This window comes from Cetobacterium sp. 2G large, assembly GCF_014250655.1.
GTDB lineage: Bacteria > Fusobacteriota > Fusobacteriia > Fusobacteriales > Fusobacteriaceae > Cetobacterium_A > Cetobacterium_A somerae.
Genome location: NZ_JACHTH010000005.1, coordinates 430,515 through 488,185, shown reverse-complemented (window position 1 = coordinate 488,185; position 57,671 = coordinate 430,515). Strand labels below are relative to the sequence as shown.

The window sequence follows — 57,671 nt, the reverse complement described above, 5'->3', positions numbered from 1 at the left end:
CTCACAATAACTCCAAAACTTATTTCGCTTTTTATATGCATATATCCACCTATAAATATAACAATAAGTTGAGTAAGTTGATTATAAAAATTAATACCTGACATTAAAGCTGATGTGTTAAATACATTATTTTTCTCTACACTTAATAACTCTTTATTTTTACTTGAAAACTTCTCTAAAGTATCTTTTTCTAGAACATTATCTTTTATAAAGAATATAGTCTTCAATGAATCGTGAATTCCTGATGTTAATTTAGAAAATCTCTCTCTTACTTCTATATAACCATATTTTAATTTCTTATTTTGAATTATTGTAAAATATATAGCTATTGGTAAAGGAATCATTGTTATTAAAGTTAACTTCAAATTAAAAGTAGCCATTAAAGCCATAGCTCCAACTATTGATAATATTGAAAATAAAAAATCTTCTAGTCCTCTGTATAAAAGAGCTGAAACATTTTCTAAATCATTTGTAACTCTTGATATAATATCTCCACTTTGATTTTTCATAAAATATGTATCTGGTTGATTTAATATTTTTTTAAATAAATCTTCTCTCATAAAAAATTTTATTCTATTTCCCATCAGCTGTCCTCTTGAACTAGAGTAAATTGATAAAAATAATCTTATAATATAAAGTATTAATAAAAAAGCTGAGAACATAAAAAATTCATTTAAGTTTTTCTTGGGAATTGAGTTATCAATTAAATTTTGAACCACTATTGGTCCATATAAATCTAGTACAGTTACAAAAAAACTGCTAACTAAAAAATAAGTTAGCAGTTTTCTTTCTTTTAAATAGTACTTGAAAATACTATTTAACATTTGACAACTCCTTATATAACTCTTCTAAAGCATCGATTACTCTAGGTGTTCCTCTTAGTATTTTGTCTGATTCAATTATCATTATATTCCCTTTTTGTCCCGCTTTTGTTTGTTTTACAACTGGATTACTATTTAAAATATCATTTTTATTTTTTATAGCCATTGAACCTACAAGTATGTCAGGATTTTCTGCTAATAAAAATTCTGGCGATAATATTGGTCTTCCACCTGGTAACCCTTTTGCTATATTTTCTATTCCTAAAGTATCGAAAATTTGACCTGGTAATGAATTTGGACTAAATACCATCATTGGAGATGTTGAAAATAAAAACCCTCCCTTTATATTTAAAGGCTTTTCTGCTATTTTCTCTTTTATCATTTTTAATTTTTGGTTATAACTATCAATTAATTTATCCGTATTCTCTTCTTTTCCAGTTATAACTCCATATATTTCTAAATTATTTAAAATTTGTTCAAAAGAATTAGCTTCATTAATTATAAAGTTTAATTTTCTCGCTTTTAAACTTTCTCCAAAACCTTCAGACATAGTATTTAGTATTACTAAATCTGGGCTATATATTAAAACTTGTTCTACCGAAGGTTTCATTATTGTTCCTGCTTTTGGCAAATCCTTTGTTTTTTCTTGTGGCCAAATTGGATTTTTTGCAGTATCCGCTATTGCTACTATATTATTTTCTCCACCAATTAAATAAAATGCCTCCACTGCTGCCGGATCTAATATTAAAACTTTTTTATACTCTTTCTTTGCTATTTTATTACCTCTTGAATCTATAATAAAATCATTTTCTATTTTTAAAGCATAAACTAGATTACTAATTAAAATAGTAAAAAATAATGTTATTACTCTTTTCATCTTTCCTCCTAAACTAATGGAATAATATACGGTATTCCACTCTCATCTTTTATAACTTTAGCCTTTAAATTATAAACTTTTTGTAAATTTTCTTCTGTCAAAACTTCAGATGGTGTTCCTTGATATTTTATCTCTCCATCTTTCATCATAATAAGTTCATCACAAAACATAGCAGCTAAATTTAAATCGTGTAATACTGCTACTCCTGTTAAAGATTTTTCAGCCACTAAGGTTTTTACCTTATTTAATAATTCAACTGCATGATTTAAATCTAAAGCTGAAGTTGGTTCATCTAATAATAAAATTTCTGGATCTTGAGTTAAAGCTCTTGCTAATAAAACTCTTTGAAATTCTCCTCCAGAAAGACTAATTGCTACTCTTTCAGAAAATTTTTCTAATCCTAAAAACTTCAAATTATCCTCAACTTTTCTTCTATCTTCATATGAATATCCTGCCCAACTAGATTTTAAATGAGGTAGTCTCCCCATTAAAACAAAATCCTTTACTGACATGTTTGTCATTAAGTTTGATTTTTGTGGAACTAAGGAAACCAATCTTGCTTTCTCTTTTTTAGAAAGTTCCTTTGTTTCCTTTCCATTAAATTCAATATCCCCTTCACTTGGATTTAAATAACCTAATATATTCTTTAAAAATGTTGACTTACCACAACCATTTGGTCCTAATATCCCCGTCATTTTTCCTTTAGTAATATTAACTTTTAATTTTTTTAAAATCTCCCTCTCTCCATAAGAAAATGAAAGGTTATTCACTCTTACTCCCATTAATTTCCTCCCTTAGCTTTAAATGCTAAATATAAGAAGAAGGGAGCTCCAAAGAATGCTGTAACAACTCCAATTGGAATCTCAACAGGAGCTAAAAACAGTCTACCTATTGTGTCACAAATTAATAGGAAAAATCCACCCGCTAAGGCAGCATTAGGAATTAACCTAGAGTTAGATGGTCCTACTAACATTCTTATTGAATGAGGTATAATTAATCCTACAAAACCAATCATTCCTGAAAACGCAACTGAAAACGCTACAACTAATGCTGATACTGTTAATACTTTTGCTTTCAGTGTATGCACATCAACTCCTAAAGAATTAGCTTCTTCATCCCCTGACAATAGTGCATCTAATTGATTTCTTTGTAAGTAGAAAAATATTAAAGAAAAAATCAATGGAACTATAAGTAGTAACACTTTTGTCCAAGTTGCTCCTCCTAAATAACCCATTAACCACATAGTTATCTTAAATGACTCCTCTCCTATTAAATACATAGCAAAAGATGTAAAAGCACCTATAAAAGCTGATACAGCTATTCCTACTATCAGAAGAGTTGTTATATCAACCTTACCACTTCTATTTGATAACTTAAATATAACGAATGTACTTATTAAGCATGATAAAAATGCCAATACCCCATAAAAAATATCTGGTAATTGAAATACATATGCTATCACAGCTCCAAATGTAGCACTTGCTGCAATTCCTATTATATAAGGATCAGCTAGTGGATTTTGGAATACTGCTTGAACTACTACTCCACTTGATGAAAGCATCATTCCTATTAATAATGCCATTACTATTCTTGGTAATCTTATATCATAAATTATTGTTTTTATATAATCTGGTGCTGTACTTATGGAAAATAGTTGTTCCAATGGTACAGAAACACTTCCTAAACCAATAGAAAGTGTTCCTGTTAGTATTATTCCCAGAATTAATATTAACGATATATGTTTTTTCATATTAATTCTCCTATTTTTTAGAAATTGTATTTAAATCCTGCGTAAAGACTTCTCTCTGCAGCTGGGTTATACTCTTTGCCATCTGAGCTTATAGAGTTATAATACTTCTCATTAAATATGTTATTAATTCCTGTATAAACTCTTAAATTTTCAACAGGTCTATAATTTAATGTTAAATTTGTCACAATATTTTCATTCTGCTTACCCTCTGTATTTTCATTATTCAAATAATAACCTGATGAATATACTGTATCCCAGATAACATTAACTTTTGAAGTTACTTCATAATCTAATGCAATGTTAAACCTATTTGTAGGAACGTCTGCTATCTCATTTCCCTCAATAGATTTATCTTGATCTTTCAATATTTTTGTTTTAACTAAAGCATATCCCTCTCTTACTGTTAACTTTCCGAAATATTGCTCAGCATTTAACTCTAAACCATATCTTCTTGTTTTTCCAATATTATAGTTTCTAAAGTTCATTCCACTATAGTTTTCTGTTGCTATTTCATCATTTGTTTCAGTTAAATATACTGCTCCACTTATGAAACTTCCAAATACATAATCTTTAAAACCTGTCTCATATGTTATATATGTTTCTGAATCTAAATCATTATTGATATACGCCCCATCTATTTTATCTACTAACTGTGAAGGTGTTGGAGAAGTAAATCCTTTTTCTCCTTTCACATAGATATTTCCTGTCTCTGAATAAAGATAGTTTCCTACTAATTCATAAGCCATATTTTCCATAGTCGTTTTTCTGTTTATATTTGTATTCGCTGTTGTTGCACCACTTGATAAAGAGTTTTTTATGTATGATCTATCAGTTTTATAATCTGCATACTCATATCTTACCCCTTGAGTAAACTCAAATTTACCAACTGCATTCCTATTTAAAATAAATACACTATGAGTATCTTTAGTTAAATCATTTTTATATTTTTCTGAACTAAACATATCCATCTGACTATCTCTTTTTAGATTGTTATTTATATAGTCATAACCTAGAATTAAGCTACTTGCTTCTCCATAACTAACTTTTAATTTCGGCTTAAATCCAATTTTTTCATCTGTATAATCCATATAATTTTTAACACTATAACTCATTTTTTCATAATTATTTTCATTATATATATCTGTTTTCTGATAGAATCCAACTAAATCTAAAGTTACTTTTTCATTAAATTTGTACTCATATTTTCCTGTAAATTCATCTTTCTTAGTATTATTAACAATTAACTCGTCATATTTACCAACAAGACCATTACTTTTTGGATTTGATAACATATCTTTTGTAAGAGCTCTTGGTGATGTTGCATCATCTTTATATCTTGAATATTTAAAAGTAAAATTTTGATTATCATCAATTTTATATTTTAAACTTCCTTCAAAATATTCTGAATCTGATTCATCTCCATCTCTAAATCCTTTGTAATCATTCTTGTTATAATTGATATTTATACCTAAATCTCCAACTGTCGTTCCATAAGAAACTTCACCCTTTTTCCCACCAAAAGTATTTAGCTCTCCTGAAACAGAACCTCCCGTATAACCTGCTCCTGATTTTGTCACAATATTTATTATTCCACCTCTTGTTCCACTTCCATAAAGAATAGCTCCTCCGCCTGGAATAACCTCAATTTTTTCAATATTTTCAACTGGAACTGTATTAATTGGTGTTTTTGCATGAGATGTATCTAATAAGTTTACACTTACACCATCTATTAAAACTTGTACATTTGCTGTTGCTTTACTTCCTTGTCCTCTCATATCAATTACTGGATCTTTTGGATCACCTATTAAATTGACACTTGGTACATCTTTTAAAGCCTCTGATACAGATTGATAATTCTTTTCCTCTATATCTTTAGCTGTAATAACTGTTACTGTATTTGTTACATTTCTTTGTGCTGTTTCAAACCCCGTTGTTGAAATCACACTTTCATTTAATTTAACCCCTTTATTAGCTTCTTCATAGAAAAAATCATCATTTGAATAACTTAAAGCTGTTACTATTAAACTTAGTACTGCTATTCTTTTGTTCATAATTTTAATCCCTCTCCATTACTTTTTTATTAATCCTAAAGTTTTTTCAACAACTGTTGTTAAAATCTCTCTAGATATATTGTTACCCCAAAATAAGCCATCTTCAGTTAGTTTGTAATGTTCTTTATCTTCTAATATAAAATTATTCTCTTTTAACTCAAATAATAATTCTTCAAAAACTATCATTTCTTCAGATGTTAATATATTTTTTACTATATTTTTATCTATTTGTGGAAATTGAAACAATCCGCTAAATTTATCCAATCTTTGTTGATAATCACTTTTTTCAACAAACATTGACATCTCTTTCTTCATTCTAAAAATAGATATATTATCAACATTTCCTCCAGCTCCAACTCCAATTGGAAAAGTGTCTCCTCCAAAGTTTCTAGTTTTTATATATTTATATTTATCTCTTCCTTTTTTTGCTATTTTCGTTAACTCCAATACATAATAATCACTATCTTTAGTTAACTCTTTTATAAACGCATCATGTAACTCTCTCTCTTTTTTTAAATCCTCTTGAACTTTAACTTTTTCATCTTTTATGTCATGAGATAATGTTGACCCTTCATGAACCATTAATGAATAAAAACTTGAACTTCCTAAATCTAACTTTTTTATAATCTTGGCATCCTCTATAGCATCCTCTATTTTTTGCGTTGGATAGTTATAAATAATATCTATGCAAACTTCTCCATTAAATTTTTCTTTTAATTGAATTAATCTCTCTATTGTTTCATTTTTCGAATACGTTCTATTGTAAAATTTTCTTCCTTCATCTGAGAAACTTTGAATACCTACAGATAATCTATTAACTCCATATTTATTCATTAACTCTATTTTTTCATCATTTAAATTATGTAGCGTTGTTTCTAAAGTAAATTCATATTCTGCAGAAAATTTTATATTTCTATTAACACTTTGAAGTATTTTTTCCAATTGATTATTTTTATAAACTGTTGGAGTTCCTCCACCAAAATATATTACATCTACACTTTTTTCCTTAAAATATCTATAGTCCCCATATTTATCAAATTCACTAACTATATAATCTGCATAAGAATCTAAACTTCCACTCAATTGCTCTCTATTTAAATTACAAAACGAACAAATTTTATCACAATATGGTGTATGAACATATATAGCTCTTGGAACATCTTTAGGTTCCTCTTTTAATCTATTTAAAAATTCTTCCTCTGTAACTCTTTTTTGAGGATAATACTTTCCTATCAATCCACTAGAATTATGATGACTCTTATATCTTGTTTCAAAATACATTATTTAATCACTTCCCTTTAGTCTCTATATCTATTGCTTGTGCTCCAGCCAACTTTATATCTGACATTATATCTACTACATCTCCATAATCGATTCCTCTATCAGCTAATATTGCTACTCTTTTATTTTCCATTAGTACAATTATATTTTTTATTTTTTCTTGCAATTCATCTTTTCTTATATCTACTATGGAACTCTCTTTTTGTCTGTCTATTTTTATTTTTAGCTCTCCATTACTTGTAACTAAAATTGAAATTTTATCAACAGCTTCTGTTATTTCAGAAACCTCTGATTTAGGTAAATCTATTTTCATACCCTTCATATCATCAAATGTTGTAGCAACCATAAAAAATATTAGAAGTAAAAATACTACATCTATTAATGGAGTTAAATCTGGTGTTAATTGTTTTCTTTGATAATTCATAAACCCTTTTGATTTAAACATATTCTATACCTACATCTTTCTTAAAATATTTATAAATTCCACTACATTTTTTTCCATATCAACCAATGCTTTTTCAATCTTTTTTTGGTAGAAATTATAAAATATTAAAGCAGGTATTGCTACGATTAAACCTGATGCTGTTGTGATTAACGCTTGAGAGATTCCAAAAGCTAGAACTGTTGGATCTCCTGCTCCATGTTTTGACATAGCTGTAAATGCCCCAATCATTCCTGTTACAGTTCCTAATAACCCTGCTAATGGAGTTACATTAGCTGCTAAAGCTAAAATCCACATATTTTTTTCCAATTTTGGCATCTCTCTTAAAGCACACTCTCTTGCTTTCTCTTCTAAATAATCATAAGTACAACAATTCATTTTTTCACCATTATATTCTATTAAAATTGTTTTCATTACCTTTGCTGATGTATTTTTAAAGCAATCACATGCTTTTATAGCTCTTTCTCTTTCATTATTTTTGATAAATTTCTCTAAATGATTTATTAGAAGTTCTCCATTATCTTTTTCATTTTTAAAGAAGTAGTATCCTCTTTCCAGTATCACACTAAGACCTGCTACTGATAAAAATATTATTACAGCCATTAATGGTCCTCCTGCTTTGATTATATCTATCATACATTCCCTCCTAAAATTAAATATTTTGACATTCAAAGTTATTATAATGATTTTGTACTAAATAGTCAATATATTTTTCAAACAAAGTATTTTTTTATAAATAATTTGATAATTAAAATATTTTTTGTTATAATCATTATGGATTTACTACTTATTTTTTGGAGGAATTATGAAGTTTTTTATTTTTTCAATAGTTTTACATATATTTATTTTTATTTTTGGTTTTTCTTTAGATTCAAACAAAAGTTTTGAAATTAATAATATTGGAAATGATTTTACTACTCCATCTATCTCTGTTAATTTCAATTCAATGCAAATAACTCCACAACCGCAACCAACCGAATCATCAGATGAAATTCTAAAAGAGGTTTTAGAAGAAAAGGTAGAAGAAAAAATAGATAAACCTAAATTTGAGGAGAAAAAAAGAGAAGTTATAAAAAAAGATAATAAAAAAATTTCTAAACCTAAAAAAGTTTTAGAAAAAAAGAAAAATGAACTCACTAAAAAATCTCACCAATCAGAAAATACAAATACACCTACAAATACTAATACTGATTTAATTGAGCTCTCGCAAGGTGTATTTGCTGCTAAAAATCAAGGGGTCCAAGGACTTAAATATTCTTTTATTTCTCAACCTGATCCAGAGTATCCTTTAGCTGCTAAAAGAGTATCATACACTAAAGAAGTTTCTATTAAGGTTAGATTTCTTGTGGGATTAAATGGTGAAATTGAAGATATTAAATTTTACAGTGATAAAGATAGTTTAGGTTTCCAAAAAGAAGTCGAAAAAACTTTAAACAAGTGGAAATTGACTCCTGTAACTTTAAATAATAAACCAATAAAGCTATACTTTTATAAAGAATTTAAATTTAATCAAAAATAATGGGAGGATTTTAATTTTATGAAAATACTTATTACATATTCATCAAAAACTGGAAATACAGAAAAAATAGCTCAAGCTATTCATAAAGGTATTCCAACTGCTAACCTTTTACCAATCTCTGAAATTGTAAACTTAGATTATGATTTAATTTTTGTAGGTGGTTGGATTGATAGAGCCACTTTCGATCAAACAGCATTGACTTTAGCTAAACAAATTTTTGATAAAAATGTTGCATACTTCTTTACTTTAGGTGCTTATCCACACTCTGAACATGCTAAAGATTGTGTTAACAACATTGAAACTCTATTAAAAAATAATAATAACAATATTTTAGGTGGATACTTTTGTCAAGGAGCCATTGATCCAAAGTTAATCTCTTGGTTATCAACACTTCCATCTGATCACAAAATGTCTCCAAACGAAGAAAGAAAAAAAAGATGGGAAGATGCTAAATCACATCCAGACCAATTGGATTTAGATAAAGCTACTGAATTTAGTTTAGATATTATTTCTAAGCACAAATAAAATAAAAAATAGGGAAAAGCTAGCATAACTTTTCCCTATTTTTACTTTTATAAACTTTTAAAACTTTCTAAACACTCTTCAATCAACTCTTTCTTCTCATTTCTTGGAACATACACTGCAAATATCTCCTTTTCATCCTCTCCGAAGAATTTTATAGAATAGCTCTCTCTTCCAAACATTATATCTTTTACTAAAAAAATCTCTTTTATTTTTCCCACACTTAAATGTCCACCTATTGTTGAATTTTTATCGTGGAAATTTAAGAATCCATGAGCATAAAATCCTTTTGGGAACTTATCTTGTATTTCTAATACAAAACTTGGAGTAATAACTAATAAAAATACCTTTTCCCACCCTCTTAATATATCGAACAAGTCATCGATTTTTTCTATATCATACTTTTTTACAGTTGGTGCCTCTCTTAAAACTTCAATCATTGAAATATCTAATTCTTTAGCTATTTTATTTAAAGAAGCCTTTTCGTCGTTTACCAGTATCTCGTTTATCTTATTTTTCATAAATCCCTCCTACACTATATTATGTAAGAAAAATATATTATATTTTAAAAACTTTGTCAATCAAATATTTTTAAAATATTCGATTACTTTAAAATTTTCATTAAATTTAACTTCATCTATCACATAATTTTCGCCAAAATTTTCCATATCTTCATATAATTTCTTAAATGTTATTATCTCTATACTCATTGTTAGTTTATAATTTTTTTCATCTGTTGTTTCACATTCAATCGTTGAAATATAACCCATTTTTTTTAACATATCTAAAATCCCTCTAGTTAACTCTGTTGGTATTTTTAAACTTTCAGATATCTCTATAGCAGATATTGGTTTATTATTTTTCAAATAATTTTCCATCAATGTTAGTAATACTTTTTGAGTAACCCTATACTTTGAAATAAAATTTATTTTTTTTATTATTCCAATTTTTCCTAAACTATCTCTATTTTGTAAAATATATGAAAAGTGTGCTCCTATTAAAATTAAAAACCATACAATTTTTAACCATATTAAAGAAAGTAACAGAACTGAAAAGCTTCCATAAATTTTATTATATGTTGTTATTATTATCTGTAATCTTACTAATAGCATATTACTTTGATTTAATAAAAATGAAATTATAAAACTACTCCAAAGAGTTGGAACTAAGTTTACTTTTGTATTTGGAAGAACAGTATAAAAAAATATAAAAAATATCCACAATGCTAAATATGGTGCTATTAACTGTATTATATGTTTACTGTAAAATATATCGGTTTTTAGATTAGTTAATATATTAGCTCCAATCACACTTACTGGTAACATAAAAAAAACAATAAAATAATCAGTTACTTTCCTAAAAACACCTCTTGTTTTTCTAATTCCCCATATACTATTTAAGGCTTTTTCAATCACAGAAAACATTGATATGATAACCCAACCTAATGATAAAAATCCTACTCCTGCAATAATTCCACTTCTAGTATTTTGTAGCAAATTCTGAGTTGTTTCTAGTATAAGATTTACAGTCTCCTCATTTAACGGGGAACTCTCTGTTAGTTGTTTAAGATAATAATTATCTATCCCAAACCATCTTCCAATACTAAACGCTATCGCTAAAACAGGTATAAAAGATAATGTTGTAAAATAACATAAGGTATTTGCCCATAAATTTGAATTTGATCTTTTATAATTTTCTAAAGCTCCCTTCATTTGACTATAAAAATGAGTTAGTTGCAATTCACTTATATAATCTTTTATTTTATTTATAAACTTTAAAATCATCTCATCCCTCCCAATATATTCTTTTCTAATTTTATCACATTTCCTTTATTAAAAAAATTAAAAGAACCTCTTTTACAAGGTTCTTTTAATACGGGGAGATTATTTATTTTTATAACACTTTTTTCTTTATTATATCTTTTAGACAAATATCTTTTAAAAAAAGTTTTATTTTTTTATTTTTTATACAGCTTCATCAATATCTTTTGGAATTCCAAAGAAATATGTTATTATAAATCCTGCTATATAAGATATTGCTAATCCAATTATATAATATAAAATTTTTCCTGGAATAACTAATGGAATAGCTGTTATTCCTGCTGGTCCAAAGGCTATTGTTTGAACTTTTGTGGCTGCTAAAAATGCTCCACCTATTCCACCTGCTATTGAAGCTGTTATGAATGGTTTTCCTAAAGGAAGTGTTACCCCATAAAGCATTGGCTCCCCTATTCCTAATATTGCAACAGGCATTGCTGATCTTATTATATCTCTTAGTTTTTTATTTTTTTTTGCCTTTATATAGATTGCTGCTGCTCCACCTATTTGTCCTCCACCTGCCATACAAAGTATTGGAAATAAGGAGATACTTCCAAATTGTGTTAGTTGAACCATATAAAATGGTATTAGTCCATGATGTAATCCAACCATTAATAGAGGTAAAAATGATGCTGCTAATATAAACCCACCTATTATTGCCATCGGCCCTTCACTCATTATAAAAAATGAAAAAACCTTTATAATTCCATCTGAAACTACTCCTGCAAAAGGCATTATTGCAAATATTGTTAATGTTCCCACTATCAATAACGAAATCATAGGAGTTAAAATTGTATCTAAAAAATCTGGTATAATTTTTCTAAGCTGCTTTTCGACCCAAGCTAAAATTGCAACACCTATTATAACACCTATTATTCCACCTTTACCTGGAATCAATATACTATTTAATGGTACTTCTGCATTATACAATCCCAATGCTTTTGAAAATATATTTATATTACCACTTATTGTTATTGCTCCAATAACTCCACCTAAAGCAGGTGTTGCTCCAAACTCATTAGCTGAATTTATACCTACAAATATTGCAAAATATGCAAATAGACCACTACCTAAAGTTTGAAAAAATGTTATCCACATAGGCATATCTTTTATTCCCTCTGCTGTGTATACATTCTGAAAATACCCTGCTATTCCATTTAAAAGACCTGCCCCTATTATCGCTGGAATCAATGGAATAAATATATTTGCTAATCTTCTCAATACTGAAGAGAATTTACTTTGCTTTGACTTTACACTCTCTTTTGTTTTTTTCCATTCATCATCATTAGTTGATATTTCTCCACAAAGTTTTTTCATTTCATCTGCTATTTTTTTACTCTTTCCTGGTCCTACAACTACTTGAATCGTATCATCTTTTATTACTTTTATAACCCCTGGAATTTCATCTAAGTTTTTAAAATCTACTTTATCATTATTCTTAACAGAAACTCTTACTCTTGTCATACAATTGTTTATGACTGCTATATTATCTTTTGATCCCAATTTTTCAATTATCTCTCTTGCTATTGATTGATTATCCATTTAACTCTCCCCTTGATATTATTTTACTGCATCTCTTATAAAACCTTTAGATTCATTTAATCTTTCTAATGCTTCTTCTTTACCACATTTTAATAAAACCATTATGATTGCTACTTTTACTTGATTATTAGCTTTTTCTAATGTTTCTTGAGCAACTTCATAACTACACCCCGTTATTTGCATCACATTATTTTTTGCTCTCTCCTGCAACTTTATATTAGTAATTTTTAAGTCCACCATTAAATTTTCATAAACTTTTCCTATTCCTGTCATTGAAGCAGTACTAATCATATTTAAAATTAATTTTTGAGCTGTTCCTGCTTTCATTCTTGTAGATCCAGTCAATACTTCAGGTCCCACTTCTACCTCTATTGCCACATCTGCTACCTCTCCTATTTTACTTCTCTTATTACATGCAATTGCTATTGTTTTACAACCTAACTTTTTTGCATATTCAATCCCACCTATTGCATATGGTGTTCTTCCTGATGCAGCTATTCCACAAACTATATCATTTGATTTTAACTCTATTCCATTTAACTCCTCTATAGCTAATTCTTTTGAATCTTCTGCTCCCTCTTGTGCTTCTACAAAAGCTTTTTCTCCTCCTGCTATCAATCCCATTACTTTTGTCTTATCTACTCCAAACGTTGGAGGACATTCTACAGCATCTAAAACCCCTAATCTTCCACTTGTTCCAGCTCCCATATATATCAACCTTCCACCGTTATTAAAAGCTTCTATAATTAATTGTACAGCTTTCTCAATTTCTGGAATAACCTCTTGAATACTTTCTGGAACTTTTTTATCCTCATCATTTATAAGCATTAGAACCTCTTTTATACTCATGCTATCCAGATTCATGCTCTTTAAATTTCTTGTTTCTGTTGTTTTTCCTTCTAATATTTTTTCCATTTATTTTTCCACCCATCCCACTATTTTTTTACTTTTTTCTATATATTTTTTTACTTTTCTGTAATCTTTTTGCATTAATCTTAAAAAAATACTATCTAATATTATCATTTGTGCCATCCTAGATGAAATAGCTGAACTTCTTAATACACTTTCTTTAGAAACAACTCCAATATTATAATCACTTAAAGAAGAAAGACTATTTTTACCAATTGATGTTATTGATACAACACAAACTTTCATATCTTTGGCAATTTTTGCAACATCTAAAACTTCTTGAGTTTCTCCTCTATGAGAAATTGCTATAACTAAATCTTTTTCATTCATTGTTGAAAGTTTCATAAGTTGCATCTGTTTACTATCATAGTGAACAGTATCTATTTTTATTTTCATTAATTTTAACTCTAAATCTCTAGCTACAATAGACGACATTCCAGCTCCTATTATCAAAATACGACTACTTTCTCTGATTTTTTCTATAATAGTTTCAAAATTTTTATAATCAATTACTCCTACAGTGCTATTTAAAGCTTCTATAGTTTCTGCTAATGTTTTTTTTGTTACCTCTTCTAAAGAATCTTCTAGATTTATATCACTGTGTATTTTATTTTTGGATGAACTTTTTTTATTTTCTAAATCCCTTTCTAATTGTAACTTAAATGCTATATATCCTGAAAATCCTATTTTTTTTATAAATTTAATAATTGAAGATTGACTTACCCCTATCTTTTTAGCTAACTCTGTCGAAGTAATCTCTCCTATTATATTTTTATTTTTAACAATATATGAAGCAATTATTTTCTCGCTTTCAGATAAATTATTTTTCATACTTTTTATAATATTTTCAATCATATTTCCTCCTTTACAAACATATATTACATCATACAATCTATAAAATCAAGAATTTTTTATTTTATTTTTTGTATTTTACACAGAATATTTTATTCCTATAATTAAATAAAAAAGTGGAGAAATACTTCTCCACAAAATTTTATTTTACTTTTTTTATTGTATCTACAACAGTACCATCTCTATACTCAACAACTGCAACTATTTCATCTTCAAACTCAATCTCATTCTCTTGTCCAGTCATATTTCTAGCTATCTCTCTTAACTCCTCTATTGTTTTTATTGGAAGTTTAGAATCTTTAAATTTTTCTAATAAATCTTTTCTTAAAGGATTTATAGCAATTCCTCTTTCAGTCACAAGAATATCAACTGTTTCACCTGGTGTAGTTAATGTTGTAACCTTATCTTTTACAACGGACATTCTAGAGTTAACAAGTTGCGATACTATTATACATAATTTTGAACCTGCTGCAGTATCTGAATGACCACCTGATCCTCCCATTATAACTCCATTAGATCCTGTTGTTACATTTACATTGAAGTTTGTATCAATCTCTGTTGCCCCTAAAATAACAACGTCTAATTTATTTACAACTGCTCCTTTATTGTTTGCATTGGCATACATTGATGCTGACATCGTTATATGTGCTGGATTTTCCTTAGCTGATTTTATAGCATCTAAATCAAAACATTGAACATCAAATAAAGCTTTGAATAACCCCTCTTTATACATATCAACAATATACCCTGTTATTCCTCCAGATGCAAAACTTCCACAAATCTCTTTTTGTTTCATTATATTTTTTAGCTGTGCTGCAACAGCCAAAGAGATTCCTCCCGCACCAGTTTGGAAACTCATACCATTTTTTAAATATCCAGATTCCTCAATAAATTTTGCCGTTAAATCTGCAACTTTTAATCCAATAGGATTTTTAGTTATTTGAGTTGTTCCTGATACAATTCCTTTTGGATCTCCTATTGCATCTACAACTAAAACATAGTCTACTAAAGTTTGATTTATTTCAATTGTTGTATTTGGATACTCAACTAAATTATCTGTTATAGCTACAACTATGTTTGCTAACTCTGCATCTGTATGAGCATATCCTAATGCTCCACAAGCTGATTTCCCATCTACACCATTTATATTTCCATATTCGTCACTTGTAGGAGCTGCCATGAATGCAATATCAATAGTCCTCTCTCCTGATTCAAATATTCTTGCTCTTCCACCATGTGTATGCATTATAGCCGGTCTTTCTAACTTTCCTTGAGATATAGCTTCGGCTACTGGCCCAGATATATATGCAGCATATATTTGAGTTACTACCTTTTCTTCTATCATTTTTACTAACCCTTTATGACAAGGAAATATAGAACTTGCTGCTATTGTTATATCTTTATATCCTCTTTTTGCAATCTCTTCCATTACCATATTTAAAACAAAATCTCCATTTCTTAAATGGTGATGAAATGATACTACCATTCCATCTTTCAATGGTAATTTATCCATTAATTTGTTTAAATCTGTATGTAATTTTGAATCTTGAGCAGATATAGTTTTAAATTTAAAATCCTTTTTTATTACTCCATCTTTATTTGAAAGATATCCTTTATATTGTTTTACTTCTCCATATCCTTCTATAAATTCAGGAATTTCTCTTCCTAAAATATTTTTCATTAGAACACCTCACCCTAAATTAATCTAATAATCCAATCATTTCAGCAATTTCTAAAGTTTGGATAGCTCTATTTATAATTGGAAGATCAACCATCTTTCCATCTAAAGAGAACACACCTAACCCTTCTTTTTCAGCTTCTTCTTTTGCTGTCATAACTCTTAAAGCATGATTTATCTCCTGCTTTGTTGGAGAATACACTTCATGAATTGTATCTATTTGTCTTGGATTTATAGCTAACTTCCCAGAGAATCCTAACATTTTAGCTTTTCTCGAATCTGCAGCTAATCCCTCATAATCATTTGTATCAGTAAAAGGTGTATCTATTGCATCTACTTTTAATGCTTTACAAGCATTTACTACCTTTGTTCTAGCATAAAACAACTCTTCTGAATCTTTAGTTCTTTTTACTGCTAAATCTGCAGCTAAATCTTCTCCACCTAATAAAACAGCTTGAATTCTATTAGAAGATTTTATTGTTTCATAAACAGTTTCTACTCCATAAGCTGTTTCTACTAACGCATGAACTTTTATAGTTCCTACTTCAAATCCTTCCTCTTTTTCAATTCTTTCTAACTCTTTTTCTAAAACTTCCATATCTTCTGGAGTAGCTTTTGGAAGTAGTATTGCATCTGGCTTTAATCTAGCCATCTTATCTATATCTGTCATTGCAAATGGAGATGATAATGGATTTATTCTTATTACAACTTCTGTTTCTCCATAATTCATCGTTCTCATAGCTTCTGTTACTAATATTCTTGCTGCATCTTTTTCTGTCAAAGCAACTGCATCTTCTAAATCAAATATTACTGAATCTGCTCCAAATGTATCTGCTGTTTGTAGCATTCCTGGATTATTTCCAGGCATAAATAACATTGTTCTTCTTAATTTCACACTAACACCTCACCTTAAAAGGAATATTTAACAACCTCTTTTAACAGCACCCTCAATTCTAGCTCTTATTGTATAATCTAAAGCTCCTTTATCTTGAGCTTTTACCAAAACTGAAGTAATTCCCATCTCTTTTAATTTCTCTTCAATAACCATCTTTATATGATTTCCAAACTGCTTTTCTACAACACTTTCTAATTCAATACTTATCCCATTTTCACTTGGAGTTAACATTATAAATATATCATTAGACTCTAATGTTCCACATTTAGCGGGTTTATTTATTGTCATTCTATTCACCTCTTAGAATTTTCTATAAAATTAAAGGAAAAGGTAGGAGACCCCCACCTTTTCCCAGAATTAAAAGTCTATTACTTTCTTCTGTTTACTAAAGCTTCTACTCTGCTCATTTCATTAAATACAATCATGTATCCTTCGTCAACACCCATTCCTGGTTTTGCTAAAACTTGAAGAGCTCCACATGCCATAGCTATGTTAGTAGTAACTTCAGCCGATCTGTTAGTCTCGTTACAAGTTCCTCCACAGTAAGAACCAATTCCTACTTTGTTACAGTAAAGAATTGCATCTGCTATGTTATTTACTCCTCCTAAATCTGGAGTTTTTATTTGAACTACGTGTCCAGCTTTAGCATCAGCAAAAGCTGCGATATCCTCATAAGTGTTACACCACTCATCAGCAACTAACTCGATTCCCATATTTCTTCTATCTACTTCAGCTGTTAATGCTGCTAAAGCTTCAATTTGCTTATCTCTATCCTCTACGTCCATAGGACCTTCAATTCTTAATTTAAATGGTTTTGCTGCATCTACTAACGTTTGTAAATAGTCTGCCATTTTTGTTGTATCTCCATCAAATGCTGCTCCAATTGTTCCATATACATCTATGTGTAAAATAGGAGTGTAGTCTTCTGAATCTCTTAAGTGGATTATTCTATCTCTTAACCATCCAACATACTCAAGTAATAACTCTCCATTTTTACCTAATTTTGTTTCTACATGATTTATTAAAGCATGTGGTAAAACATCAGCAGATTTTATAATCATTTTGTCTGCATTCTCGTATCTGTTATCTCCTGATTGAGTGAATATAGGTCTTTTTGAAATTTCTAAACCTGTATTATAGTCTTTTTGAATAACTTCAGCCATAGTTACTTTTCTAGCTTTTGCTACAGCATCTAATAAAGCTTGAGTAATTCCATATCTTATAGCAGTATGTAATCTTTTTCCATCTAATAACATTCCATCAAACTCTTCAGCTAATGATTTGAAGTTCTCTAACTCTTTTCCAATTAACTTTGGAGCGATTTCTTTTTCAATTACTGGAATAAAATCTTTAGCAAGGAATAATGGGTCTCTTCCTCCCGCACCAGAATATTGTACTGCTGCACAATCTCCAAATGCTACTTGACCATCTTCTAATATTAATTGTACAGAGATTGCTTCTCCAGCTTGTCTAATTGAAGTAAATCCTTCTGTTACTGGCTCTCCTACATAAGCAAATCCATCATGTCCTGCTCCTTTTTTTATAGCTCTTTGGTCATCAAAGTAAAAACCTGTTTTTCCTGCTGAACATACTACATCAACTATTCTCATTTTAATTCCTCCTGATTTTTACGAGGGAGATCTCTCTCCCTAACTTTTATAATAAATCAAATTTTAAATAATATTTTTATTCTTATAGAAATTATTTTGTTGCTGGTCTTCCAATTAATGTTCCTTTTCCTACAGCAAATATATCATCTACTGTCATTTGGAAACTTATTTCTCTTCCTTCAAAATCTGCTCTTTCTTGTAATTTAGCAGTATGGAAAGCTTTTATATCCTCTGATAAAGGTAAGTTTCCTGCATTTAAATATCTGATCATTCCATTATTATCTCTTGCTGGTAACATTTTTCCTGCATTGTACTTTGATGGTGCAAATGGAATATCTAAAACTCCTTGTTCAAATGCTTTAACAGTTCCTACTGCTAAATCTCCATTTCCTAACTCAAGTACTTTATCGATAATTTGCTTAACTTCTCTTTTTATCATATCTTTTTCAAATTGAACTTCTTCAGAGTTTGGTAAGTTTTGTCCTCTTAATAAGTTTAATACCATTTTTGTTGCTCTGATTCCCATTGCGTTAGCTTCTTTTGTTGGTACTCCAATAGCCTCGTGAGGTGTTTTTACGATAACTTTTGTTGCTCCTGCTAATGCTGCTGCTGATGCTCCATTTGAAATAACTCCAAAGGCTTTAGCTTCATCTTCAGGGAATCCTCCCATCCATTGGTGGAATACAGAAGTTAATTGCATATTTTCATAACCGAACTCTTTACAGTACTCCTCAGCTTGCTCCATCATAGATCTTACTGCAGCAACGTCTTGTACTAAGTTTCCACATTGTCCATATCCTAAAGTGATATTTTTAACTCCTTGCTCAGCAGCTAGTAAACACTCAATGATTTGAACAGCATTTGAAATTGATGGTGGAACTAATGTTCCTGTTAGTGGTCCAAATGGTTCTCTATTGATAGAAACTCCTTGCTCTTCGTACCATCCAACTAATCTATCACAATATTGCCAATCTCTTATTGTTTGCTCTAAACTTACTGATTTTGCGTAAGGAATGTTATAAGATATTCCTCCACCCTCGTTTGATGTATATCCAGCAGCTAGCATTATCTCTGATAATAATCTAGCATCTGGAGTTCCATGTCTTAATTGTAAAGGTAAGTTTACTGCTTCTACAACTTCTCTACAACCTTTAACTCCATGGTTTACACCTGGGAATCCATTTAATAATGATCTTCCTGCTTTTTTAGACTCTTCAATTCCTTTTTCACAGTTCTCATATTTATTTTGTCTTGTGTAAGAATCTATTGTAGATGGTAATAAATCAGCTCCACCCTCTTTATCTAAGAAATTTAATAACTCAATATGTTGCTCAATTAAAGCAACTCCTGCTCTTGGTTGAGCTAAAGTTATATTTTTTGCTTTTGCATCTATTAATTTTTTAGCGAAGTTTTTGTGCTCAGGTAAAGCTTTGTGATAAGCTACAGCTTCCTCTAAATTTACATCCGCCCCTGTTGGCCACTGCTTTAAAACCTCTTCTCTTATTTTAAAGAACTCTTCATCGGTCCATTTTTTAAATTTTAAATTCATTGATCAGATTCCTCCTCAAAACTTATACTTCAATCAGATATTTTTTCATTATTTTTATCGCTAAATCCGGCTCTTTTTGAGCTAATAATCCCATAGATGATAGAATATATGTCTTATCTACCATAAATTTTGGGTTTTCTGGTTTTAAATATATCGGTTCTGCTGGATTAAATTTTCCAGCCTCTAAAATCCCTCTTGGATTCTCACTATGAACGATAACTCCCCCAGTTCCTATTATATAAGGTGCATTTAAAAGATCTTTACCACTTTGATTAAACATTGTTCCCATAGGTGTATATATACACTCTAAAACTCCACAATGTCTAGTCATTGATAGCTCTGTTGCAACTTTAGCCATTGCTTCATCAAACAAAATTTCTTCTTTTGATTGAGGAACCATTTTTATATGATCATGTCTATAGCTACAGTGACCTTTTACATCCCATTTTTTATCTACATCATTTAAATAATTTCTTATTTTTCTAGTTCCAGCTGCTTCCAATAAAGAGATTGCCGAATATCTCATCCCTAAATCTCCCTCAACAGTTCTTTTAGCAACAGGATCTTCTAATCCTTTTAAGAGAACACCAGGTTTTGATGGATCACCTTTTCCTATAGAATGAATATCTGTAGTCGCTCCACCAATATCAACTATAATTAAATCTCCAATTCCATCTTCTTCGTCTGTTCCTTCTGATAGTACTTCTGCTGCTTTTAATACTGCTGCTGGAGTTGGCATTAATATTCCGCTGATAAAACTTTCAGCCTTCTTCATTCCTTTTGCTTCTATTATCTTATTCATGAATACTTTTCTTATTTCTTCACGAGCTGGTTCAACGTTAAGTTTATTTATTTTTGGCATAACGTTGTCAGCCATATAATAATCTAATCCTGCCTCAGAAAAAATTCTTTCTATTTCGTCTGATGCTGCTTTATTTCCTGCTACAATAATTGGCTTTCTTATATCATGCTCAACTACCAATCTAGCATTATGTATTATACACTCTTTGTTTCCACCGTCTGTTCCACCAGCTAAAAGAATTATATCTATTGGAGAGTTTTTAATCTCTTCCATCTCACGAGAGTTTAATTCGTATGAGTATGTTTTCATAACTCTTGCCCCTGCTCCTAAAGCTGCTTTTTTCGCTGCTTCAGCTGTCAGTTCTGGAACTAATCCGATTGCAACCATTTTCAATCCACCAGCTGCTGATGAACATGCTATTTTGTCCACAAATTCAACTTGTGATATTGGAATTTCTTTCTCAATTTCTTTTACAAGTTTCTCATAAGCTTTATCAAAACCAATCATTATATCATCTTCTACAGTTGTTATATCTTTAGCAGTTGCTAGAATTCTTTCTCCTACTAAATCTATCGCTGTTAACTTTGTATATGTACTACCAAAGTCAATAGTTAGATAACATTTCATAGAAATCATCTCTTTTCTTTAAGTTTATTAGATTTAGATAATTAAATTCCTAAATCTGATTTTAAATCTTCTGTTGTTAGTTCAATTGGAGTTCCTGGTCTATAAACTCTATTGAATCCCATAGCTTTAAATCTAGATTCTACATCTGACCAATCTTGTTTTCCAACAACAATGTTTCCTCCAACATAAAGTAAGATATCTTTTAATCCAGCTTCTTCACACTTTTCTCTCATCCCTTGACAATCTAATTCCCCATGTCCATATAAAGATGATACGATTATTGCATCAGCCTTTGTTTCTACTGCAGCATTAATGAAATCAATTTGTGGAGATAAAACTCCTATATTGATTACTTCAAATCCGTTGCTCTCTAATACGTGGTGTATAATTTTATTTCCTACTGCATGACAGTCAGAACCAATTACACCAATTACTACTTTCTTTCCATTTTTCATTGAAAATAACACCTCACTATTTTTTTTCCTATAAAAAACAAACTTTTATAATATATTTTATACACTACGTTTTAAAAAAACACAATAGAAATAATAAATTTATATCATTGATTTTTCAACTATTTATAAAATATATTATAACTATTCGCTTCTTATCTATATATTTTATTTTTTTCCTACATTAATATATCTATCTATATAGAATCGTATGATTTCATTGATTTTTTTTTATATTTATGCTATACTCTAATTGGATAATTTATACTAGAGCTGACAAGAGTGGGGAAATCCCACTCTTTCTTTATAGTTTTTATTTGGAAAGAGGTGAATTTTTATGATAAAACTTGATAAAAGAGAGATGGAAGAAACTCTTTTAAAAATAGAAAAAGTTGTTATTCCAGCTATCGAAAAAAGAGAAGTTGATTTAGTTGACTTGGAATATATTCAAGAAGGTGGATATTTATACGTACGTATTTTTATAGAAAAACCTGAAGGTGACATTACTCTTGAAGATTGCGGTGCTCTTAGCAACGATATTGATGAAGCTATTGATGCTTTAATTCCTCATAAGTTCTTTTTAGAGGTTTCTTCTCCAGGAGTTGAAAGACCTTTAAAGAAAGAATCTGACTTTGTTAGATTTAACGGTGAGAAAATTAAAGTTAGTTTAAAGCATAAGCTTAATGATAACAAGAATTTTGAAGGTATTATTGAAGATTTTAAAGATGAAACACTTTTCTTAAATATAAAAGGTGAAACTCTTGAAATACCTTTTAAAGAGATTAAAAAAGCAAATATTGTCTTTGATTTTAGTGATATTTAATTATTTATTTAGTTATAGTTAGGAGGAAAACCCATTATGAAAAGTAAAGATGGAAAAATCTTTTTAGAAGCTCTTGAGCAGCTTGAGAAAGAAAAAGGAATAAACAAAGAGAGTCTTCTTGAAGCAGTAGAGCAAGCTATGTTAGCTGCTTATAAGAAGCACTATGGTGAGGAAGAAAACGTTGAGGTAGAAATTAATAGATCAACAGGTGAGGTAAAAGTTTTTGAAATAAAAACTGTTGTTACTGCTGAAGATTTATATGATGCTGCTCTTGAAGTTTCAGTTGAGGACGCTGTTGAAGCTGGCCACAAAAGAGTTAAGGTCGGAGACGTTATCAAACTTGAGGTTAATTGTGAAGAGTTTAGAAGAAATGCAATACAAAATGGTAAACAAATTGTTATTCAAAAAGTTAGAGAAGCTGAGAGACAAAATATTTTTGATAAATTCAAAGTTAAAGAACATGATATTATCACAGGTATTATCAGAAGAATTGACGAAAAAAGAAATATCTTCATTGAATTTGATGGATGCGAAGCTATCTTAACAACTGCTGAGCAATCTCCAGCAGATGTTTACAGAGTTGGAGAAAGAATAAAAGTTTATGTTGCTGAAGTTGAAAAAACAAATAAATTCCCTAAAATAGTAATTTCTAGAAAAAATGAAGGATTACTTAAAAAATTATTTGAATTAGAGATTCCAGAAATTGCAGATGGTATTATCGAAATTAAATCAGTTGCTAGAGAAGCTGGATCTAGAGCTAAAGTTGCTGTTTACTCAGCTGATGAAAACATCGATACTGTTGGAGCATGTATTGGTCAAAAGGGATTAAGAATTAGAAATATTGTTAATGAATTAAATGGTGAAAAAATTGATATCGTTGTTTGGAAAGAAGATGTTGAAGAGTTTGTATCAGCTGTTCTTAGTCCAGCTAAAGTTATCAGTGTTGAGGTTCTTGAAGAAGGAAGTACAGCTAGAGTTTTAGTTGAAAATTCTCAACTTTCTTTAGCTATTGGTAAAAATGGACAAAACGCAAGACTTGCTGCTAAATTAACTGGTATGAGAGTAGATATTAAAACTGTTGATTCTTTCAAAGCAGAAACAGAAAATAATACTGTTGATTTAGATGAGGAAGAAAATGCTTAATCATACACCTGAAAGAACTTGTGTAGTTTGTAGAGAAAAGAAGAATAAAAGCGAACTTTTTAGGATCGCAAAAATTAGTGAAAGCAACTATTCATTTGATGAAAAGCAAAAACTTCAAGCTAGAGCAATCTATGTTTGTAAAACTCATGAATGTATTAAAAGAATTTCAAAAAACAAAAAATATAGCCTAAAAATAGAAGATTTGCTTACTATGGTAAATCTTCTTAAGAAACAATCTAAAGATTACTTAAATATTTTAAAGGCAATGAAAAACTCTGAACATCTAACTTTCGGTATCAATATGGTTATGGAAGATATTCAACATATCCATTTCCTAATAATCGCTGAGGATATTAGTGAAAAAAATGATAAAAAAATAATTGCAAAAGCTAAGGAATTTAATATTCCTTATGCTCACTTTGGGGATAAAGCACAACTTGGTGATATATTTAATAAAGATGAAATCAACGTGATTGCTATAAAAAATAAAAAAGTTGCAAGGGGATTGATAGATTAGGCTATTTGGAGGTGTCTGAATTTTATGAAAATAAGAGTACACGAATTAGCTAGGAAATATGGTTTTGGAAACAAAGAGTTTTTGGATATTTTAAACAATATTGGAATTGATGTACACTCACATCTAGCTGGATTAACTGATGAGCAAGAAAAAATTGCCACAGATTATTTTGCTAAAAAAAATGATGATGTTGTTTCTAACAATGTTTATATAGAGGAGGAAACAATGAAAAAAAATATGGAAATTAATAATGTAGACGATTTTGTAGAGGAGAATCAGCCTGCAAAGAAAAGCAAAAATAAGAACAAAAATAAAACTAATGATGAGAACTCTAAAGATGAGGGAAAATCAAAAAAAAGAAAAAAAGGAAGAAGAGCAGACTTCGTTGTAAAGAAAGCTGAGCAAGGTCCTGAAATTATCGAAGAAGATGGAATGAAAATTATCAAAATCAGAGGAGAGATTACTTTAGGTGATTTTGCTGATAGACTTGGAATTGGAAGTTCGGAACTTATAAAAAAATTATTCTTAAAAGGTCAAATGTTAACTATCAACAGCCCAATCTCTTTTGAATTAGCAGAAGAATTAGCTGTAGATTATGATGCTTTAGTTGAGGAAGAAGAAGAAATCGAATTAGATTTCGGAGATAAATTTGCCCTTGAAATTACTGATAAACCTGAAGATCTTATTGAAAGAGCTCCTGTTATCACAATTATGGGACACGTTGACCACGGAAAAACATCTTTACTTGATGCTATTAGAACAACATCTGTAGCTTCAGGAGAAGCTGGAGGAATTACACAAAAGATTGGAGCCTACCAAATTGATAAGGCTGGTAAAAAAATAACTTTCGTTGATACTCCTGGACACGAGGCATTTACTGATATGAGAGCTAGAGGAGCACAAGTTACTGATATCGCAATTCTTGTAGTTGCTGCTGATGATGGTGTTATGCCTCAAACAATAGAAGCCCTATCTCACGCTAAAGCTGCTAATGTACCAATTATTGTTGCTATTAACAAAATTGATAAACCAGAAGCTAACCCTATGAGAGTAAAGCAAGAATTAATGGAGCATGGATTAGTTTCAGTTGAATGGGGAGGAGATACTGAGTTTGTTGAAGTATCTGCTAAAGCTAGAATGAATTTAGATACTCTTTTAGATACAATCTTAATTACTTCTGAGATTTTAGAATTAAAGGCTAACCCTAAGAAAAGAGCTAAAGGTATTGTTTTAGAATCAAGACTTGATCCTAAAGTTGGACCTATTGCTGACGTTTTAATTCAAGAGGGAACTTTAAGAATTGGAGAGGTTATCGTTGCTGGAGAATCTATGGGTAAAGTTAGAGCTCTTGTTAATGATTTAGGAACTAAAGTACAATCTGCTACAGTTTCTCAACCAATTGAAATTATTGGATTTAACGATGTTCCATCTGCTGGAGATACATTCTATGTTATCCAAAATGAGCAACACGCTAAGAGAATTGTTGAAGAAATGGCTAAAGAAAGAAAGATTGCTGAAGTTAGTAGAAAATCTATCTCTCTTGAAACTCTATCTCAACAAATGGATCACGCTAACATAAAAGAATTAAACTTAATCTTAAGAGCAGATTCTAGAGGATCTGTTGAAGCTTTAAGAGATTCATTATTAAAACTTTCTCATGAAGAAGTTTTAGTTAACATTATTCAAGCTGCATCTGGAGCTATCACAGAGAGTGACGTTAAACTTGCTGAAGCATCAAATGCAATTATAATTGGATTTAATGTTAGACCAACTACAAACGCTTTAAAAGAAGCTGATTCTAACGGTGTTGAAATTAGAACTTCTAATATCATTTATCATATCACAGAAGATATCGAAAAAGCTCTAACAGGTATGCTTGATCCTGAGTTTAAAGAGATGTACTCTGGAAGAATTGAGATTAAAAAAGTATTCAAAGTTTCTAAAGTTGGAAATGTTGCCGGATGTGTTGTTGTTGACGGTAAAGTTAGAAAAGATTCAAACATCAGAATATTAAGAAATGGTGTTATTGTTTATGAAGGAAAATTAAATACACTTAAGAGATACAAGGACGACGCTAAAGAAGTTGTTGCTGGTCAAGAGTGTGGTTTAGGAATAGAAAACTTTAACGATATCAAAGAAGGAGATATTGTTGAGGCATTTGACATTATTGAAGTTAAAAGAACTTTAAAGTAAAAGTGGGTGATTTATTATGAATAAAAAAAGATTAGCTGCAATTGAAAAAGAGGTTTCTAGAGTTGTTTCTAAATGTCTTTTCGAAGAGGTTAAAAATCCAAAATTAAAAAAAGCTATGGTTTCTATTACTAGTGTTAGAGTTACTGAAGATTTAAAATTTGCAGATTTATTCTTTAGCATTATGCCAATAGCTGGACAAACTGTTAATAAAAATGAAGTTTTAGAAGGATTAAATGAAATTAAAGGTTTTCTTAGAAAAAGAGTATCTGAAGAACTAGCCTTAAGATATACTCCTGAAATGAGAATAAAACTGGATGATACTATAGAACACGCTATTAAAATCTCCCAGTTACTTGATAGCTTAAAAGGGTAATTTTATGCACTGGGAATATAAAACAGTATCTGAAAATCTTATTGAAACTAAGGCTAGTCAATGGAATGTTTCTAAATTTTTAGCTACTTTACTTTTAAAGAAAGGCTTTTTAGAAAAAGATGAAGTAGATAATTTTCTTAATCCATCTATAAATAAATTTAGAAATCCTTTTGATTTTGAAATGATGGATAGCGTTGTAGAAAAAATAGTTTCAGCTAAAAATAATGAAGAAAAGTTATTTATTTACGGAGACTATGATGTCGACGGAATAACTGCTGCCATCTTCCTTGTATTAGCTTTTAGAGAGATTGGAATTGATATTGATTACTATATTCCTAATAGAATGGATGAAGGATATGGTCTTGATAAAAAGACCATTGACTATATCCATAAAAATTCTGGAAAACTAGTAATTACTGTAGACACAGGAGTTAACTCCTATGAGGATGTAGAGTATGCTCGTACTCTAGGAATTGAAGTTATTGTTACTGATCATCATAAAAGTGTAAAAGATGAAGAAGAGGATAATATTCTCTTCATTAATCCTAAACTTAGTGATAATTATAAATTTAAATTCTTGGCTGGAGCCGGAGTAGCTTTAAAAGTTGCTCAAGGAGTTTACTCTTATCTAAATGAAGATTTCTCTAAATTATATCAGTTTATGGATGTTATTATGATAGGAACCGTTGCTGATGTAGTTCCTATGTTTGACGAAAATAGAATTATTATAAGTAGAGGTTTAGAAACTCTTAAAAATACTAAAATTAAGGGTTTGGTTTACCTTATGAAATATCTAAAACTTTATAATAAAGATATTAGTACAACAGATATCAGTTATTTTGTCTCTCCTCTTATAAACTCTTTAGGAAGACTTGGAAATTCTAAATTAGGTGCTGATTTCTTTATGAAAACAGATGATTTTGAAATCTACAATATTATTGAAGAGATGAAAAAAGCTAATAAGCAAAGAAGAGAACTTGAAAGAATGATATTTGATGAAGCAAACAAAATGATTCAACAAAAAAATGATCCAAATAATTTAAAATATATTTTTGTTGCATCAGAGCGATGGCATCCTGGAGTTATTGGTGTGGTTGCTTCTAGGTTAAGTGTAAAATATAATTTACCTGTCGCTATGATCTCATTAAAAGATGGTATTGCTAAAGCTTCATGTAGAAGTATTCCTGGTGTAAATATTTTCAATATTTTAAAACTTATTGAAAATAAATTAATACGTTTTGGTGGTCATGACTTGGCTGCTGGATTTATAGCTGATGAAAAAAATCTTCCTGAAATAGAACTTTTATTTCAAAGGGAGATTCAAGTTCATGAGCACAATATAAATCAACCTAAGTTTTTAGAAATCGATTTAGAGTTATCTGTCGATAAAATAAATAAAAATCATATTAATGATATAAAAAAATTAGGTCCCTTTGGCCTTGAAAATAAACATCCCTATTTTCTTGATAGAGGAGTTAAAATTATAGATACAAAGTTTTTCGGTATTGAAAATAGACATTTCAATGGATTTTTATTAAAAAATGGAAAATCTTACCCTCTTGTAGCTTTTGATTTAAGTTCAAAGTTACATAAAAATAATAAGGATATGCTTTATGATATCATTTACTATCCTGAAAAAATTATTAACAAAGGGGAAGAATTTTATCAGTTTCGTTTAAAAGATCTTAAATCTCATAAGATTTGAGATATTAATACATAAATACTTTAAGGAGGAAATGATGAAACACGAATTAAAAAAAATCGAACATTCAGCAGTTGAGATTACATTAACTTTAACAGCTGAAGAGTTATCACCAATTAAATCAGAGGTTATTAAAACTTTAGCTACTAAAGTAGAGGTTCCTGGATTTAGAAAAGGACATGCACCATTAAACAAAGTTGAAGCTGCTTTTGCTGATGCAATAAAAGAAGAGGTTGTTGACTCTGTTCTTAAAGCAAACTTTGAAAAAATCGTTGCTGAAGAAAAAATCGCTCCAGTAAGTTTCATTTACGATCTTGTTGCTAACATGAAAGATTCTCTTGAAATAACATTTAAAGTTGATGTTTATCCTGAAATCACTTTAGGAGAATACAAAGGTTTAGAGGTTGAAAAAGAGACTTTCCAAATGACTGATGATCTTTTAGATAAAGAAATTGAAAACATGTTAAATGCTAAATCTAAATTAGAGGACGCTCAAGAAGGACATAAAGCTGAAATGGGAAATACTGTAGATCTTGCTTTTGAAGGATTTATCGATGGTGTTCCATTTGAAGGTGGAAAAGCTGATTCTCACCAATTAAAATTAGGATCAAAAATGTTTATTGATACATTTGAAGATCAATTAGTTGGATATACAGTAGGACAAGAGGGAGAAATCAATGTAACTTTCCCTGCTGAGTACCATGCTGAAGCATTAGCTGGAAAACCTGCTACATTTAAAGTAAAAATAAACTCTATCAAAACTTTAGCTAAGCCAGAGTTAACTGAAGAGTTTGCAAAAGAAGCTGGATTTGAGTCTGTTGAAGATTTAAAAGCTAAGAAAACTGCTGAAATTACAGCTAGAGAAGAAGCTAGAGTTCAAAATAACTTCGTTGGAAAATTAATCCAAAAAGTTGTTGCTGATTCTAAAGTTGATGTACCTAAATCTATGGTAGTTAGAGAAGTAGAAAACAGAATGGCTGAAATGAACCAACAATTAGCTATGCAAGGAATGGATCTTGATCAATATTTAAAAATGACTGGTATGACTAAAGAGCAAGCTTTCAACCAAATAGCTCCTATGGCTCATAACAAAGTTCAAGTTGATTTAGTTTTAGAAGCTATAGCTAAAGCTGAAAATTTAGAAGTTACTGCTGAAGAGTTAAATACTAAAGTTGAAGAGATTGCTAAAATGTATGGTATGACTAAAGAGCAATTAGAGGCTGAATTAAATAAAAATTCTAACCTTGATGAATTCAACCACAGCTTAAAAACAGAGAGCTTAGCTCAAAAAGCTGTAGAAGTTATTGTTAATAACGCAAAATAATAAAAAAATATGTATTGAGTAGAGATAAAACTCTACTCAATACTGCTTTAATAAAAAATTAGTGTTAAATACCTAAATTTTTTTAAGTATTTAACTTTAAATTTTTAAAGCAAGTTTTTAAAGGAGGGAAAAAAATGTACAGTCCAACAGTTATTGAAAACACAGGAAAAGGTGAAAGAGCCTATGACATCTACTCAAGACTTCTTAAGGATAGAATCATATTCTTAGGTAGTGAGATTGATGATCAAATAGCTAATGCAATTGTTGCTCAACTCCTATTTTTAGAAGCTGAAGATCCCAATAAAGATATAATTATGTATATAAATAGTCCTGGAGGTGTTATCACTTCTGGTATGGCAATCTATGACACTATGAATTACATTAAACCTGATGTACAAACAGTTTGTATTGGACAAGCTGCAAGTATGGGTGCTCTATTACTTTCTGCTGGGGCTAAAGGAAAAAGATATTCACTTGAAAACTCTAGAATTATGATTCACCAACCACTTGGTGGAGCTAAAGGACAAGCTACAGATATTGAAATTCAAGCTAAAGAGATTTTAAGAATGAAGGATTTAACTTCTAAAATTTTAAGTAAAAATACAAATAAATCAGTTGATGAAATAATATCTGCAACTGAAAGAGATAATTTTATGAGCGCTGAAGAAGCTAAAGAATTTGGTCTAATAGATCATGTTTTCGTTAGATAAGGAGGGAAGAGATGAACAAAAAAGAACATTGCTCGTTCTGTGGAAGAGGACAAGATGAAGTTTCAAAACTTTTCTCTGGTATTGATGGATCATTTATATGTGACGAGTGTATTGAAACATGTTTTGATATGCTTGGTTACGAAAATGATATTTACTATGGTGAAAAGCATTCTGAAAACTCTTCAAATCATTCTTTAACAGGAATAAAGCTACCTACACCAAAAGAAATTAAAGAAAAACTTGATGAATATGTTATTGGTCAAGATGAAAGTAAGAAAGTTTTAGCTGTATCTGTTTACAATCACTATAAGAGAATAATGCATAAAGATCAAGGAAGTAAAGATGTTGAATTACAAAAATCAAATGTACTTCTTATTGGGCCTACTGGTTCAGGTAAAACTCTTTTAGCACAAACTCTTGCAAGAACACTTCATGTTCCTTTTGCAATTGCTGATGCTACAACACTTACTGAAGCTGGATATGTCGGAGACGATGTTGAAAATGTTTTAGTTAGATTATTACAAGCTGCTGATTATAATGTAGAAGCTGCTGAAAGAGGAATTATCTATATAGATGAAATAGATAAAATTGCAAGAAAATCTGAAAATGTTTCTATTACAAGAGATGTTTCAGGAGAAGGAGTTCAGCAAGCTCTTTTAAAAATTATTGAGGGTACAAAATCTCAAGTTCCACCACAGGGTGGAAGAAAACATCCTAATCAAGAACTTATAGAAATTGATACTACTAACATTTTATTTATAGTTGGTGGGGCATTTGAGGGAATGGAAAAAATTATTAAATCTAGAACTAATAAAAAAGTTCTTGGTTTTGGAGCTTCTCAAGATACTATTGAAGCTGAAAAAGAAATAGAGCTTTTAGGTAAAGTTCTTCCTGAAGATTTAGTTAAGCAGGGAATAATTCCAGAGTTAGTTGGAAGACTTCCTGTTATTACAACACTATCTCCTTTAGATGAAACTGCACTTATAAAGATTTTATCTGAACCTAAAAACTCAATTGTAAAACAATATCAAAAATTCTTTGAAATGGAAAATGTTAGCCTTGAATTTGAAGATGAAGCTCTTAAAAAAATTGCCGCTTTAGCTTTAGATAGAAAAATCGGTGCAAGGGGTCTTAGATCTATTATTGAAAATATTATGACAGATTTAATGTTTGAGATTCCTTCAGATAAAACTATAAAAAAGGTTACAATTAATGCTGATTCAATTCAAGATTCAACAAAAGTTAAAATTGAACACTAAGGAGTGATTACTAATGAGTAGATTACCTTTTTTACCTACTAGGGAAATGGTACTTTTCCCAGGAACAGCATCTCCTCTTTATGTTGGAAGAGAAAGAAGCTTATTAACGATGAATTTTGCAATGAAAACAAAAAATAAATTAGTTCTTAGTCTACAAAAAAATTCTTTAGAAGAAAACCCTGTTCTACCTGAAGGAGTTCACAAGATTGGAGTTCTAGCAAATATTGTGCAATCTATTCCTTTACCTAATAAAAGTATAAAAGTTCTTATTGAAGTTGATAAAAGAGTTCTTATTGAAGACGTTATTGAAGAAGATGGTATTTTATTTGCTGAATATAGCGTTATATCTGCAACTGAAGAATCATCACCTGAACTAACAGCTTTAAAGAGAAAGGTTATCACTTTATTTGAAGAATATTCTACATTAACTAATCAAGTTAGTGCTGAATTAATGGTTCAATTAAAAGGTCTTAGAAAGGCTGGAAAAATTTTCGATTCAATTGCCTTTAATTTAGAAATTGAAGAGAATTTAAAAGTAGAACTTTTAGAAATTTTAGATGTTAATATAAGAGGATACAGATTACTAGAAATTTTAAATGATGAAATCGAAATTGCTTCTATTGAACAAAAAGTAGACCAAAAAGTTAAAGAAAAAATTAACGAAAGTCAAAAAAGTTACTTCATAAGAGAAAAAATTAATACTCTTAGAGAAGAGCTTGGAAAAACTGGTGGAGATGAAGAAACTGATGAGCTTTATGATAAAGTTAAAAATTCTCCATTACCTGAAGATGCAAAGCAAAAACTTGAGGCTGAGTTAAAAAAACTTGGAAAAATGGCCCCATACTCTGCTGAAGCTACAGTTTCTAGAGCATATATTGAGTCAGTTTTAGAGCTTCCTTGGGGAGTAATTACTCCAGAAACTTTAGATTTAAAAATTGCTCATGATGTTTTAGAAAAAGATCATTATGGATTAAAAGATGTTAAAGATAGAATATTAGATTATTTAGCTGTTAAAAAATTAAATCCAAACATGAAAGGAACTATCCTTTGTTTAGCTGGACCTCCAGGAGTTGGTAAAACATCTTTAGCTAAGTCTGTCGCTGATTCTCTTGGTAGAAATTTTGTTAGAGTTTCTCTTGGTGGAGTTAGAGATGAAGCTGAAATAAGAGGTCATAGAAGAACATATATTGGATCTATGCCAGGAAGAATTATTAAAGCTATTAAAAATGCTGGTAGTGTTAATCCTGTTATCTTACTTGACGAGATTGATAAAATGTCTAGTGATTTTAAAGGAGATCCTGCTTCAGCTATGTTAGAGGTTCTAGATCCTGAGCAAAACAAGCACTTTGAAGATCACTATTTAGATATGCCTTTTGATTTATCTAAAGTTTTCTTTATTGCTACTGCTAATGATCTAAGAAGTATCCCTGGACCTTTAAGAGATAGAATGGAAATTATCAACCTTTCTTCATATACAGAGTTTGAAAAATTACATATTGCTAATAACTATCTAATTAAGCAAGCTCAAAATGAAAATGGTCTAAATGGCATAAAAATCAGTATAACTGATAAAGCTGTATTAAAAATAATTGATGAGTATACTAAAGAAGCTGGAGTTAGAAATTTAAAAAGAGAGATTTCATCTTTATTTAGAAAAGTAGCTAGAAAAGTTATTGATACAGAAGCTAAATCAGTTAGCATAAATGTAAAAAATCTTGAGTCTTATTTAGGTCATCCTAAATTTAGGCCTGAAAAAATGAAAAAAGCAGTTTCAAAAGTTGGAGTAGTTAATGGTTTAGCATGGACATCAGTTGGTGGAATGACTCTAGAAGTTCAAGGAGTTCAAATTCCAGGTAAAGGAAATCTTTCTCTAACTGGTACTCTTGGAAATGTTATGAAAGAGTCTGCAATGGTTGCATTTACATACCTAAAAGCTAATCTTGATAAATTCCAAATTGATTCAACTGTTTTAGAGAAAAAAGATATACATCTTCATTTCCCAGAAGGAGCTACACCAAAAGATGGTCCATCTGCTGGTATTGCCATAACTACAACTATTCTATCTGTTTTAACAGGAAGAAAAGTTAAGCAAACATTTGCTATGACTGGTGAAATTACAATTACTGGTGAAGTTTTACCTGTTGGTGGAATTAAAGAAAAGGTTATTGGAGCTCATAGAGCTGGAATTAAAAATATAATTTTACCAGATGATAATAAAGTTGATGTTGAAGAGATTCCAGAAGAAGTAATGAAGGATATAAAAATATACTTTGCTTCAACATATGAAGATGTTGAAAAACTTGCTCTTGAAAAATAATGAAAAGAGGTAACACAATGAATATAAAACAAGCAGATTTTACTAAATCAGCTGTATTTGAAAAAGATTATCCTGAAGAGTTAAATCATATTGAATTTGCTTTTGTTGGAAGATCTAATGTTGGAAAATCATCTCTTATAAATAGTATTACAGGAAGAAATAAATTAGCTAAAACTAGTAAAACTCCAGGAAGAACTCAGTTAATTAACTATTTTCTAATCAACAAAGAATTTTTCTTTGTTGATTTGCCTGGATATGGTTTTGCTAAGGTTCCTAAAGAGATGAAAAAAGAATGGGGATTAACTATGGAGAGATACCTTGCTAGTCCTAGAAAAAAACTTGTTTTTGTTCTATTAGATATAAGAAGAATCCCTAGTGGTGAAGATCTTGAAATGCTTAATTGGTTAGATCATTATGGAACTCCATTTAAAATAATTTTTACAAAAATGGATAAGGTTTCTAATAATGAAAAATTTAAAGCTTTAAAAGATATTAGAACAAAAATTGATTTCCATAATGATGACGTCTTCTTCCACTCATCATTAAATAATAACGGAAAAGAACAAATTTTAAATTATATTGAAAGTTGTTTAGAGGGAGAAATTGAATAGGAGGATTTAAAATGAACGAATTAGCAACTACTTATTCCCCTAATGAAATAGAGGGAAAATGGTATAAATATTGGGAGGAATCAAATTTTTTTGCTGCAACTTTAGATGATAGTAAGCCAAACTACTCTATAGTTATTCCACCTCCAAATGTAACTGGTATATTACATATGGGACATATTCTTAATAACAGTATTCAAGATGTACTTGTTAGATATAAAAGAATGAGCGGATATAATACTCTTTGGATGCCTGGAACTGACCATGCTGGTATTGCAACTCAAAATAAAGTTGAAAGAAAATTAGCTGACGAAGGTTTAACTAAAGAGGACTTAGGTAGAGAAGAGTTTATTAAACAAGTTTGGGAATGGAAAGAGCAGTATGGTAGTGTTATTACAACTCAACTTAGAAAAATAGGAGCTTCTTTAGATTGGAAAAGAGAAAGATTCACAATGGATCAAGGTCTTTCTGAATCTGTTAAAGATATTTTTATTAAACTTTTCAATGATGGATTAATATATCAAGGTGAATACATGGTTAACTGGTGTCCTAGATGTGGTACTGCACTAGCTGATGATGAAGTTGATCACGAGGAAAAGGCTGGTTCACTATGGAATATTAAATATCCTGTTAAAGATTCTGATGAATTTTTAATTATAGCTACTACAAGACCTGAAACTATGCTTGCTGACGTAGCTATTGCAGTTAATCCAAATGATGAAAGATATTCTCATCTTGTTGGTAAAAATGTAGTTTTACCTCTTGTTGGAAGAGAGATTCCTGTTATCGCTGACGAATATGTTGATATGGAATTTGGAACTGGAGCACTTAAAATAACTCCTGCTCACGATCCTAACGACTTTGCTTTAGGACAAAAATTCAATCTACCTATTATTAATATGATGACTCCTGATGGAAAAGTTGTTAACGACTACCCTGCATATGCTGGAATGGATAGATTTGATGCTAGAAAGAAAATTGTTTCGGACTTAGAAGAGCAAGGATTACTTGTTAAAATCGAAGCTCATTCGCACAATGTTGGAGGATGCTATAGATGTAATACTGTTGTTGAACCAAGAGTTTCAAAACAATGGTTTGTTAAAATGGAACCTCTAGCAGAAAAAGCTTTAGAAGTTGTTAGAAATGGAAAAGTTAAACTTATGCCTAAAAGATGGGAAAAAGTTTACTATAACTGGCTAGAGAATATCAGAGATTGGTGTATCTCTAGACAAATCTGGTGGGGACATAGAATACCTGCTTGGTATGGACCTGATATGCATATTTTTGTTGCTAAAACAGAAGAAGATGCATTTGCTCAAGCTAAAGCTCACTATGGTAAAGATGTTGAATTAACTCAAGAAACAGATGTTTTAGATACATGGTTCTCATCTGCTTTATGGCCATTCTCAACTTTAGGTTGGCCGGAAAAAACAGTTGAATTAGAAAAATTCTATCCTACTTCTACACTAGTAACTGGTGCCGATATTTTATTCTTCTGGGTTGCTAGAATGGTAATGTTTGGTATGTATACTATGGATGATATTCCATTTGAAAATGTTTACCTACATGGAATAGTTAGAGATGAAGTTGGTAGAAAAATGTCTAAATCATTAGGTAACTCACCAGATCCATTAAATTTAATTGGAGAATACGGTGCTGATGCTATTAGATTTACAATGATTTACAATACTTCTCAAGGTCAAGATGTTCATTTCTCTGAAAAATTAATAGAGATGGGTAGAAACTTTGCTAATAAAATCTGGAACGTTTCAAGATTTGTTCTTATGAACCTTGAAGATTTCGATATAAAAACATTTGATAAATCGAATGTTCAACTTGAATTAGTTGATGAGTGGATTTTCTCTAAATTAAATAAAACTTCTAAAGATGTTGCTGATAAATTAGAAAAATTCCAATTAGATGAAGCTGCTAAATCAATCTATGAGTTCTTAAGAGGAGACTTCTGTGACTGGTATGTTGAATTAGCTAAAGTTAGATTATATAATAAAGAGGAATCAGGAGTAAAATCTAGACAAACTGCTCAATATGTTCTATGGACAGTTTTAGAAGCTGGATTAAAACTTTTACATCCATTTATGCCATTTATCACTGAAGAGATTTGGCAAAAAATAAAAGTAAACGGAGAAACTATCATGCTTGCTGATTATCCAGTTTGTAATGATTCTCTTGTAAGCGATGATAAAGAAAAAGCTTTTGAATATATTCAAGGTCTTATTTCATCATTAAGAAATATTAGAGCAGAAAGAGGAATCTCTCCAGCTAAAGAAGCAAAAGTTGTTATTAGAACTTCTAATCCTACAGAATTAGAAACATTAAAAGCTAATGAGTTATTTATAACTAAACTTGCTAAAATTGAAGAATTAACTGTAGGAACTGACCTTACTACTCCTGAACAAAGTGGATTCAGAGTAAATGGAAATTCTGAAGTATTCATGATTTTAACTGGTCTTCTAGATGTTGAAACAGAAATCAAAAAGATTAATGAGCAGCTTGAAAAAGTTAAAAAAGATTTAGATAAAGTTAATGCTAAACTTTCTGATGAAAGATTTACATCTAAAGCTCCAGCTCATATCTTAGATAGAGAAAAAAGAATCCAAGAAGAGTTCCAAGATAAGTATGATAAACTAATGGAAAACTTAAAAAATTTCCAATAATAGTATCACTTTAAAGCTTTTTAAGTAGTAGGAATTTACTTCCTACTACTTTTTTTAAATAAATTGTATTCATTATGTTAAAATTATGCTAAAATAGAATGGTAACTATACATAATAATAATAGTTGGGAGTGATACAATTGGATTTACATTATTTAAGAATATTTTATGAGGTAGCTAAAGAAAAAAGTTTTACTAAAGCAGCTAATAAATTATACATAAATCAATCGGCGGTTTCGATACAAGTAAAAAAATTTGAGGAGATTTTAAATTCTAAACTTTTTGATAGAAGCTCTAAGAAAATAAAATTAACTTACACTGGGGAAGCTCTTTTTAAAATGGCAGAAGAAATTTTTGAAAAAGTTAAAAGAGCTGAAAAAGAGATGGAAAGAATTATCAATTTAGATAAAGCTAAAATATCTATTGGAGCTACATCTGTTATTGGTGAACCTTTACTTCCTCTTTTAATGAAAGATTTTATCTCTTTACATGATGAAATTGAATATGATATTACTATTTCTACTAAAGCTTGGCTTTTAAAACTGCTAAAAGAAGGTGAACTAGATATACTTCTAATAGATGAAGAGCATATAACTGATCCTAACTTAGAAGTTATTACTGTAGGTTCTGTTCCATATATTCTTGTTGGTACAAAAAATACACAAAAATTAGAAACTGTTTCTAAAGAACCATTAATCTCTAGAAAAAATATCTACAATAATGATAAAGCTATCAGTCATTTAGAAGATAAAAATCATATTTGTTTCAATACAAAAATACCTGTACTTGGTAACTTAGGTGTTATTAAAGGAATGGTTAAAGAGGGAATTGGTAACGTTATCCTTCCTTACTATGCTGTATATAAAGAGATACAAAGTGATGAATTTAAAGTTATTAGAACTATTGATGAGGTTACAGACTCTTATCAAATTGTTATAACTAAAGATAAGAAAAATCTTGCACATATTATTAAATTTATTAATTTTGTTAAAAATTTTAAACTTTAATTTTTGTAATTTAGGAGGCTAATATGAATTTATTAGATTCGTATAAAATAACAGCTTCTCTTTTAGAAAATTTTATAAAAGAAGAAGCAGAAAAAAAAGAAACAGAAAAAGTAGCAAAAGATTTAGCTAATATATTCCAATTGGGAAATAAAGTTCTAATCTGCGGAAATGGTGGTAGTAACTGTGATGCACTTCATTTTGCAGAAGAATTTACTGGAAGATTTAGAAAAGATAGAAGAGCTCTACCTGCTATATCTTTATCTGATTCATCACATATAACTTGTGTTGGAAATGATTATGGCTTTGATTATATCTTTTCTAGAGGGGTAGAAGCTTATGGTAAAGAAGGCGATATGTTTATCGGTATCTCTACAAGTGGAAACTCTGCAAATGTTATAAAAGCTGTTGAAACAGCTAAAAAAATGGGACTTAAAACTTGTGTACTTCTTGGTAAAGATGGAGGAAAACTTAAAGGAATGTGTGATTATGAATTTATCATCCCTGGAAATACTTCTGACAGAATTCAAGAGATACACATGATGATACTACATATTATCATTGAAGGTGTAGAAAAAATAATGTTCCCTGAAAATTATTAAAAATACCCTTTTTAGGGTATTTTTTTTGAGGTGATTTATATGTTTTTTAAGTTGATTCTTGTTCTATTGCTCTCTATTTTTTCCTTTTCTTTTTCAACAGAACCTGAAAATAAAGCTTATATCGGCAGTTTTAATACTCTTAGACTAGGAAAAGGAACCAAAGACTATGAACATTTAGCAAAATCCATCGAACCTTTTGACATTGTTGGTTTGGTAGAAGTTATGAATAAAAAAGGACTCTTTAAACTTTTATCTGAAGTTGAAAAAATAAGTAATTCAAAATGGGGATATGAAATTTCTCCTTACCCTGTTGGTACTGATGAATACAAAGAGTATTATGCTTTTTTATATAAAAAAAATAAGGTCAATTTTATTAAAAGCGAAGGTTTTTATCTTGATGAGAATGATGATTTTATTCGTGAACCATATGGAGCCACATTTAAAATTAATAATTTTGACTTCACCTATGTTTTAATACATTCTATATATGGAAAAAAAATATCTCAAAGACAATTTGAAGCAAAAAAACTCATTAATGTTTACAATTATTTTCAAAGTTTAGATCCTAATGAAAATGATATTTTAATTGGAGGAGACTTTAATTTGCCTGCTAATGATTCAGCTTTTGAGGATATTTTTAATCATAGTGATGATATTATTTACACTTTAGATCCATCAATAAAAACAACTGTTGGAACTAAAGGGTTTGCGAACTCTTACGATAATATTTTTATTTCAAAAAAATATACTCAAGAATTTAAAGGTCAAAGTGGAGCACTCGATATTACTAGAGGAGATTTTATTAAAACAAGAAAGGAGGTTTCTGATCATCTACCAATTTTTATTGTTGTAGATACAGAAATTGATGATGACTAAAGCTTTTATATTTTTAAATGGAGATTTTCCCGATTGTAAAGATTTTTATAGTAATCTAAATATTAATACTGAGCACCTTTTTTGTGCTGATGGTGGTGCTAAAAAAGCACTTGAATTAAACTATATTCCTAAAGAAGTCTGGGGAGATTTTGATTCTTTAGACCAAATATCTCTAGATTTATTAAAATCTAATAATGTTACTATAAAAAAATTTAATAAGGACAAAGATTTTACAGATGGTGAACTTTTAATATCATACGTAACCTCTTTAAATTATGATGAAATCTATATTATTGGTGGATTAGGTGGTAGAATAGATCATATGCTAACTAATATAAACCTTATTTTTAAATACAAAAATATTATCTTTATAGATAGATCCGAAAAGCTTTTTTTAGTAACATCTAACTTCATTTTAAAAAATAATTTAAATAAAAGAATATCTTTTATTCCTTTTTCAGATACTATTGAAAATCTTACTTTAGAAGGTTTTTTTTATCCTCTTAAAAATCATACTTTAAAAAGAGGAGATTCTACCTGTTTAAGCAATATTATTACTTCTGAAGAAGCTTTTATATCTTTTAGTTCTGGTAAACTTCTTGGTGCATTAAGTTTAGATTGACAATACTCTTAAAATAATGTAGGCTATTTGATAGTATAAAATTTTAGGGAGGATTTTAATAATGACTAATTTATCAACAAAAAGTAAACTTTTACTTGGAATTCAACACGTACTAGCTATGTTTGGAGCTACTGTTCTAGTTCCATTTCTAACTGGTTTAAATCCATCAGTAGCTTTACTTTCAGCAGGTATAGGAACACTGCTTTTTCATCTTTGTACAAAAGGAATTGTTCCTGTTTTTTTAGGGTCATCATTCGCTTTTATTGGAGCCTTAGCTCTTGTTTTAAAAGAAGAGGGAATTGCTGCTATTAAAGGTGGAGTTATCTCTGCTGGTTTCGTTTATATTTTTATGTCTTGGATGATTAAAGTTTTTGGTGTTGAGAAAATTAAATCGTTCTTTCCACCTGTTGTTGTTGGACCTATTATAATGGTTATTGGATTAAGATTAAGTCCAGTAGCTCTTTCTATGGCAGGATATTCAAACGGACACTTTGACTTAAAAAGTCTTATTGTTGCTCTTATAGTTGTAATTTCTATGATAACTATTTCAATCTTAGAAAAGTCATTTTTTAGATTAGTTCCAATCTTAATATCTGTTATTCTTGGATATATAGTTTCTATTTTCTTAGGATTAGTAGATTTTGCACCTATCGCTGCTGCAAATTGGATTGGTTTTTCTGGTGATGCATTAAAAGATTTACTAACTTTACCTAAATTTTCTGCAACAGCTATTTTAGCAATTGCACCTATTGCATTAGTTGTTTTTATCGAGCACATTGGAGATATTACAACAAATGGAGCTGTTGTTGGTAAAGATTTCTTTAAAAATCCAGGTATTTCAAGAACATTATTAGGAGATGGAGTTGCTACTGTTGCTGCTGGATTCTTAGGTGGACCTGCAAATACAACTTATGGAGAAAATACTGGTGTTCTTGCTGTCACTAAAGTTTATGATCCTGCTATTTTAAGAATTGCAGCTTGCTACGCAATTGTTCTAAGCTTTATCGGAAAATTTGGAGTTATTTTACAAACCATTCCAACTCCAGTTATGGGTGGAATATCTATTATACTATTCGGTATGATTGCTTCTGTTGGAGTTAGAACTGTTATAGATGCTGAAATTGACTTTTCTCACTCTAGAAACCTTTTAATTGCATCTCTTATATTTGTTTTAGGAATTGCTATTGATAATATTATTATTTGGAAAACAGTTTCTTTATCTGGTCTTGCTATTGCAGCTTTGATTGGAGTTTTGTTAAATAAAATATTACCTAAAGATCAACTAGATAGTTAATAAAAAAATCTATTAAAATAGGAAGAAGTTTGAAGCTTTTCTTCCTATTTTTTATTTTTTGTTGTAATATATAAAATATAATAAAGGAATATAGGGGGATTAGATGAAGAAATTTATAGTTCTTATTCTTATGGCAAATCTAGCTTTTGCTGGTAAATATTTTTATGAAAAAAAATCGTCACAGTCTCAAAATACTTTAATAAAACCATTACCTGAAATAAAAAAGGAGGATTTTTCTATGCTAAAAAATAGAGATGAAATTGCACAACAATATAAATGGGATTTAAATGATATCTATCCAAATTGGAATCAATGGGAAGCTGATTTAGTAAAACTTAAAGAACTTATGGCAGAAATTCCTAAATATCAAGGAGAGATTTCTAAAAATCCAAAAACTTTTGTTGAATTTATAGATTTTGAAGAAAAAATATCAAGACTTTTAGACAAAATTTATCTATATCCATACTTACAAAGAGACTTAGATTCAACTAATGAAGTTGCTTCTGTTAAACTTCAAGAAATTGAGAGCATATATGCTAACTATTCTATCTCTTCATCTTGGATTACACCTGAAATATTAACTATTCCTAAAGAAACTATGGTTAAGTGGATTAATGAAAATCCTACTCTTGAACCTAATAGATTCCCTTTAATGGAAATTTATAGACTTCAAGAACATGTTTTATCTGCAGATAAAGAAAAATTATTATCATACTTTGGACAATATTTAGGTGTTCCATCTGATATATACAGTGAATTATCTACCTCAGATATTAAATGGAATGATGTTGAATTATCTGATGGAAGTAAAACTACTGTTACTAATGGAGTTTATTCTAAAGTAATTTCAACTAATAGAAATCAAGAAGATAGAAAAAAAGTTTTTGAAGCTCTTTATAACTCTTTTAATATTAATAAAAATACATATGCTTCAATTTATAAAAGTATTTTACAAAGAGATTTTGCCACAGCTCAATCTAGAAATTATAAATCTAGTTTAGAAAAAGCTTTAAATCCTAAAAATATTCCTTTAGATGTTTACACATCTTTAATTGAATCTACAAAAGAAAATACGGCACCTTTAAAAAGATATATAGCTTTAAGAAAGAACGCTTTAAATTTATCTAACTATCACTATTATGATAACTCTGTAAATATTGTAGATTACAATAAAGAATTTACATATGAGGAAGCTAAAAATACAGTTTTAGAATCTGTTAAACCTTTAGGTGAAGATTATTATAATGGATTAAATACAGCTCTAAGTGAAGGGTGGTTAGATGTATATGAAACACCTAACAAAAGAAGTGGAGCATACTCTTTAAATATATACGATGTACATCCATACATGTTACTTAACTATAACGGAACAATGGATGCTGTCTTCACTTTAGCACACGAACTTGGACATACTATGCACTCTATGTTGTCTACTAAAAATCAACCATATCCAATTAGTAGCTACACTATCTTTGTTGCTGAAGTTGCATCAACATTTAATGAAAGATTACTACTTGATAATATGTTAAGAAATACAACTGATCCTAAAGAGAAAATAGCTCTTATTGAACAAGCTATCGGTGGAATTGTTGGAACTTACTATATTCAATCTCTATTTGCTGATTATGAGTATCAAGCACACCAAATTGTAGAAAATGGTGGTGCTATAACTCCTGAAGTTTTAAATAATATTATGGAAAACTTATTTAAAGATTACTTTGGAACTGAATTAACTATGGATGAATTACAAAAGATTATTTGGGCAAGAATCCCTCATTTTTATAACTCTCCATATTATGTATATCAATATGCAACTAGTTTTGCTTCATCAGCAAATTTATATGACAGAATAACGAATACAAAATATACTCCTCAAGAAAGAGAGAAAGCAAAAAATGAGTATCTTACTCTTCTAAAATCTGGTGGAAATGATCATCCTATGAATCAGCTAAAAAAAGCTGGTGTTGACTTAAGTAAAAAAGATGCTTTTAATGCTGTTGCTACAGAATTTAATAGACTTTTAGATCTTTTAGAAGAGGAACTAAAAAAAGAGAAGGGAGATATCTAATATGCTTTTACTTAGATGGATTTTTAACTTTCTAAAATTTATCATTAGAGAAATCTCTTCAATGATAATAAAGTTTGCATTCCTTTTAGTTTTAATAATTTTAGCTTTTAATTATTTTACTAAAACTAAAAAAAGCCCTATTACTAAAAAATCATACTTAAAAATAGATTTGGCTAAAGAGTTTAATGAGACTTTAATTCAAAGTCCTCTTAATTTTAACTCTAAGAGTATAAATTTTTATCAACTTTTAAATAATATAAGTATGGCTAAAGAAGATTCTAATGTTCAAGGAATTATATTATTTTTAGATGATAACTCTTTAAGCAGAAGCCAAATTGATGAACTTGGAGAAGTTTTGAATGAATTTAAAACTTCAACTAAACCTATATATTCATATGGAGCTATGTTAGATAACAACTCTTTATTAATAAGTAGTTATACTAATGAAATTATTATGCCTCCCGCAGCATCCACTGCTGTAAACATTACTGGATATAATAAAGATATCCCGTACTTTAAAGGTTTAACTGAAAAATTGGGAATAGATGTTAATGTTATTCATGTGGGAGACTTTAAAACTTATGGTGAGAATTATACTCGAAGTGAAATGTCTGAAGAAAATCGTTCTGATTTAAAGAGAATCCTAGATAAAAGTTACTCTTTTTTTCTTGAAGATTTATCTAAAAACCGTTCAATTGAAATTAATAATTTAAATTCTACAATTCTTTCAGGTGAATTAATGGGAGAATCATCAGAATCTTTAAAAAAATATAATTTAATAAGTACTTTAAATTATTGGGAGAATTTCAAAAAAGAAAAAAATATTGAAAATATAACTAATATAGAGGAGTATATTCCATCTTTTAAACCTACAATATCTAATAATAAAATAGCAGTAGTTTATGCTGATGGTGAAATTAATTATACATCTTCTAAAAATCCTACTGCTAGCACTATAACTCCTGATAAATTTATTTCTGCTTTGGAAAAAGCTGAAAAAGACGACAATGTTAAAGGAATTGTAATTAGAGTTAATTCTCCTGGTGGTTCTGCTCTAGCATCAGATATTATTTGTAATGCTATTAAAAATGTTGAAAAGCCAATATATGTTTCTATTGGAAATGTAGCAGCTTCTGGTGGTTATTATATTTCAACTGCTGCTAAAAAAATATTTGCTGATAAAAATAGTATAACTGGTTCTATTGGAGTTGTTAGTCTTATTCCCGACGTTAAAGAACTTACAAATAAAATTGGTATCAATATGAATGATATATCTTATGGTAAATATTCAGATTTGTACTCTTTAACAGCTCCAATGACTCCTGAAAGACAAGAGAAAATATATAATTCTAATCTTAAGGTTTATAAAGAGTTTTTAAATAAAGTTGCCTATGGAAGAAATTTACCATTAGAAGAAGTTGAAAAAATAGCTCAAGGAAAAGTTTGGTTAGGAGATGAAGCTATTAAAATTGGACTTATTGATTCCATTGGTGGAATAAATGCAACTATAAAAACTTTAGCTACAGACTTGAATATAAATGACAATTACTCTGTTACTGAAATTTCTTATGAAGAGGATTTAAAAACTATGTTTGAGTCAACAATATTTCCTATACAAACTTTTTTCTCTTTTAAATCTTTAACCAAAAGTGAAAATCTTAAAAACTTAATTGAAAATGAAGATATATTCTTTAAACCAATTTTATACCTAAGCTTTTAAATCTCTAGTTGAAAAGTTACTCTCTATTATGATATAATCATAACAATTACACAATATATTCTAGGAGGGATTAAATTGGTTAGAAAACTAAAAGGACAAAAAACTACTGGAGGAAACTCTCAATCTGATATTTTAAGACAAGCTCAAGCTATGCAACAACAAATGCTTTCTGTTCAAGAATCATTAAAAGAAAAAGAAGTTGAGGCTTCTGTTGGTGGTGGAGCTGTTGTAGTAAAAGCTAATGGACAAAAAGATATCGTTTCTATAAAAATATCTGAAGAGACTATTAAAGATGCTGTTGAAGATAAAGAGATGTTAGAAGATCTTGTTCTTTCTGCTGTTACTGAGGCTATGAGACAAGCTGATGAGTTAGCTGAGAAAGAGATGTCTGCTGTTACTGGTGGAATCAATATCCCAGGTCTATTCTAGTTTGAATTTTAGGCACCGATACAATAAGTATTGGTGCTTTTTTTTACTTTAAATTTATGTTATAATTATTTGAAAATACTTTGATTATAGGTGGTTTTTTAATGGAAAATAATAAATATAAAAGATATGGTTTAATACTTTACTACCTACTAAAAATTATTTCTAAAACAATGAAAATAGAGATTATAAAAAGTCCTAAACTTGTTGAGGGAGAAAATTATGTATGTGGTTTTTGGCACAATAAACTTGTTGGAGCCTCTCTAGGACTAATCAATCTATCTGAAAAAAAAGCTGTCTTAGCTAGCCCCTCTAAAGATGGAGAGTTAATATCTATTCCTTTAGAAAAAATGGGCTTTACTATGGTTAGAGGTTCTTCTGGAAAGGATTCAATTAAATCAGTTTTAAAATTAATTAAATTAGTTAAGAGTGGTCATAGTGCGGGAACCCCATTAGATGGACCAAAAGGTCCTATTTATGAGGTTAAGCCTGGCATGTTATATCTTGCTCAAAAATCTGGAAAAGCTCTAGTTCCAGTTGGTGTAGCATTTAGTAATAAATGGACTTTTGAAAAAGCTTGGGATAAATTTCAAATGCCTAAACCTTTTTCTAAAATGGTTTGCTTAATTGGAGACCCCATTTTAATTCCTGGTGATGCTAATTTAGATGATTATTTAGATTTAGCGAAAGAAGCCCTATTCCAAATAGATAAAGAAGCTGAAAAAATATTAAATGAAAAAAAATAACGTTTTGAAAGGAGATTAATAGATGAGTAAAAATTTTTATGTAACAACACCGATATATTATGTTAATGGAGATCCACATGTTGGAAGTGCATATACAACTATTGCAGCTGATGTTTTAGCTAGATACAAAAAATCAAAAGGTTTTGATGTATTCTTTTTAACAGGTACTGATGAACATGGACAAAAGGTTGAGGAAGCTGCTAAAATGAGAGATTTAACTCCTCAGGCTTGGACAGATTCTATGGCTCCTAGATTTATTGATATGTGGAAAGCATTAGATATCAATTATACAGATTTCATAAGAACTACAGAACCAAGACATAAAGAGGCTGTTAAAAAAATTATAAAAACAGTTTATGATAAAGGTGATATTTATAAAGGTGAATATGAAGGAAAATATTGTGTTTCTTGTGAAACATTTGTTCCTGAGAATCAAATTGTAAATGGAAACCACTGTCCTGATTGTGGTAAAGAACTAACAATGGTTAAGGAGGAATCTTATTTCTTTAAGATGTCTAAATATCAAGATGCTTTACTTGAGCATATTGAAAGTCATCCTGACTTTATTCTTCCTCACTCTAGAAAAAATGAGGTTGTTTCATTTATAAAACAAGGACTTCAAGATCTATCTATTTCTAGAAATACATTTGAATGGGGAATTCCAATTGAGTTTGCTCCTGGACATATAACTTATGTATGGTTTGATGCTTTAACAAACTATTTAACAGCTGTTGGATATGAGAATAATCCTGAATTATTTGACAAATTCTGGAATAATGGAGAGGTTGTTCACCTTTTAGGAAAAGATATTCTTAGATTCCATGCTATTATTTGGCCTTGTATGCTTTTATCAGCAGGAATTAAACTTCCAAATAAAATTGTAGCTCATGGTTGGTGGACTTCTGAAGGTGAAAAAATGTCTAAATCTAAAGGAAATGTTGTGGCACCATTAGATGAAATTGCTAAATACGGTGTAGATGCTTTTAGATACTGTTTAATGAGAGAGGTTAATTTTGGTAATGATGGAGATTATTCAACACCTTCAATTGTTACAAGAATTAACTCTGATTTAGCTAATGACCTAGGAAATCTTTTAAATAGAACTCTAGGAATGTATGGAAAATATTTCAATGGAACAATTGTAAAAGGAGAGGTATTCGAAGAGATCGACGACAGTGTAAAAACTCTTTGGAACGAAACTGTTATTGCAGTTGATTATCATATGAATAGAGTAGAATTCTCTAGAGCTTTAGAGGCTATCTGGAAATTTATCTCTAGAATGAATAAATATGTTGATGAAACTGCTCCTTGGTTACTTATAAAGGATGAAACTAAAAATGAAAGATTAGCAACAGTTATGAACTTCTTAGTTCAATCTCTTTATAAAGTTGCTGTTTTGACAGCTCCATATATGCCAACAGCATCTCAAAAGATTTGGAACCAATTAGGTTTCTCTAATAATATTTTAGAAGCTAGTCTAGAATCTGTTGATGGATGGAATCTATTAAACGAAGGACATATCTTAGGTACTGCTGAACCTATATTCCCAAGACTTGAAGTTGAAAAGAAAGAAGCTAAAAAAGATCCTCTTGCTATAAATGAAGATTTAAAAATTGAAAATCCAATAGAAATCGCTGATTTTGATAAAATAGATATTCAAGTTGTTGAAATATTAGAAGCTAGCAATATTGAGGGAGCTGACAAACTTCTTAAATTTAAAGTAAAAACAGCTAATGAAATAAGACAAATTGTTTCTGGAATTGCAAAATATTATCCAACACCTTCTGAACTAGTTGGTAAAAAAGTTTTAGCAATTTTAAATTTACCTCCTGTTACTTTAAGAGGAGTTCTTTCTCAGGGAATGTTATTAAGCTCTACTGAAAAGAAAAGATTAAAACTTGTTGAAGTAGATTCAAGTGTTAAAATAGGATCTAAGATAAAATAGTTTTAGGGGGAATTATTCATGAAAAAAGTTACAAAAGCTGTTATACCTGCTGCAGGATTAGGGACTAGAGTTTTACCTGCAACAAAAGCTCAACCAAAGGAGATGCTTGTCATTGTTGACAAGCCTTCTTTACAGTACATTGTAGAGGAGCTTGTAGAATCTGGAATAACTGATATTGTTATTGTTACTGGAAGAAATAAAAATTCTATTGAGGATCACTTCGACTTTTCATATGAGTTAGAAAATACTCTTGAAAGAGATGGAAAGTTTGAACTTTTAAAAAAGATTGATGATATTTCTAGTATGGCAAATATTTATTATGTTAGACAAAATCATCCTTTAGGATTAGGTCACGCTATCTTAAAAGCAAAATCATTTATTGGAGATGATCCTTTTGTTATTGCGTTAGGTGATGATATTGTTTATAATCCCACTGCTCCTGTTGCTAAACAGCTTATTGATGTTTATGAAAAATATGGAAGTAGCGTTATTGGTGTACAAGAAGTTGAAAATAAAGATGTATCTAAATATGGTATTGTTAAACCTGCTGCTATTTTAGATGAAAATACTGTAGAAATGGTTGATTTTATAGAAAAACCAACTTTAGAAGAAGCACCTTCTAACTTAGCATGTCTTGGAAGATACCTTCTATCTGGAGAGATTTTCAAATATTTAGAAACTACTGAACCTGGTAAAGGAGGAGAAATTCAACTTACCGACGCTATTTTAAAAATGTTAAATGATGATCAAAAAGTAGTTGCCTATAATTTCCAAGGTAAAAGATATGATATCGGAAATAAAATTGGACTTCTAAAGGCTAATATAGAGTTTGGTCTTAGAAATGAAGAGACTAAAGATGATCTTATAAAATACTTAAAAGAGGAGATTAAATTTTAACGGAGGTTTTTTCTATGGCTAAAATTATTAAATTTAATGCTGATGCAAGAAAAAAATTAGAAAATGGTGTTAATATTTTAGCTGATGCAGTTAAAATAACTTTAGGTCCTAGAGGACGAAATGTTGTTTTAGAAAAGGCTTATGGCGCTCCTTTAATAACAAATGATGGAGTTTCTATTGCCAAAGAGATTGAACTAGATGACCCTTTTGAGAATATGGGAGCTCAACTTATTAAAGAAGTTGCTACTAAATCTAATGACGTTGCTGGAGACGGAACAACTACTGCTACAATTTTAGCTCAAGCTATTGTTAAAGAGGGACTTAAAATGGTTTCTGCTGGAGCTAACCCAATCTTTCTAAAAAAAGGTATTGAAAAAGCAACTAAGATAGCAGTTGAACTACTTTTAAAAAAATCAAAAAAAGTACAATCTAACAGTGAAATCTCTCAAGTTGCATCAATATCTGCTGGAGATACAGAGATTGGTGATCTAATAGCTAAAGCTATGGAAAAAGTTGGAGAAAGTGGCGTTATTAGTGTTGAAGAAGCACGTTCATTGGATACAACTTTAGAAGTTGTTGAAGGAATGGAGTTCGAAAAAGGATATCTATCACCATACATGGTAACGAATTCAGAAAGAATGGAAGCTATTCTTGAAAATCCATATATCTTAATTACTGATAAAAAGATTTCAACGATGAAAGAACTTCTTCCTCTTTTAGAAAAAACTGTTCAAACGTCAAAACCTCTTTTAATTATCGCAGAGGATTTAGATGGGGAAGCTTTAGCAACTCTTGTTCTAAATAAAATAAGAGGCACTTTAAATGTTATTGGAGTTAAAGCTCCTGCATTTGGAGATAGAAGAAAAGCTATGTTAGAAGATATCGCTGTTTTAACAGGTGGACAGGTTATTTCTGATGAAAAAGGTATGAAAATAGAGGATGCTGATCTCTCTCAATTAGGAAAAGCTAAAAAAATTAAAGTTACAAAAGATTCTACTGTTATTATAGATGGCTTTAGTAATCAAGATATTTTAAATAGTAGAATTGCTCAAATAAAAAACCAAATTTCTACCACTGATTCTGATTATGATAAAGAGAAATTACAAGAAAGATTAGCTAAACTTTCTGGTGGTGTGGCTATTATTAAAGTTGGAGCTGCTACTGAAGTTGAGATGAAAGAAAAAAAACTAAGAATAGAAGATGCTTTAAATGCGACAAGAGCCGCTATTGAAGAGGGGGTTGTTCCTGGCGGTGGTGTAGCATTAAATGAAATTGCCAACGAAATGAATGATTTTACTCTTGAGGGCGAAGAAGGAATTGGAGCTAACATTTTAAAGAAATCTCTTAGTTCTCCATTGAAACAAATAGCTATCAATGCTGGATTAGATGGTGGAGTTATCATAGAAAAAATTAAAAATTTACCTGATGGTTTTGGATTAAATGCTGCTACTGAAGAGTATGTTCATATGATTGAAAATGGAATAATCGATCCTACAAAAGTTACTCGTTCAGCTTTACAAAATGCAACATCTATCGCAGCTTTAATTTTAACAACAGAGGTTATTATTGCAAATAAAAAAGAACCTATTAGTGAAAACTCAAATTCTAATATGGGGGATATTATTTAAGGGGAGGATTTGTAAAATGGATAAATTTACATTAGAAAATTACAACAATTGGTTAACATCAGATTATATTGACTTAAAAGATAGAGAAGATTTAGAAAGTATTAAAGGAAACGAGGCAGAAATAGAAGATAGATTTTATACAAATCTTTCTTTTGGAACTGGTGGAATGAGAGGAGTTAGAGGAGTTGGTATCAATAGAATTAACAAGTATACTATTAGAAAAGCAACTCAAGGACTTGCTAACTATATTTTAGAGTCTACTGGTGAAATAGGAAAGAAAATGGGCGTTGCTATAGCTTATGATTGTAGAATTGGTTCTGAAGAGTATGCACTAAATGCTGCTTTGGTTTTAGCTGGAAATGGAATTAAAGCATATCTTTTTAAATCTCTTAGATCAACTCCTGAGCTTTCATTTGCTGTAAGAGAATTAAAGTGTATTGCTGGTATAGTTGTAACAGCTTCTCATAATCCACAAGAATATAATGGATATAAAGTTTACTGGAATGATGGCTGTCAAATAATTGAACCTCAAGCTAGTGGAGTTGTAAACAGTGTTAATGCTATCAATTCATTTGATGAAATTAAACTTTTAACTAAAGAAACTGCTATTCAAGAAGGACTTTTAGAATATATTTCTGAAGATATGGATACTAAATTCATTGAGGCCGTTAAAAAACAAATTATTCATAATGAGATTCCAGGGAAAGAAAATTTTAAAATTGTTTATTCACCATTACATGGAACTGGTGGGAGACCAGTTAAAAGAGTTTTTGATGAAAATGGATTTAAATCAATCTATATAGTAACTGAGCAAGAGCAACCTGATGGAAATTTTCCAACTTGTTCATATGCTAATCCAGAGGATCCAGCAGTTTTTAAATTAAGTATAGAGTTAGCAGATAAAGTTGGAGCTACACTATGTATGGCAAATGACCCTGATGCAGATAGAATTGGTGTAGCAGTAAAGGATGAAAATGGAGAATGGATCTATCCAAATGGAAACCAGATTGGTCTTCTTTTAATGAATTATATTTTAGAAAATAAAAAAAATATACCTAAAAATTCAGCAGTTGTATCTACTGTAGTTTCAACACCTATGCTAGATATTGTTGCTAAAGAAAAAGGAGTAAAGATTTTTAGAACTTTAACTGGATTTAAATTCATTGGAGAAAAAATCAGAGAGTTCGAAGAGGGAAAATATGATGCTACATTCTTAATGGGATTTGAAGAGTCTTATGGTTATCTTGTAGGAACACATGCTAGAGATAAAGATGCAGTTGTATCTACTTTATTAATAGCTGAGATGGCAGCCTATTATAATAGCATTGGATCATCAATTCCAAAAGAATTAAAAAAATTATATGAAAAATTTGGTTACTATAGAGAAGGAATAATTGCCGTTACAAAAAAAGGAAAAGATGGTGTTGAAGCTATTAGTAAAATAATGTCAAATCTTAGAGCTAATGTTTCTAACTCTTTACTAGGTAAAGAAGTAGTATCAAAAAGAGATTTTAGTCTTGGATATGAAGGATTACCAAAATCAGATGTTATTCAATTTGTATTAGAGGATAATACATATATTACAGCTAGACCTTCTGGAACAGAACCAAAAATAAAATATTACTTCTGTGTCGTTGGAAAAACAGAGATAGAAGCAAACGAAAAATTAATGAAAACTATGGAGGATTTCCAAGCTTTTATTGATTAAATCTTGGAGGTGCTTATGTTAAGCGGAATGTATATACATATTCCTTTTTGTCTTAATAAATGCAATTATTGTGATTTTTTATCTTTTAAATCTACTGATGAAGAGAGAGAAAAATATGTAGCTGCACTTATTAATGAAATTAATATGTATCCTAAATTTCCACTTGAAACTGTTTATTTTGGGGGAGGTACTCCCTCTTTATTAACTCCTGAGCAAGTTAGCAGAATTTTAAATAATTTAAATATTAAAAATAATGCTGAAATTACTCTTGAAGTTAATCCAAAAACAGTTACACTTGAGAAATTTAAACTTTTTAAAAAAGCTGGTATAAACAGAGTTAGCATTGGAATACAAAGCTTTAATGATGAACTACTTAAAACTTTAGGTAGACTCCATTCTTCTTCAGAAGGAGAGGAGGCTTTTTATTTTGCTAGAAAAGCTGGATTTGATAATATCAGTTTAGACTTAATGTTTTCCCTACCAAACCAGACTCTAAAGGATCTGAAATCTGACTTAAATCGTCTATTTTCATTAAGACCTGAGCACTTCTCTATATATTCTTTAATTTGGGAAGAGGGTACTGATTTCTTTAGTAAACTTGAAGCTGGAATTTATAAAGAAACTGATAATGACTTAGAAGCATCTATGTATGAACTAATTATCGATGAAGCTCAAAAAAATGGATATATTCATTATGAAATTTCAAATTTCTGCCTTCCAGAAAAAAGAGCTATACACAATACAAAATACTGGAAAAATGAAGAGTATCTTGGAATCGGAATTGGGGCATCTGGGTATTATCAAGATGTTAGATATAAAAATGTCTTAAAAATTCCTGAATATTATGCTAAAATATCTGATAACGTTAAGCCTATTTTAGAAGAAGAGTTTGTAGATTCTGATGAAAAAGAGATTTATGAATATATTCTTGGTTTACGAATTATTCCTGATGGAATTATTCCTAAAGGAAAATATATAGATCTTTGTAATAATTTAGTTGACGAGGGATTTCTAATAAAAAATAATTTTAGATATATTTTATCTAAAAAAGGTATTCTCATGGCTAATGATGTTTTTAGTAAATTTATTTAATTATTTAGGAGGAAATTGTGGGAATTTCAGAAAATATTAATGATATCTTATTAGATATAAAAAAACTCTCTCCAGATCCTGAAAAAGTAAATCTTGTTGCTGTCACTAAATATGTTGATATTGAGACTATAAAAGAGGTACTTAAAGGTGGTGCTCATATTTTAGGAGAGAATAAAGTTCAAGTTTTGACTAAAAAATATGAGGAGCTTTCAAGTTATTCTATTAATCACAAATGGCACTTTATTGGAAATCTTCAGAAAAATAAAGTTAAATATATTGCTCGTTTCATTGATATGATTCACTCTATTAACAAACTTTCTTTAGCTGAAGAGATTAATAAAAGAGCTAAAGAACATAATAGGGTTATTGAGGTTTTAATAGAGATAAATCTTTTTCAAGAAGATAGTAAAGAGGGTTATGATTATCAAGATTTTTTAAATGATATTCCTGCTCTTTTATCTCTTGAAAATATCAAAATTAAAGGTCTTATGACAATGGCACCGTATACCGATAATGAAGATTTTATTAGAAATGGATTTAAAAAATTAAGAGAGTTAAAAGATGAGTTAAATATTCTTTATTTCAATGATTCTTTAACTGAACTTTCTATGGGAATGAGTAATGATTATAAATTAGCTCTTGAAGAGGGAGCAACTCTTATAAGAGTAGGTAGTAAAATATTCGAATAAAATATGGAGGTATCAATGAAAATTACTAAATTCAAAAATGCTTTTAAAGATTTTACTGATAGTGTTGGACTTACTTTTGATCCTGATGAAGAAAATTATGAGGAGTATCAAGAGGAAAGTGAATTAGCTGCTCCTGCTCCTAAATTTGGATTAAATAATAGCACTAAGGAAGATGTTGTTCCTTCTTTTAACAACACTATTCCTAAAGCAGAAATTAAAACACCAATCAACAATACTGTTCAAGAAGATTGTCAAACAATTTTTGTCAATCCAAAAAGTTTTGCAGAATGTAGAAAAATTGCAGATTATATAAAAAATGATAAAGTGGTTACACTAAATCTAGAAAATGTAAATGGAAAAGATGCACAAAGAATTCTTGATTTTTTAAGTGGTGCAATCAACATAAAAGAAGCTAAATGGATTCCTATTAGTAGAAATGTATTTACTTCTGTTCCTAAAAATATCAACTTCCTATATGATGGAAAAAATGATTTAAAACAAAATACTTTTTTAGATATTGACCACGAATAATTAATTTATGGAGGTTAATAATGAAAGCATTAGCGCTTTTTTCTGGAGGACTTGATAGTGCTCTAGCAATTAAAATTATAAAAGATCAAGGAATTGAGGTTATAGCTCTTAACTTTGTATCACATTTCTTTGGTGGAAAAAATGAAAAAGCTGAAAATATGGCTAAACAACTTGGGGTTCAATTAGAGTATGTTAATTTTAGTAGTGTTCACACTGAAATTTTAAAAGATCCTGTTCATGGACGTGGAAAGAATATGAACCCTTGTATCGATTGTCATGCTTTAATGTTTAAAACAGCTGGTGATCTTATGAAAAAATATGGAGCTTCATTTATTATCTCTGGTGAAGTTCTAGGACAAAGACCTATGTCACAAAATTATCAAGCTCTAGAAAAAGTTAAAGCTCTTTCTCCTGGTCTTGAGAATCTTATTGTGAGACCTTTATCAGCAAAGCTTTTACCAGAAAGTGAACCTGAAAAATTAGGATGGATTGATAGAAGTAAGCTTTTAGATATCCAAGGAAGAAGTAGAAAAACTCAAATGGAACTAATGGATAAATTCGGTATTGTAGACTATCCAACTCCTGGTGGAGGATGTCTTCTTACTGACCCAGCTTATTCAAAGAGACTTAGAATCCTAGAAGAGGATGGACTATTAGAAGATGAAAACTCTAATCTATTCCACCTTTTAAAAATTGGAAGATTTTTTAGATTTGAAAAAGGAAAATATTTAATAGTTGGAAGAGAGCAAGAAGATAATTTAAAAATAAATGAATTTAAAGATTACGGCTCTTTATTTATTAGAGGAAAAGAGGTTCCTGGACCTCACATGGTTGGATTTGGTAATCTGACACAAGATGAGATTGATTTTTCTTTAAATCTATTTTCTAGATACTCAAAAGTTAAAGGAACTACAGAAATAACTATTTTACTAAATGGAAAAGACGTTACTATCCCTGCAGTTGACCTTGAAAATTTAAATGAAAAAATTAAAAAGTATCAAATTACTATGTAATTTTTAACAGCTAAGATATTTTCTTAGCTGTTTTTTTTTCAATTTTTATTTTAATTTATTCAAAAACGTTATATAATTATTTTGTGTTCACATATACTAAATAATGTTAAGGAGGGGACAAATTATGAAGTTGTCCAGTTATCTTTCAGAAGATAAGATTATATCTAACCTAAAAGGAGAAACCTTTGAGGAACTTATTACAAATTTACTTAAAGAACTTGCTAAAACAAATAAGCAAGTTAAAGTAGAACAAGAGATTATGAAAAGGGCTATTTTAAAAAGAGAGAGTGAAGCTTCTACGTATATTGGAAATGGTGTTGCAATTCCTCACGCTAGACTTGAATACTTTGATGATATCATTGTTTCTATCGCTTTTCCTGAAAAACATGTAACTATGAAAAATGTAATGGGTGAAGAAGAACCTGTTGATTTCATTGTTCTTATTGTTGCTGATGTTTTAAAAAATAAGAATATCCTTAAAATTATGTCTGGAATCTCTAGACTTTGCCTTAAAAATAAAGATGTTTTTAAAGAGATTTTAAAATATAAATCTCCTGAAAAAACAATTGAAATTTTAAATAAAATGAAAATTGAAATAGATCATAATATTACCGCTGAAGACTTATTTACCACATCTATACTCCCTGCTAAAGAAAATAACACTCTAGAAGATATTGCAAAAAGAATTATTATGGACAGAGTTTCTGGAATCCCAGTAGTTGATAATCATAATAACTTTTTGGGAGAAATTACAGAGCGAGAACTTATTTCTTTTGGTATGCCTAAACATACTACTATTTTAAATGATTTAAGTTTTCTTACCGTAGGTGAACCTTTCGAAAATTATTTAGTAAATGAAAAAATAACAACTATAAAAGATCTGTATAGAACAGAAGGAATAATTACAATTGATAAAGATGCTTCCCTTATGGAGATATCATATATATTTATGAATAAAGGTGTTACAAGAATTTATGTTCTTGAAAATAATAAATATGTTGGTCTTATATTTAGGTCCGATATAATTAAGAAAATTTTACATATATAAGGAGAATATTTTTATGTATTCAATTAAAACTGTTTCTGAAATGGTCGGTCTTTCGTCTCATACAATTAGATACTATGACAAATGTGGTTTAATGCCATATATCGCTCGAAATAAAAATGGAAT

Annotated in this window: 53 protein-coding genes (2 of these 53 cut by a window edge); 33 read left to right on the top strand and 20 right to left on the bottom strand. The window is 29.6% G+C overall.

The features are described 5' to 3' along the window. The 8 genes in view from H5J23_RS05155 to H5J23_RS05120 are tightly spaced (at most 18 nt apart) and all read right to left on the bottom strand, a layout consistent with a single transcriptional unit that may run on beyond the window. Positions 1-824, bottom strand: partial view of an ABC transporter ATP-binding protein gene (locus H5J23_RS05155; RefSeq protein WP_185891201.1) — the 5' portion only. It extends 877 nt beyond the left edge of the window; only the first 824 of its 1,701 coding nucleotides appear in the window; it begins with the start codon at positions 822-824; its stop codon lies beyond the left edge, outside the window. Further along, on the bottom strand, positions 814-1,698 hold the full coding sequence (locus H5J23_RS05150) for an ABC transporter substrate-binding protein (protein WP_185891199.1): 885 nt from the start codon (positions 1,696-1,698) through the stop codon (positions 814-816). Before H5J23_RS05150 ends, H5J23_RS05155 begins: the two co-directional genes overlap by 11 nt. 8 nt (positions 1,699-1,706) lie before the next feature. Then, a complete protein-coding gene (locus tag H5J23_RS05145; RefSeq protein WP_185891197.1) occupies positions 1,707-2,480 on the bottom strand; it encodes an ABC transporter ATP-binding protein in 774 nt (257 codons plus the stop codon). Beyond that, complete coding sequence (locus tag H5J23_RS05140; protein WP_185891195.1) at positions 2,480-3,448, bottom strand: iron ABC transporter permease; 969 nt, start codon at positions 3,446-3,448, stop codon at positions 2,480-2,482. Before H5J23_RS05140 ends, H5J23_RS05145 begins: the two co-directional genes overlap by 1 nt. A 17-nt stretch (positions 3,449-3,465) precedes the next feature. Continuing rightward, positions 3,466-5,499 carry a TonB-dependent receptor gene (locus H5J23_RS05135; protein WP_185891193.1) on the bottom strand — a complete coding sequence of 678 codons (2,034 nt, stop codon included), beginning with the start codon at positions 5,497-5,499 and terminating at the stop codon, positions 3,466-3,468. Between the two features lie 18 nt (positions 5,500-5,517). Continuing rightward, entirely contained in the window at positions 5,518-6,780 is a 1,263-nt protein-coding gene (locus H5J23_RS05130) for a radical SAM protein (RefSeq protein WP_185891191.1), read from the bottom strand. Between the two features lie 7 nt (positions 6,781-6,787). Beyond that, entirely contained in the window at positions 6,788-7,225 is a 438-nt protein-coding gene (locus H5J23_RS05125) for a biopolymer transporter ExbD (protein WP_023050104.1), read from the bottom strand. A 9-nt stretch (positions 7,226-7,234) separates the two neighbouring features. Next, positions 7,235-7,858, bottom strand: coding sequence for a MotA/TolQ/ExbB proton channel family protein (locus H5J23_RS05120; protein ID WP_023050105.1), 624 nt, complete (start codon positions 7,856-7,858; stop codon positions 7,235-7,237). A gap of 169 nt (positions 7,859-8,027) precedes the next feature. On the opposite strand from H5J23_RS05120, the gene H5J23_RS05115 reads away from it, so the two are divergent. Both H5J23_RS05115 and H5J23_RS05110 read left to right on the top strand, forming a co-directional pair. Then, complete coding sequence (locus H5J23_RS05115; protein ID WP_185891189.1) at positions 8,028-8,741, top strand: energy transducer TonB; 714 nt, start codon at positions 8,028-8,030, stop codon at positions 8,739-8,741. A gap of 18 nt (positions 8,742-8,759) precedes the next feature. Further along, positions 8,760-9,266, top strand: coding sequence for a flavodoxin family protein (locus H5J23_RS05110; RefSeq protein ID WP_023050107.1), 507 nt, complete (start codon positions 8,760-8,762; stop codon positions 9,264-9,266). A gap of 47 nt (positions 9,267-9,313) precedes the next feature. On the opposite strand, the gene hutX is transcribed toward H5J23_RS05110, so the two are convergent. The 12 genes from hutX to glmS form a co-directional block, all read right to left on the bottom strand. Beyond that, a complete protein-coding gene (gene hutX, locus H5J23_RS05105) occupies positions 9,314-9,784 on the bottom strand; it encodes a heme utilization cystosolic carrier protein HutX (RefSeq protein ID WP_023050108.1) in 471 nt (156 codons plus the stop codon). Between the two features lie 60 nt (positions 9,785-9,844). Then, positions 9,845-11,047, bottom strand: coding sequence for a YhjD/YihY/BrkB family envelope integrity protein (locus H5J23_RS05100; protein WP_185891187.1), 1,203 nt, complete (start codon positions 11,045-11,047; stop codon positions 9,845-9,847). 180 nt (positions 11,048-11,227) lie between these two features. Further along, entirely contained in the window at positions 11,228-12,622 is a 1,395-nt protein-coding gene (locus H5J23_RS05095; RefSeq protein WP_185891185.1) for a PTS transporter subunit EIIC, read from the bottom strand. 18 nt (positions 12,623-12,640) lie between these two features. Continuing rightward, entirely contained in the window at positions 12,641-13,537 is an 897-nt protein-coding gene (gene murQ, locus H5J23_RS05090; protein WP_221892788.1) for an N-acetylmuramic acid 6-phosphate etherase, read from the bottom strand. Beyond that, positions 13,538-14,386, bottom strand: a complete 849-nt coding sequence (locus tag H5J23_RS05085) for a MurR/RpiR family transcriptional regulator (RefSeq protein WP_185891183.1) — start codon at positions 14,384-14,386, stop codon at positions 13,538-13,540. Between the two features lie 139 nt (positions 14,387-14,525). Next, complete coding sequence (citF, locus tag H5J23_RS05080) at positions 14,526-16,064, bottom strand: citrate lyase subunit alpha (protein ID WP_185891181.1); 1,539 nt, start codon at positions 16,062-16,064, stop codon at positions 14,526-14,528. Positions 16,065-16,083: 19 nt separating this feature from the next. After that, entirely contained in the window at positions 16,084-16,956 is an 873-nt protein-coding gene (locus H5J23_RS05075) for a CoA ester lyase (protein ID WP_185891179.1), read from the bottom strand. A 27-nt stretch (positions 16,957-16,983) separates the two neighbouring features. Next, on the bottom strand, positions 16,984-17,244 hold the full coding sequence (gene citD, locus H5J23_RS05070; RefSeq protein WP_185891177.1) for a citrate lyase acyl carrier protein: 261 nt from the start codon (positions 17,242-17,244) through the stop codon (positions 16,984-16,986). A gap of 80 nt (positions 17,245-17,324) precedes the next feature. Then, positions 17,325-18,566, bottom strand: coding sequence for a methylaspartate ammonia-lyase (locus H5J23_RS05065; protein ID WP_185891175.1), 1,242 nt, complete (start codon positions 18,564-18,566; stop codon positions 17,325-17,327). Positions 18,567-18,657: 91 nt separating this feature from the next. Beyond that, positions 18,658-20,115, bottom strand: a complete 1,458-nt coding sequence (locus H5J23_RS05060; RefSeq protein ID WP_185891173.1) for a methylaspartate mutase subunit E — start codon at positions 20,113-20,115, stop codon at positions 18,658-18,660. A 22-nt stretch (positions 20,116-20,137) separates the two neighbouring features. After that, a complete protein-coding gene (gene glmL, locus H5J23_RS05055) occupies positions 20,138-21,544 on the bottom strand; it encodes a methylaspartate mutase accessory protein GlmL (RefSeq protein WP_185891171.1) in 1,407 nt (468 codons plus the stop codon). A gap of 41 nt (positions 21,545-21,585) precedes the next feature. Next, positions 21,586-21,999, bottom strand: coding sequence for a methylaspartate mutase subunit S (gene glmS, locus H5J23_RS05050; protein ID WP_023050120.1), 414 nt, complete (start codon positions 21,997-21,999; stop codon positions 21,586-21,588). Between the two features lie 358 nt (positions 22,000-22,357). Here glmS and rimP point away from each other — a divergent pair, with 358 nt between their 5' ends. From rimP to H5J23_RS04895, 31 genes are all read left to right on the top strand, one after another. After that, positions 22,358-22,819 carry a ribosome maturation factor RimP gene (gene rimP, locus H5J23_RS05045; RefSeq protein ID WP_040406585.1) on the top strand — a complete coding sequence of 154 codons (462 nt, stop codon included), beginning with the start codon at positions 22,358-22,360 and terminating at the stop codon, positions 22,817-22,819. A 36-nt stretch (positions 22,820-22,855) separates the two neighbouring features. After that, complete coding sequence (gene nusA, locus H5J23_RS05040; RefSeq protein ID WP_023050122.1) at positions 22,856-23,962, top strand: transcription termination factor NusA; 1,107 nt, start codon at positions 22,856-22,858, stop codon at positions 23,960-23,962. Then, a complete protein-coding gene (locus tag H5J23_RS05035; RefSeq protein ID WP_040406557.1) occupies positions 23,955-24,479 on the top strand; it encodes a DUF448 domain-containing protein in 525 nt (174 codons plus the stop codon). Before nusA ends, H5J23_RS05035 begins: the two co-directional genes overlap by 8 nt. 24 nt (positions 24,480-24,503) lie before the next feature. Next, positions 24,504-26,672, top strand: a complete 2,169-nt coding sequence (gene infB / locus H5J23_RS05030; RefSeq protein ID WP_023050124.1) for a translation initiation factor IF-2 — start codon at positions 24,504-24,506, stop codon at positions 26,670-26,672. A gap of 16 nt (positions 26,673-26,688) precedes the next feature. Beyond that, on the top strand, positions 26,689-27,045 hold the full coding sequence (gene rbfA / locus H5J23_RS05025) for a 30S ribosome-binding factor RbfA (RefSeq protein WP_023050125.1): 357 nt from the start codon (positions 26,689-26,691) through the stop codon (positions 27,043-27,045). Positions 27,046-27,049: 4 nt separating this feature from the next. Next, entirely contained in the window at positions 27,050-28,750 is a 1,701-nt protein-coding gene (gene recJ, locus H5J23_RS05020) for a single-stranded-DNA-specific exonuclease RecJ (RefSeq protein WP_185891168.1), read from the top strand. Between the two features lie 34 nt (positions 28,751-28,784). Next, a complete protein-coding gene (gene tig, locus H5J23_RS05015) occupies positions 28,785-30,071 on the top strand; it encodes a trigger factor (protein WP_185891166.1) in 1,287 nt (428 codons plus the stop codon). Positions 30,072-30,205: 134 nt separating this feature from the next. After that, positions 30,206-30,781 (top strand): ATP-dependent Clp endopeptidase proteolytic subunit ClpP, encoded by a 576-nt coding sequence (gene clpP / locus H5J23_RS05010; protein ID WP_023050128.1) that lies wholly within the window; start codon positions 30,206-30,208, stop codon positions 30,779-30,781. A gap of 11 nt (positions 30,782-30,792) precedes the next feature. After that, a complete protein-coding gene (clpX, locus tag H5J23_RS05005; protein WP_023050129.1) occupies positions 30,793-32,040 on the top strand; it encodes an ATP-dependent Clp protease ATP-binding subunit ClpX in 1,248 nt (415 codons plus the stop codon). A gap of 13 nt (positions 32,041-32,053) precedes the next feature. After that, positions 32,054-34,357: an endopeptidase La gene (lon, locus tag H5J23_RS05000; RefSeq protein WP_023050130.1), complete on the top strand. Its 2,304-nt coding sequence runs from the start codon at positions 32,054-32,056 to the stop codon at positions 34,355-34,357. Between the two features lie 17 nt (positions 34,358-34,374). Next, positions 34,375-34,968, top strand: a complete 594-nt coding sequence (yihA, locus tag H5J23_RS04995; RefSeq protein WP_040406560.1) for a ribosome biogenesis GTP-binding protein YihA/YsxC — start codon at positions 34,375-34,377, stop codon at positions 34,966-34,968. A gap of 11 nt (positions 34,969-34,979) precedes the next feature. After that, on the top strand, positions 34,980-37,640 hold the full coding sequence (locus H5J23_RS04990; protein WP_023050132.1) for a valine--tRNA ligase: 2,661 nt from the start codon (positions 34,980-34,982) through the stop codon (positions 37,638-37,640). A gap of 139 nt (positions 37,641-37,779) precedes the next feature. Further along, positions 37,780-38,646: a LysR family transcriptional regulator gene (locus tag H5J23_RS04985; RefSeq protein ID WP_040406562.1), complete on the top strand. Its 867-nt coding sequence runs from the start codon at positions 37,780-37,782 to the stop codon at positions 38,644-38,646. 23 nt (positions 38,647-38,669) lie between these two features. Then, entirely contained in the window at positions 38,670-39,245 is a 576-nt protein-coding gene (gene gmhA / locus H5J23_RS04980) for a D-sedoheptulose 7-phosphate isomerase (protein WP_023050134.1), read from the top strand. A gap of 39 nt (positions 39,246-39,284) precedes the next feature. Next, a complete protein-coding gene (locus H5J23_RS04975; protein WP_221892787.1) occupies positions 39,285-40,121 on the top strand; it encodes an endonuclease/exonuclease/phosphatase family protein in 837 nt (278 codons plus the stop codon). Next, complete coding sequence (locus H5J23_RS04970) at positions 40,111-40,743, top strand: thiamine diphosphokinase (RefSeq protein WP_023050136.1); 633 nt, start codon at positions 40,111-40,113, stop codon at positions 40,741-40,743. Before H5J23_RS04975 ends, H5J23_RS04970 begins: the two co-directional genes overlap by 11 nt. A 61-nt stretch (positions 40,744-40,804) precedes the next feature. Next, a complete protein-coding gene (locus tag H5J23_RS04965; protein WP_023050137.1) occupies positions 40,805-42,037 on the top strand; it encodes a uracil-xanthine permease family protein in 1,233 nt (410 codons plus the stop codon). A 238-nt stretch (positions 42,038-42,275) separates the two neighbouring features. Continuing rightward, positions 42,276-44,105: an oligoendopeptidase F gene (gene pepF / locus H5J23_RS04960; protein WP_255494390.1), complete on the top strand. Its 1,830-nt coding sequence runs from the start codon at positions 42,276-42,278 to the stop codon at positions 44,103-44,105. 1 nt (position 44,106) lies between these two features. Beyond that, positions 44,107-45,825, top strand: coding sequence for a signal peptide peptidase SppA (gene sppA, locus H5J23_RS04955; protein WP_185891162.1), 1,719 nt, complete (start codon positions 44,107-44,109; stop codon positions 45,823-45,825). A gap of 75 nt (positions 45,826-45,900) precedes the next feature. Then, positions 45,901-46,254 carry a YbaB/EbfC family nucleoid-associated protein gene (locus H5J23_RS04950; protein ID WP_023050140.1) on the top strand — a complete coding sequence of 118 codons (354 nt, stop codon included), beginning with the start codon at positions 45,901-45,903 and terminating at the stop codon, positions 46,252-46,254. A 101-nt stretch (positions 46,255-46,355) separates the two neighbouring features. Then, on the top strand, positions 46,356-46,997 hold the full coding sequence (locus H5J23_RS04945; protein WP_023050141.1) for a lysophospholipid acyltransferase family protein: 642 nt from the start codon (positions 46,356-46,358) through the stop codon (positions 46,995-46,997). Positions 46,998-47,019: 22 nt separating this feature from the next. Continuing rightward, positions 47,020-48,942 carry a methionine--tRNA ligase gene (gene metG, locus H5J23_RS04940; protein ID WP_185891159.1) on the top strand — a complete coding sequence of 641 codons (1,923 nt, stop codon included), beginning with the start codon at positions 47,020-47,022 and terminating at the stop codon, positions 48,940-48,942. 18 nt (positions 48,943-48,960) lie between these two features. Then, positions 48,961-49,839, top strand: a complete 879-nt coding sequence (gene galU, locus H5J23_RS04935; protein ID WP_023050143.1) for a UTP--glucose-1-phosphate uridylyltransferase GalU — start codon at positions 48,961-48,963, stop codon at positions 49,837-49,839. A gap of 14 nt (positions 49,840-49,853) precedes the next feature. Then, a complete protein-coding gene (gene groL / locus H5J23_RS04930; protein WP_023050144.1) occupies positions 49,854-51,467 on the top strand; it encodes a chaperonin GroEL in 1,614 nt (537 codons plus the stop codon). A gap of 16 nt (positions 51,468-51,483) precedes the next feature. Further along, entirely contained in the window at positions 51,484-53,175 is a 1,692-nt protein-coding gene (locus tag H5J23_RS04925; RefSeq protein WP_185891157.1) for a phospho-sugar mutase, read from the top strand. Positions 53,176-53,184: 9 nt separating this feature from the next. After that, complete coding sequence (hemW, locus tag H5J23_RS04920; protein WP_370523816.1) at positions 53,185-54,267, top strand: radical SAM family heme chaperone HemW; 1,083 nt, start codon at positions 53,185-53,187, stop codon at positions 54,265-54,267. A 17-nt stretch (positions 54,268-54,284) separates the two neighbouring features. Further along, a complete protein-coding gene (locus tag H5J23_RS04915; protein ID WP_023052006.1) occupies positions 54,285-54,956 on the top strand; it encodes a YggS family pyridoxal phosphate-dependent enzyme in 672 nt (223 codons plus the stop codon). 15 nt (positions 54,957-54,971) lie between these two features. Further along, a complete protein-coding gene (locus tag H5J23_RS04910; RefSeq protein ID WP_051364122.1) occupies positions 54,972-55,487 on the top strand; it encodes a cell division protein SepF in 516 nt (171 codons plus the stop codon). A 20-nt stretch (positions 55,488-55,507) separates the two neighbouring features. Next, a complete protein-coding gene (locus tag H5J23_RS04905) occupies positions 55,508-56,500 on the top strand; it encodes a 7-cyano-7-deazaguanine synthase (protein ID WP_023052008.1) in 993 nt (330 codons plus the stop codon). A 124-nt stretch (positions 56,501-56,624) separates the two neighbouring features. Then, complete coding sequence (locus tag H5J23_RS04900) at positions 56,625-57,548, top strand: PTS sugar transporter subunit IIA (protein WP_040406264.1); 924 nt, start codon at positions 56,625-56,627, stop codon at positions 57,546-57,548. A gap of 13 nt (positions 57,549-57,561) precedes the next feature. After that, a protein-coding gene (locus tag H5J23_RS04895) for a MerR family transcriptional regulator (protein WP_185891155.1) crosses the window boundary here: on the top strand, positions 57,562-57,671 show its 5' end (the start). Its footprint extends 256 nt past the window's final position; the window shows 110 of its 366 coding nt (coding positions 1-110); its start codon is at positions 57,562-57,564; the stop codon falls past the right edge of the window.

Bases quoted from the DNA above. Each gene is read 5' to 3' on its own strand.
- H5J23_RS04905 (WP_023052008.1), top strand. From the start codon at position 55,508: ATGAAAGCATTAGCGCTTTTTTCTGGAGGACTTGATAGTGCTCTAGCA.
- H5J23_RS05140 (WP_185891195.1), bottom strand. From the start codon at position 3,448: ATGAAAAAACATATATCGTTAATATTAATTCTGGGAATAATACTAACA.
- lon (WP_023050130.1), top strand. From the start codon at position 32,054: ATGAGTAGATTACCTTTTTTACCTACTAGGGAAATGGTACTTTTCCCA.
- H5J23_RS05035 (WP_040406557.1), top strand. From the start codon at position 23,955: ATGCTTAATCATACACCTGAAAGAACTTGTGTAGTTTGTAGAGAAAAG.
- H5J23_RS04900 (WP_040406264.1), top strand. From the start codon at position 56,625: ATGAAGTTGTCCAGTTATCTTTCAGAAGATAAGATTATATCTAACCTA.
- infB (WP_023050124.1), top strand. From the start codon at position 24,504: ATGAAAATAAGAGTACACGAATTAGCTAGGAAATATGGTTTTGGAAAC.
- H5J23_RS04975 (WP_221892787.1), top strand. From the start codon at position 39,285: ATGTTTTTTAAGTTGATTCTTGTTCTATTGCTCTCTATTTTTTCCTTT.
- H5J23_RS05065 (WP_185891175.1), bottom strand. From the start codon at position 18,566: ATGAGAATAGTTGATGTAGTATGTTCAGCAGGAAAAACAGGTTTTTAC.
- rimP (WP_040406585.1), top strand. From the start codon at position 22,358: ATGGAAGAAACTCTTTTAAAAATAGAAAAAGTTGTTATTCCAGCTATC.
- H5J23_RS05150 (WP_185891199.1), bottom strand. From the start codon at position 1,698: ATGAAAAGAGTAATAACATTATTTTTTACTATTTTAATTAGTAATCTA.
- H5J23_RS05125 (WP_023050104.1), bottom strand. From the start codon at position 7,225: ATGTTTAAATCAAAAGGGTTTATGAATTATCAAAGAAAACAATTAACA.
- H5J23_RS05145 (WP_185891197.1), bottom strand. From the start codon at position 2,480: ATGGGAGTAAGAGTGAATAACCTTTCATTTTCTTATGGAGAGAGGGAG.
- H5J23_RS05115 (WP_185891189.1), top strand. From the start codon at position 8,028: ATGAAGTTTTTTATTTTTTCAATAGTTTTACATATATTTATTTTTATT.
- citF (WP_185891181.1), bottom strand. From the start codon at position 16,064: ATGAAAAATATTTTAGGAAGAGAAATTCCTGAATTTATAGAAGGATAT.
- glmL (WP_185891171.1), bottom strand. From the start codon at position 21,544: ATGAAATGTTATCTAACTATTGACTTTGGTAGTACATATACAAAGTTA.
- rbfA (WP_023050125.1), top strand. From the start codon at position 26,689: ATGAATAAAAAAAGATTAGCTGCAATTGAAAAAGAGGTTTCTAGAGTT.
- citD (WP_185891177.1), bottom strand. From the start codon at position 17,244: ATGACAATAAATAAACCCGCTAAATGTGGAACATTAGAGTCTAATGAT.
- yihA (WP_040406560.1), top strand. From the start codon at position 34,375: ATGAATATAAAACAAGCAGATTTTACTAAATCAGCTGTATTTGAAAAA.
- H5J23_RS05120 (WP_023050105.1), bottom strand. From the start codon at position 7,858: ATGATAGATATAATCAAAGCAGGAGGACCATTAATGGCTGTAATAATA.
- H5J23_RS05085 (WP_185891183.1), bottom strand. From the start codon at position 14,386: ATGATTGAAAATATTATAAAAAGTATGAAAAATAATTTATCTGAAAGC.
- H5J23_RS05130 (WP_185891191.1), bottom strand. From the start codon at position 6,780: ATGTATTTTGAAACAAGATATAAGAGTCATCATAATTCTAGTGGATTG.
- H5J23_RS04990 (WP_023050132.1), top strand. From the start codon at position 34,980: ATGAACGAATTAGCAACTACTTATTCCCCTAATGAAATAGAGGGAAAA.
- H5J23_RS04965 (WP_023050137.1), top strand. From the start codon at position 40,805: ATGACTAATTTATCAACAAAAAGTAAACTTTTACTTGGAATTCAACAC.
- clpP (WP_023050128.1), top strand. From the start codon at position 30,206: ATGTACAGTCCAACAGTTATTGAAAACACAGGAAAAGGTGAAAGAGCC.
- glmS (WP_023050120.1), bottom strand. From the start codon at position 21,999: ATGAAAAATGGAAAGAAAGTAGTAATTGGTGTAATTGGTTCTGACTGT.
- H5J23_RS05060 (WP_185891173.1), bottom strand. From the start codon at position 20,115: ATGAATTTAAAATTTAAAAAATGGACCGATGAAGAGTTCTTTAAAATA.
- hutX (WP_023050108.1), bottom strand. From the start codon at position 9,784: ATGAAAAATAAGATAAACGAGATACTGGTAAACGACGAAAAGGCTTCT.
- H5J23_RS04910 (WP_051364122.1), top strand. From the start codon at position 54,972: ATGAAAATTACTAAATTCAAAAATGCTTTTAAAGATTTTACTGATAGT.
- murQ (WP_221892788.1), bottom strand. From the start codon at position 13,537: ATGGAAAAAATATTAGAAGGAAAAACAACAGAAACAAGAAATTTAAAG.
- galU (WP_023050143.1), top strand. From the start codon at position 48,961: ATGAAAAAAGTTACAAAAGCTGTTATACCTGCTGCAGGATTAGGGACT.
- H5J23_RS05100 (WP_185891187.1), bottom strand. From the start codon at position 11,047: ATGATTTTAAAGTTTATAAATAAAATAAAAGATTATATAAGTGAATTG.
- gmhA (WP_023050134.1), top strand. From the start codon at position 38,670: ATGAATTTATTAGATTCGTATAAAATAACAGCTTCTCTTTTAGAAAAT.
- recJ (WP_185891168.1), top strand. From the start codon at position 27,050: ATGCACTGGGAATATAAAACAGTATCTGAAAATCTTATTGAAACTAAG.
- H5J23_RS04945 (WP_023050141.1), top strand. From the start codon at position 46,356: ATGGAAAATAATAAATATAAAAGATATGGTTTAATACTTTACTACCTA.
- H5J23_RS05110 (WP_023050107.1), top strand. From the start codon at position 8,760: ATGAAAATACTTATTACATATTCATCAAAAACTGGAAATACAGAAAAA.
- H5J23_RS04970 (WP_023050136.1), top strand. From the start codon at position 40,111: ATGATGACTAAAGCTTTTATATTTTTAAATGGAGATTTTCCCGATTGT.
- sppA (WP_185891162.1), top strand. From the start codon at position 44,107: ATGCTTTTACTTAGATGGATTTTTAACTTTCTAAAATTTATCATTAGA.
- H5J23_RS05135 (WP_185891193.1), bottom strand. From the start codon at position 5,499: ATGAACAAAAGAATAGCAGTACTAAGTTTAATAGTAACAGCTTTAAGT.
- groL (WP_023050144.1), top strand. From the start codon at position 49,854: ATGGCTAAAATTATTAAATTTAATGCTGATGCAAGAAAAAAATTAGAA.
- nusA (WP_023050122.1), top strand. From the start codon at position 22,856: ATGAAAAGTAAAGATGGAAAAATCTTTTTAGAAGCTCTTGAGCAGCTT.
- H5J23_RS04925 (WP_185891157.1), top strand. From the start codon at position 51,484: ATGGATAAATTTACATTAGAAAATTACAACAATTGGTTAACATCAGAT.
- pepF (WP_255494390.1), top strand. From the start codon at position 42,276: ATGCTAAAAAATAGAGATGAAATTGCACAACAATATAAATGGGATTTA.
- metG (WP_185891159.1), top strand. From the start codon at position 47,020: ATGAGTAAAAATTTTTATGTAACAACACCGATATATTATGTTAATGGA.
- tig (WP_185891166.1), top strand. From the start codon at position 28,785: ATGAAACACGAATTAAAAAAAATCGAACATTCAGCAGTTGAGATTACA.
- clpX (WP_023050129.1), top strand. From the start codon at position 30,793: ATGAACAAAAAAGAACATTGCTCGTTCTGTGGAAGAGGACAAGATGAA.
- H5J23_RS05095 (WP_185891185.1), bottom strand. From the start codon at position 12,622: ATGGATAATCAATCAATAGCAAGAGAGATAATTGAAAAATTGGGATCA.